Below are 50473 nucleotides of genomic sequence, written 5' to 3'. Positions count from 1 at the left end.
CCCTAAACCCGCCCCTACACATTAATGTAACCAATCTCGCCCTCTAATCCGTTCGTTGGTCAATCAATATAATCTTATTAATAACGTATATAGGCAGGGCGGGTTTTGTATTATATTTATTATGAAATATCAAATTTAATACCTAAAACCGCCCCAACACAAAAATTAAACCAATCAATCAGTAGAAAAATAAAATACTGCAATCATAAATAAAAAATAAAAAAATAAAGACGAACGTGCGTTTATAAAACACGCAGGGTCTTCATATTTATCTTCTTTTTGTTTGTTGATTGGAGAATCGGCTTTTTTCCCTGCTTGATTGGTTACATTAATGTGTAGGGGCGGGTTTAGGGATTAACTTTGATCGTTCCTACTAACTAGAATACAAAACCCGCCCTGCCTATAAACGTTATGAATAAGATTATATTGATTGACCAACGAACGGATTAGAGGGCGGGTTTTGATATACATCTTATCGACAGTATCCCAAGTGAACGGCTAAACCCGCCTCCTACAGAGTATTTGTAGGAGCAAGCGTCCACAGTTTTAGATTGCCGATCGCCTATTTTTTGGGTAACACTGGATGAGACAATGGCAGAGAAGGATTAAACTATGCTCGTATTTTTTATTCACGGTGTTGCCACGTCCAACGTCAGATATGCCGATCCACTACAACGTCTTATTCAGGAAGAGTTTGACCAAATAGGACAATCTCGTCCCCATTTTTATTCTTGTTTTTGGGCAAATGTCCTAAAAGATGTTGGCAAGATATGGAACTGTATTCATCAAGACTTGCAGGAACTTAAGAAAGAGTATCCCCAAACTAGCCCAGATGATATTTTCCGCTATCGAGAATTTCGCGAAGGATTCCTATCAGAGTTCGGTGGAGATTTTTTAAGTTACCTAAATCCTGAACGGGGTGTTGCTATCAGAAAGCTGATTTTCCAACAGCTAGCCGATTTTCTGACTAAAAATCCTGAAGAAACAGAACTCCATATTATTACTCACTCGCTGGGAAGTGTTATCCTATGGGATATCTTATTTTCCGATAGATTCAGCACTGAAGACCCAGCCTATAATATTCGAGCTATGATTCATGGCTTGAGCCAGTCGGAGTCAAGGAGAAAAGTACATCTCAAAAGCATCACAACTATGGGATCACCCATTTTATTCCTGAATATGATGTTAGAGGTTAGTCCAGATAAACTTAAACAATTTGCCAATTGTTATCCAAACCAACCGTTAAGATGGCGGAATATCATTCATTCCTCCGATTTGGTTGCTTATCCGCTGCGGTCAAGCTTAAATCTCCACCCCTCTGATAACATCTTTTTTCGAGATGAATATATCTCGACTGATGCTAATCTAGCTGAAAAAGTTGCCCGTGCTGTTGGTCAATTTGAAGCAGCACTTGCATTAGGTGTCGCTGATGCTCATGGTTTTTATTGGCATTGTTCTCAAACTGCTAATATAATTACGTCTAATATTCTGGGAAGTCAAGGGATTATCCGAGATGTGATTAATCGTTTAAATAAAGTCCCCGGTATGACAAAAAAATGTTGGATGATAGTCCGATCGACAGAAATTTACAGTCGCTCAATTTTCCAGATAGAAGTGGAACCCTATATCTCATTGTCAATCCGGTTCAAGTTCATCATGTCTATGTTTATGATGATCAAGATAACTGTAAATTTGCTGGATATGTAGGTTGGATGCACACTGATGGATTAAAACAAGAAGTTGAATGGATTAAAATAAATTTGTGCCAAGTTATGGAATAATCCTTATCCTAAGGATAAACAGTCAGGAGCGCTAAATGACACAACGCCATTTTCCAGGGGATAGGTTAGCCACAAGAGCAAATGATAACGATGATGACGAAGATCTATTTGAGTATTTCTATGATGAGCCGGGGAGTTTACCGGGAACCTTAAGCATTGATGAGGATGCTTGTCCGTCATTCATCGTTCTGATTGATTACAACGAAAGCCACGCCAATCGTGTAACCAATTTAACCGCAGATGCTTGTACTCCTTACCTGACGAGTGACTCCGTATCTTGGCTAGATATTCAGGGGTTAGGGAGTGAAGATCTATTATTAGGCTTGGGGCGAATTGTGGGGTTACATCCCTTACTCTTGGAAGATGTGGTTAATGTTCCTCAACGCCCAAAAGTGGAGGATTACAGCGATCAGTTATTAATTATAGCCCAGATGGTCATGCCTAAACCCACAGAAGATGGGTTTTGGATTGAGCAAGTGAGTTTTGTCTTAGGGAAATCCTATTTACTGACCTTTCAGGAGGAACCCGAACGGGATTGTTTTGAACCAGTACGCGCTCGAATTCGGGGACATAAAGGTAAAATACGGCAAGCGGGTGCGGATTATCTGGCGTATACGCTCTTGGATGCGATCATTGATGGGTTTTTTCCAGTGCTGGAAGACTATGGGGAACGCATCGAAGCGTTAGAGGATGAAGTGATTCTCAACCCTAATCACCAAACCCTGGAGAAAATTTACCAGGTTCGGCGGGAATTACTGGCGTTACGCCGTTCAATTTGGCCCCAACGCAGTGCGATTAATGCATTAATTCGCGACGGTAGCCATTTGATTAGTTCAGATGTTCGCATTTATCTGCGGGACTGTTATGACCACACAATTCAGGTACTTGATATGGTAGAAACCTATCGGGAATTGGCGTCGGGTTTAATGGATGTTTACTTGTCCTCCGTCAGCAATAAAATGAATGAGGTGATGAAAGTCTTGACCGTAATGTCAACGGTTTTCATTCCGATCACCTTTATCGCAGGAGTTTATGGGATGAACTTCCAATATATGCCAGAATTAACCTGGCGTTGGGGATACTTTATCTGTTGGGGCGTGATGATCGCGATCGCGGCGTCTTTATGCTTCTTTTTCTGGCGTCGCGGCTGGTTCGAGGATTCTCGCTTTGCCAAACATGATTAAGGTTGAGTGCTGACGACTAATAACGGATCATGGCTTTGCTTGCTTTTGTGTATTAATTAGGAGTCTTGGGGTTTATGGATTTTGCGACAGAATTAGCCCGAAATATATTAGTTTTAACCGTTTACTTTATTGTTGTTGCCTTGGTTTTTAACCAAGCCTTTCAGTCCTTAGATAAGCTGGTGAAATTTGAAACCGATGCGGCTTATCTAAATCAAGAGTTGTCAAAATATCAGCTACAGGACTTTCTAGTCATAAAATTCTCCTTTGCCGATAAATACGAATTGGATGAACTGAAACGATTATCCATGAGTATTGAAAATAAATCCAAAGATGTTTTCGTAGAAATTGATTGGAAACAGTGTTTTATCAGTGATTTCGATAAGCGCATTCGGCGAGCCATCCGCGTGATTCCCGGCAAAAATGAGGCAGCCTCTCAATCACCAAGTACAATTCTTCCGGGTCAAACCCTAAAAGAAGAGATTAGCGATGAAAAGATAGGGTCTCCTCTTGTTTCCCCTAAAAACCTACAAGCAGCGGCTGACAAAAACGACTATTTTTACTTGCGTTTATTCCTAAAGATATCGGAAGCAAATACAAAAGGACGTACCTGCAACCTACGCTGTCAGTTCATCGCCAAAAATCTGTCCTGGCAAAAAGCACTGGTTCTCGCCTTACAACCCAAATAATTACGGTGTTCCACCCCAATAAATAGCCCCCGGCGATTAAAATAGATCACTAAGGAGAGAGTCGGCGCAGGTGGTTGCGGATTCACCTAAGTGGTGAATCTGAGGAAAGTCCGGGCTCCCGAAAGACCACACTTGCTGGGTAACGCCCAGTGCGGGTGACCGTGAGGATAGTGCCACAGAAACATACCGCCAATTCGTCATCAGTCACCAGTCTTATGTCTGGAATCAAGGACATAAGACAAAGGACATAAGATGAATTGGTAAGGGTGCAAAGGTGCGGTAAGAGCGCACCAGCAGCATCGAGAGGTGCTGGCTCGGTAAACCCCGGTTGGGTGCAAGGTCGTTAGGAACTACGGTTGGTCTTTTACCAGTTCCTGCTTCAAGAGCCGCTAGAGGCGTCTGGTAACAGGCGTCCCAGATAGATAACCACCCTCCTAGTGATATAGGAGAACAGAACCCGGCTTATGTCCGACTCTCTCCCTTCTAGTCATAAGTTTATTGTAGGGGCGGGTTTAGGGACTCAAGCTAGCTTGTCACTAATAACTGAACAACAAAACCCGCCCTTATTCATGGACTCCTCCCCATACATAAATGACAGGGGGTTCCGTCTATCCCCTTACCAATCCGTTTTTTCGATGACCATTGACTCCAGACGACACAAACAACTGCAAAAATTAGTGCAAAAGCTCGGATTACTGGATAATGCGCCTGTTCAATGGGATAAGCTTGACTTGGCGCTAACTCATCCCAGTATGTCCCGTGATGTGAACTATGATCAGTTGGAGTTTGTCGGGGATGCTGTGGTGCGAATGGCTGCCTCAGAGTTATTATTTGAAACCTATCCCAACGCTTCCGTGGGTGACTTTGCGGCAATTCGCTCCGTGTTGGTGAGCGATCGCGTCTTGGCTCAATTGGCTCAAGAGTATGGGCTGGAGCGATACTTGCTCCTGGCTCCCAGCGCGGCGGCTGATCCGAGGGGTGAAATGTCACGGCTGGCTGATGCCTTTGAAGCGATAGTCGGCGCACTCTATCTGAGTACCCATACCTTAGAATTAATTCGTCCTTGGCTTGATCCTCATTTTCAGCGATTGACTGAAGATATTCTTAAAGATCCCGCCCGCCAAAACTATAAAGATGCTCTCCAAGAATGGACTCAAGCTCACTATAAATCGTTACCCCAATATCGCCTTACCGAAACCAATCCCATAGAGGGAGACGAGAATCGTTTTACTGCCCAAGTTTGGTTTCAAGGTCAACAATTGGGTCAAGGACAAGGACGCTCTAAAAAAGCGGCAGAACAAGCCGCCGCTAAAGCAGCATTGGCTAAAGTGATTGGTGATTAGTGATTGATCAACTAATCTGTTGGGTCGGTAATTCATAATTTAGAGGGGGCGGGTTTAGTGACATTAGGGTGAAAAAAAACGATAATAGTGAAACCCGCCCCTACAGATTCAAAAATTCTATGAAGACTAAAATTGCCGTATTGGGAGCAGGACGTTGGGGTACGCATTTGGTGCGGAATTTCGCGTCACATCCAGATGCTCAACTGGTAGCGGTGGTTGATTCCTCTAGGGAACGCTTAACTCAGCTTAAAGAACGGTTGAAACTGAATGACACCGTGGTTCTGGCAGACAATTGGCAATCGATACGTTCCCAGATAGAATGCGATGCGGTGGTGATCGCGACTCCGGCGGTGACTCATTATTCCCTGATTCAAGACGCCCTACAGCAAGGATTCCATGTGCTAGCCGAAAAGCCGCTAACACTGGATGCGGCTGAATGTCAACAGTTGTCTGATTTAGCCCGTCAACAGCAGCGCCAATTGATGGTGGATCACACCTATTTATTTCATCCGGCTGTTGAGCAGGGTAAAGCGGTGGTGCAATCGGGATGTTTAGGAGAATTGCGCTATGGCTACGCGGCTCGGACGAATCTAGGACCCGTGCGTCAGGATGTAGACGCGCTGTGGGATTTAGCCATTCATGATATCGCGATCTTCAATACCTGGTTAGGTGAGCAACCTGTGCAAGTTCAAGCCACGGGACGGGTATGGTTACAACGGCAAGAGGGATCTGTAGGGGCGAGTTTAACAGATAATGTCACTAAACCTGCCCTTCTTGAGGAACAAGATTTAGCCGATTTTGTTTATATTATTTTGACGTACCCGACGGGTTTTCAGGCATATATTCACTTATGTTGGCTTAACCCCGATAAACAACGGCGTCTAGGAGTAGTGGGGAGTCAAGGAACGTTGATTTTTGATGAAATGCAAAATGATGCGCCCTTAACGCTTCAGCATGGGTATTTCGAGCAAAGTGGAGACCTGTTTACACCTGCGGGTTTGCGGCGTGAAGTCATCGAAATCAAGGCGAGTGAACCGTTGGCGGTGGTGTGCGATCGCTTTTTGCAGAGCATCCGCGATAATCAACCTGTATCAGTATCTTCAGGCTGGGTAGCGGCTCAACTGGTCAACATTCTCAGTTGTCTATCCCAGTCTCTCCAACAAGGAGGAACACCGATTAAGGTTCCTCAGTTAGCGGAATGATAGATAACTTAAAAAATTGGGTAGGATGTGGGGTGTCGGGAAAAATTTTCGACCTCAATTTTCTCTGTTAATAAGAGTGTCTTCTGGATTATCTTCAGGAAAAACAACATCTTCATACAGCAAAGAAATAGGGCATCGGAAATCAACGCTAGTTAAATACACCTCTAATTCTGTCCCGCTAGTCGTTGTTTCTTCAAAAGAATAAGCTGTCAATTCCCATTTTCCCATCTCATTGAGTCGGTAGCATTCCACGTTCATTTTATCTGGCTCAATCAGAACATATTCTTTCAAGCTATCAATCCGACGGTAATGCCTAAATTTTTTGCCACGGTCAAAGGCTTCTGTACCCGGTGACAGGACTTCGACAAGCAAACAGGGATGATAGATAATTTTACGCGCTCTTTGGTCTCGCGGATCGCAACTAACCATCACATCTGGATAGTGAAAGGGTCCCTGACGTGAAACTCCTACTTTGGCATCTGCCATAAAGACTTTACAGCCTTTACCCCTCAGGTGATTTTTGAGTGCAGATGTCAGATTTACGGCAATAGAGTTATGGGAAAGGGTTCCCCCTGTCATCGCCAAAACCTTGCCATTAATATATTCGTACTTAATGGCTTGTTGTTCTTCCCATTCCAGATACTCTTGAGGAGTTATTCGTTGATTTTGGAGTTGAGCAACCATTGAAAATGTTTTAAATATGACTATAGTAAACTATCAATCCGTTATTAATTTGCCGTTAATCTCGCCAATTGAATCCTGATGTTTAGGCAATTCTGTTGATACTTGTGAGGGTGGCTCACTGTCAAGTTGCTCATCCGTATCCTGTCCCTTTGTTTCGACAAGCGGTAAGCTAATGTTCACCGTCGTTCCCTGACCTTCTCCAGCACTAAAAAGGGTAATTGTCCCCCCCATCAATTCGATCAAGTTGCGGGAAATAGCCAGACCGAGACCTGTACCACCATACTTGCGCGTAGTTGAGCCATCTACCATGACAAAGGGACGAAATAGTTTAGCCTGTTGCACCGGATCGATGCCAATTCCCGTATCTTTAACTGTGACAACAACTTGTGCAGGAAACAACTCTCCATTTTCATGATTTTCAGTAACTTGTTTATTACTGGGAATCGTGGAGACGCTAGCAACAGATGTAGAATCATCAGCACTCACTAAGGGTTCGGTCTTATCACTGCCTGTTTCAATCTGTGTACTGACTGTAATGCTGCCCGAATCAGTAAACTTTGCCGAGTTACCAATGACATTAATTAGGACTTGCTTCAGTTTAGCGGGATCGGCAATAACGGGAAGTTTTTCATGCAAGTTTTTTGTGTTGAATTCGAGTCCCTTCGATTTAATAGAAACTGCCTGTAAGTGAATTACTTCATCAATCAGTTGACGCAGATCGATCAGTTCAACTTCAACGGAAAGTTTCCCTGACTCAAGTTTTGCCAGGTCTAAAACATCATTAATAATGTTCAACAAATGAATAGCCGCTTCATCGGCTCGTTGCAAAAAGTCAAGTTCTTCCTCGCGGTCATCACAGAAACCATCTTTGACCAGTCGCAGGCAACCAATAATACCATTGAGGGGAGTTCTCAGTTCGTGAGATGTTGTAGCCAGAAACTCATTCTTAAGCTGGTTGGCGGCTTGGGCTTCTTTCCAGGCGGCTTCGAGTTCTTCTGCCCAATGTTTGAGGCGCTCAAACATGCCATCCAGGGCTTCGGCTAATTGGTTAATTTCTCGAATTTTGAAGGTATGAGGAATGCGATAATTCGAGTGAAGCTGGGATTCATGCAAGGCGCAATCTCTGAGTTTTTCTAAGGGACGGGCGAGGTCACGGGAAATGTAAATTGTGGCTAAAATACTGGCAGCAATTAAGCCACAGGTGAGGATAAACAAAACTTGGCGGATATCCTGAAGACCGATCAGCGCACTCTCCAAGGGGGTAACAGCGAGAATAATCCATTGCTGGTCAGATTGGTCGCTAATCGGACTTTCAATCGCTGTATAGCCAGCGACATATTCCTGACCATCCACGGCAAGATGGATAAAGGACTCACGACCTGCGATCGCGTCTTCGACCAGACTCTCAAGTCTTGAAGAATCCAGTTCTTGGTTGATATTGCGTCCCACTTGCTGGGCGATGGGATGCACCAGAATTTTACCCGCTTGGGTAATCACCACGGGTTCACCAGATAGGGAACCAGGCTTGATAGATTTGGATTGGAGTAAGGATGAGCATAAGCTCAAAGCATATTGGAGTTGACCCTCAGCGTTATAAACGGGCGCACTCAACAGAATCGGGAGTTGACTTTTGTCTGAGATGGCTTCAGTTTCGTTTGTAGCAGGGGTTGAGGGTGCTAGCGGAGGTAGCACTGTAACCTCAATTTGAGACGGATCGACAGAAACCTCATCTTCCTGGCTGGACCATTTTGAGATCACTTGCTGGCTGACGAGTAAGGGTTGATTACAGGTACTGCTCACGATATCTTGAGTCTGGATATCACTCAACTGCACGCAATTGATCGGGGTTGGGAGTTGTTGAGCCAGTTGGTTGATAAATTGTTGATAGCCTGTCGATGATTGAGATTGAAAGACTATGGCTTGGCTAGCGGTCAGCAGGTTGGCTTGTAACGCTGAGATCGACTCTTGAATGCTTTCTGCTTTTCTCACAGCACTTTCGGTTAAATTTTGACGCGCTGTGTCTAGAAGCGTTGAGCGTGCTTTTCTGTAGGTCACATAAACTCCCAATAGTAACACTGGCACGCTGAGTAACAACAGGCGTGACAGCAAAACACGACGAAAGGAGGATTGACCTGGCTTAGCCATAAGATACGCTGGTGTGATTACAGAAGAAAAGGCGGTAGAAAGAGTAATCGTTATACAGTTTACGAGTCACGGAGTTTCCTTGAAAACCCCTTATCTCTATCCTAGAACGATTCATAAGCTCTTTCGATTGTTTTGATAGAGTGCCACACATGCAGACGATCCTGGGGTGAATTGCGCCAAAATAGTGATCATTCTTTTTCTTGGGTCTAGACAACTATGCCGGAAACGTCTGCTATCAATCGACCCCATACTACAGTCGTTCTGGCTATGAGTGCCGATGGCAAGATTGCGGACGTGACGCGATCGCCTGCCCGATTCTCATCGCCTGCTGATCAAGCCCATCTGGAAAATCAGGTGGCACTAGCGGATGGGGTTTTGTTCGGTGCAGGGACTCTCCGGGCTTATGGTACCACTCGTAGTGTCTCAAATCCCCAGTTACAGCAACAGCGTCAACAACGGGGCTTACCCATCCAACCTGTACAGATTGTTTGCTCCCGTCTAGCTCAATTCGATCCACAATTACGCTTTTTTCGCCAAAACGTACCCCGTTGGCTGTTGACGACAGAGGCGGGTGCTAAACCTTGGCGGGACAAGTCGGATTATTTTGAGCGGATTTTGGTGGTGAATGCCTCTAGGGATGGGATAAATTGGCATGACACTTATCAACAGCTCAACCAATTGGGCATCCAACGGCTTGCTGTCTTAGGGGGGGGGAACTTAGTGGCATCTCTACTGGCGGCTGATTTAATCGATGAACTCTGGTTCACAGTTTGTCCACTGATTTTAGGGGGTGCAGCTGCCCCAACATCCGTTCAGGGGGCTGGTTTTTCGCAGCAATTGGCGAAGCGTTTAGAACTTTTGGCGGTTGAGAGGATTGACCAAGAGTTATTTCTGCACTATCGGTTGGTCAATCGGTCAAAATAAATTCTATTATGTTAACTTATGTAAATAACCCCTCCGTACCTTACCAATGACATAGAGCAAATTGTAAATAACGATCTTCACCGTTCATTTCAATAGTGCAGACCTAATTATAGACTTTCCCAATGGTTCACCAACCGCAGACTGACTATTCCGTTAACTGGGTTAACCGGATGGCTGATATTCCCCAAGCAGCTTGGGATGCCCTTGCCCAACCCCTGAAAACACCATTTCTGGAATGGGATTGGTTGAATAATTTAGAAACATCGGGAAGTGCGACATCTAAAACCGGCTGGTTGCCCAATCACCTAACAGTATGGCAAAACCGACAGCTTATTGCGGCTGCGCCCTTCTATATTAAAGGTCATAGCTATGGAGAATTTGTCTTTGACCACCAATGGGCAGATCTATCCCATCGTTTAGGCGTTCGCTACTATCCCAAACTGTTAGGAATGACGCCGTTTACCCCAGCAGGCGGTTACCGATTTTTAATTGCACCTGGAGAAGATGAAGATGAACTCACTGAGATTATGGTGAGTGCCATTGATCACTTTTGCGGGGATAACCGGATTAGTGGCTGTCATTTTCTCTTTGTTGACCCTGAATGGCGACAGGTGATGGAACGCCATGGTTTCACAAGCTGGTTGCATCACAGTTATATTTGGCAGAATAAAGGGTTTAGTAGCTTTGATGATTATCTGAGTATCTTTAACGCCAATCAGCGCCGTAATATTAAGCGGGAACGTAAAGCGGTGACTAAAGCCGGACTGCGTTTGATTCCTTTAGTCGGGGATGATATTCCCAAATCATTATTTCCCCTGATTTATAACTTCTATAGCAGCACCTGCGATAAGTTTTTTTGGGGCAGTAAGTATCTGACGCGCCAGTTTTTTGAACAGTTGTATCCCGACTATCGTCATCGTGTGGTATTGGTGGCGGCTTATCGAGACGGTGATGACCGACATCCCGTGGGGATGTCGTTTTGTATTAATAAGGGTGATCAGTTGTATGGGCGCTATTGGGGCTGTTTTGAGGAATATGACTGCCTGCATTTCGATGCGTGCTATTACACCCCGATAGAATGGGCGATCGCGAATGGGGTTAAGATGTTTGATCCAGGTGCTGGGGGACGCCACAAGAGACGGCGAGGATTTCCCGCGACACCGAATCACAGTCTGCACCGATTTTATAATCAACGCCTGATGCAAATTTTGCGCCACTATATAGGTGAGGTGAATGAAATGGAACAGGAAGAAATCGACGCGATCAATAATGATTTACCCTTTACAAAACGAGATATTCAATTTTTGGTTCAGGAGTGATAAGTAGCCGGACTTTCATTAAAGTTAATGGTTGAGATTAGGGAACAGGGAACACCTCGACTTACTTCGGCTTACTTCGGACTTCGGCGTGAGCGCTCAGTCGAACGCTTCGCTCAGTAACACGCTCAGTAACACGCTCGGTGTGTCACAGGGAACAGTAAGAATTTGAGATTTCCCTCTACCTTCTTCAACATGTCCAAGCACGATAGTATTCAAGAAGGGAAGCATTGAGCCAAAATCAAGATGAACCAAACAGTAGAAGACCTGCGTACTATTGATGACAAACTGTCGAAACGAGAAATTGCACTTGATCCCGGTGGATATTTTATTATCTACCTCGACCGGGATGCACGGTTAATTTGTGCCAAACATTTCACCAATGTGATTGATGATCGCGGTTTAGCCGTTGACCCCGAAACCGGGAAACCGATTCCCGCACGAGGTAAGGTTGAACGGACTCATACGACTTTGTTTACAGGTAGAACCGCCAAGGAACTTTGTGTGGTGATTTTTGAGCAAACCCAGCCCTGTCCAGTCACGATGTTGGATCATGCGGCTTATTTAGGACGGGAGTTTATGCGGGCTGAGTATGCTTTAATTTCTGGACAGGAGTATGTTCAGGATTAGTGCCTTACAGTAAAGGCTTCTGATCATCTCTTAGAGAACAGGGAACACCTCGGCTTCGCTCGGTGTGTCACAGGGAACAGTAACAAATGACAAATGACAAATGACGAACTTAACCAGAGAAGCCCTGATAAAAGAAATAGGTTGCCATCGGTACCACTGTCGCGACAACCAATAGTACAACAACCCAGATGGTCGAGTTTTTGGTGTCAGTTTCTTCTGCGCTGGTAAATGTGCCTTCAACCTGAACCGTTTCTTCTACAACTGGAGGACCGGGATCAGGTTGACCCGATAGCACAGCCACTAAGCGATCGCTAGCCTCTAAAAAAGACTTATTGTACTTGTTACCCTCCCGTAAGGGGACTGTCATTGTTTCCGAGGCGACACTCTCGGCAATTTCGTCGGGCATAACTGACTTGACGTTTTCCCCAGTAACAATGGCAGTATTATTAGTCAGGGTATCGATAAGCAGCAAGGTTTGATTCGCTTGGGCTTCCGGTGTCGGATACCATTTTTTGAATAGGGCTTTAGCAAAGCTGTCTACAGTTTCACCGTAGTCTAAACGGCGAACTGTCACAAATCTGACTTCCTTGTCGGTTTTCTGGGCTAAGTCTTCCAAGCTTTTGCTCAACTTGCCTTCACTCAGGCGGCTGAGTACGTCAGCTTGATCAATCACCCACGTTGGTTCACCCGCGTTGACATTGGGCATTTGGTAGACGTTTACAGCGTTGGCAGGTGTAGCCATCAATCCGCTAACTAAAACGCCCAGTAATAGCGGTAGTATTAGACGTTTCAGGTTTTTGTATAGTTGATTGAAGATTTGTCTCATTTACTGACTCTTGAGATGACTGTTTTTTTCAAAATACTACTACACTCTAGTGAACGACCGACATCTAGCTCATGTCTTGACATATAACCATAGTTGTGCAATATAGATCCCTGATTTCTCCAAGAAGTCAGGGGTTTTGGTCGGTGGACGCAGACGATGATTCGCGCCGATTACTCCCTAGAGACACGGCAGTGTTATATCCTTAAGCTCTAACTAATTTGATGAAGTTTTTTAAAGGTCTTCCCATATTGTGCCATGGGATTACCCCTCTCTGCTTACAATGTTAAGTCAGGTATTTTTGTAAACATTCAGAGTGAGAGGCAACATCTAGATGGCAGATGCAAGAAATATGGAAATGGTAAAGCCCTACCATGGAGACCCCTTTGTGGGTCATTTATCGACTCCAATCAGCGATTCAGCGTTTACCCGGGCATTCATTGGCAATCTGCCCGCTTATCGTAAAGGGCTATCCCCATTCCTGCGAGGTTTGGAAATTGGCATGGCTCATGGTTACTTCTTAGTTGGTCCTGAAGTTGTGTTTGGCGCACTGCGGGATTACCCAGAAGCGCGTTATCTAGGCGGCTTAGTCACTGCTTTGGTTATCGTGCTACTGGGAACCGCCGGAATGGCAGCTTGGGGATTAGTGTCGCTCAAAAGCGCCGCCGAAAGCGCTCCGAGTACAGAACGACTCAAAACGTCTGAAGGCTGGAGTGAATTTGCAGGTGGATTCTTTGTTGGAGGTATGGGAGGCGCTTTCGTGGCTTACTTCCTCCTGGAGAATTTTGAGACTGTGGATGCCATTTTCCGGGGTTTTGTGAATAACTAACTCCATTGGGTTCACAAATTGAGTAATATTTGTCTTGAACTCTTGTAAATTTAGATAGGACAATTTGACATGACTGGTTCTTATGCAGCTTCGTTCTTGCCTTGGATTCTGATTCCCGTCGTTTGTTGGCTCATGCCTGCTGTGCTGATGGGACTTCTGTTCATCTACATTGAAAGTGACGCCTAAGCAGGTCGTTTTTCAACGTTGAGTTAAATGGGTCGTGTGGGTGTTTCGTTCGCATTGTCAGCAAAACACCCACACGACAAAGTTCCATTAATGGGGAGATTTGGAAGTCCTGTCTCTTGGTTTAGACTCGGCTTGAGAATCTTTATCCTTCCGGATGATTTAACCTCCTAAAGATAATATCTCATAACTTTTGTCACTACTTTGGAGATCCTTTTTAGGCTTGATTTGTAACTCTTCGCGTTTACTATGATGGAAAGTGACAACCACAGTGTATTCATCTCTAGTGCAAGAAACTTCAAAACTATACTTTGGATACAGTGACTTGAGATGATTTTTCCACATTTGTTTGATGACTTGACCCAAATAAAACAAGTTATCAATTCCAGCAGATTCTGAACCAGGAAGCAAATCATCAATATGCTGATGGTTCATTACCTGCTCAATCGAGGCAATATTATCTCCGAGTTGTGCTTTCCACTGCTCGTAAATTTCTAAATTAAAGGCTTCTGATAAAAAAATACCTCCCTCATGTTCAACAAAGTCAGGTAAAAAGACTTTGGTGAAGGCTAAAGCAACTTCAATATTAGAGACTCCAGCCAGATAATCCCAGAGAGAAAAATCATCGCCGTTAATTTGTTTCCACTGCTGGAAATCGCTCATCTGAGTTGTATTTAAGGATAGGTGCTGGGTTTCCATGATTTTTAAGGTATCTCGTCAGTTCTAGCAGGTCGAACTCTTTTTTCAGCTTGCACAAAAATATTCCCTGCTGGGTTTTGGTGATGTTTGTATTCAACAACATGGGGAGTTGGGACTCCTGCATGAGCCTTACCCGTCAAGTCTACTCGCTTAATCGCCCGCCCATTGTCATCGTAGACAATATAGCTAGTTATATTACCGCTATCTAGACGATAACGCACCTCTCTAGTACTTGCTCCATCACGAGGAAATCTCCCACTGATTTGAGTTCCGGTGGCGATGAGAATGCTTGCTGGTGTCCCAACTGTCCAGTCAACAGGTTTAAACACTAATATAATATAAGTTGTCGGACATAAATCAATGGTACTATATCAAAATATAAAAATGATTGTAAGCTGTTCGGAATTAAATGCTGTTTTTTGATTTAAATTGTACTATTTATAGCAATATAATTATATTGAAAATTATTGGCAATGCCATCCTATAATAGAGTGTAGTATACTATTATTGAAAGTCAATCTGCTTTCATAAGAGATTCATCTCACCGTCAAATCGAAGATTACGACGGGAGTCATCTTACCCGATCAACTTAAATTATTACGTAAGTTACACAAGGAGTTTACATGAGCAACACGAGTAACTTTCGTCAAGCCATGCGTAATGCACAGGGTCAAGCCCTAGTAGGACCCAATGTGATAGCCAACGCCCTGCCCTACGTCGGCGGTGGATTGGTTCTAACGGCTGTCGGTACCTACGGTGGTTTGAATGTCCTTACCACCAACCCAGGGTTATTCATGCCTACCTTCTGGGTTGCCCTGATTGCTGAATTAGCCCTATTCTTCGTCGCTCGTGGTGTGGCGGAGAAAGGCAATAACAGTGCAGCATTGCCTCTGTTGGCGACCTATAGCTTGCTCTCAGGCTACACCCTCAGTGGTATCGTATTTGTTGCCATTGGCACTTCAGGCGTAGGAATTCCAGGGATTGGAATCGCCGCTCTCGGTTGTGGTATCACTTTTGTTGCTGCCCGTCAAATTGGCTCGAATCTTTCAGACCAAGACGGGATGGCGTTAACCCAAACTGTGCAACTGGGTATCATTGCCTTGTTGGTGGTGTTGGTGGGTCAGCTCGTCTTAAGCTTTTTTGGTGTCTATACCCCTAGCTGGCTAGAAATTGGCATCTCTGGGATTGGCGTTTTATTGTTTGTTGGTGCGGCAGTGGTGGATTTCTATATCTTGCCCCGCACCTATCGCAATGATCAGTATCTGCCAGCCGCCCTGTCGATGTACTTGACCTACATCAACCTGTTTATCTTTATTTTGCGGTTGCTGATTGCCTTTAATCGCGACTAATTGACTCACCTTATCCCACGTCGTAATTTAGGGCGTGGGATACTTGTCATGAGTCTGATGGAATTAAGTTTTCTGATTAAAATTGAATCATAAGGTAGTAAAGTACCAGAACAAAAAAACATGGAAGTTGTAGAGATTAAACGCGAAGTCGAAACCTTGTCCGATCGCCTGGGAAAAACCCAGGACTATCTTTGACGTACCTGCACTGACTGCCAAAATTAAAGACCTAGAGCAACAAGCCGCTCAACCGGATTTTTGGGATGACCAAACCTTCGCTCAGCGAACCCTGCAAAAGCTGAATGACCTGAAATTGAATTTGCAGCAGTACCAGCAGTGGAAAAGTAATCTAGAGGATGCGAAAGCCGTTCTGGAATTGCTGGAATTGGAAACCGATGAAGCACTGCTGCAAGAAGCTCAAACCAATGTAGTCAAGCTGAATCGCGAACTTGACCGTTGGGAATTAGAACAGCTACTATCGGGTCCTTATGACGCCAATGGTGCTGTACTGGCGATTAATGCGGGGGCGGGCGGAACAGATGCCCAAGATTGGGCAGAAATGCTGTTGCGGATGTATACCCGTTGGGCAGAAAGCCAGGGGTATAAAGTGCAGTTGGCAGAACTCTCAGAAGGGGATGAAGCGGGAATTAAGTCAGCTACCCTAGAAATTCAGGGACTCCGCGCCTATGGCTATTTGAAAGCTGAGAAAGGAACTCACCGACTGGTGCGAATTTCTCCCTATAATGCCAACGGGAAACGGCAAACCAGTTTTGCTGGGGTTGAGGTTATGCCCATCCTGAATGAGGATGTAGACCTAGATATACCGGAAACGGATTTAGAGATTACCACCTCTCGTTCTGGGGGTAAGGGCGGTCAAAATGTCAACAAAGTGGAAACCGCCGTTCGGGTGAAGCATATTCCCACAGACATTGCCGTGCGCTGTACCCAGGAGCGATCGCAACTACAAAACAAGGAAAAAGCCCTCGCCCTGCTGAAAGCCAAGCTATTGGTGATTGCCCAAGAACAACGCGCCCAGGAAATTGCCGAAATCCGAGGCGATATGGTTGAAGCGGCTTGGGGTAACCAAATTCGTAATTATGTCTTCCACCCTTACCAGTTGGTGAAAGACTTGCGGACGAATGTGGAAACCACAGGGGTTGATGATGTCCTGAATGGGACTCTTGATCCCTTTATCGAAGCCTACCTGCGTCAGGAAAATCAATTAACGTGATCGGTGGGCAGAGAGAGGGGAGATAAGGGAGATGAGGGAGATGGGGGAGATGAGGGAGATGGGGGAGATGGGGACGAATGACAAATGACAAATGACAAATGACAAATGACAAATGACAAATGACGAATGACAAATGACAAATGACGAATAACCACGAATAATTACGAATCTCAATTTGTTACTTTATGTAAAGAAAGACGATAAAATAGTTTTTAGCGTCAAATTACCATTACTGATGAGTCAATCCTCAACCCCCCCGGATACAGCGAAGCCGCCGTTTGCTGAACAGCCAACACCAGCCAACGCCGCTTTGAATGAACCGAAACCCAGTTACGTGAAATTAGCCATGCGTAACATGGTGCGTAAAGGAGGCAAATCCCTACAACACTTTTTTCTAACCACCGTGGGTCTGTTAGCTGTGCTGATTGGTTTAGCTTACCTGACTCGTTAACGTTCCCATAGCTCATCTCACACCAGAGGCGGCACAAGTGAATATCGAACTAATAGTGCAGGATTGTTTCTTTGAAGCCTCCCAGTCAGCGACTCCGGAAGCGAATTCCCTGACGAATCCTATTTCCACCTCCACTTGGGAACATTGGTTCAGCCAATGGCTAGAAACACTGCACCCCGATAGTTCGCCAGGATCGATGTATGAACTGACACTACGCCTGACTGATGACCCAGAAATTCAGGAACTGAATACTCAGTTCCGCCACAAAAATCAACCCACTGATGTACTCGCCTTCGCCGCATTAGAGGTAGACTCGCCTCAGATACCTCCAGACATGCAAGCGGCTGAATCAGTCTACCTGGGCGATTTAGTCATTTCAGTGGAAACCGCTTATCGCCAAGCCCAACATCAGGGTCATCCCTTGAGTATAGAGCTGGCTTGGTTAGCAACCCATGGGTTGCTACATCTTTTAGGGTGGGATCATCCGGACGAGGAAAGCTTGCAGCGAATGCTAAACCAGCAGCAGGCTTTACTCCAGATTGTCAACTTGACGTTACCCGTATAATGACACTGGATTCGGTGTCAGTTCATCACTAGCAATGGAATTCAATCCCCATGGTTTATCACAATACTCATTCTGCTAACTCTCAATACCTAGTTTCAGGTTCCCGGTCGATAGTGCATGACCTGTCACTCCCCAAACCGCCGGAGTCCGACCCGAATCAGAGATTCAAACGCGACTTGGCTTGGTGCATTGCCCCAACCCTATTGGTTAGTTTTAAATATGCTTGGGCGGGAGTTCGCTATGCCTTTGTCACCCAACGGAACTTTCGCATTCATACCCTGATTGGCACAGTAGCAATCACTTTGGCGATTTTGTTAAAGTTGCCGCCTGTGGAAATTGCGGTGATTGGCTTAACTAGTGGGCTAGTGATGACCCTGGAATTGCTGAATACAGCCGTTGAGGCGGTGGTTGACTTAACCGTTAAGCAGTCTTATCATAAGCTGGCAAAAGTTGCCAAAGACTGTGCGGCGGGGGCTGTTCTCATCTCCGCGATCGCAGCCCTACTTGTTGCTGGCTCTCTACTCTTGCCCCCCTTAGTGACTCGCATTCTTTTACTGATACGTTAAGCTATTTTTTTAACTTAAATTACAGTGTGACGTTTTGTCGTGGTTAGGGTAAGTTGCAAAAGGAGTGTAAATTTTGATTGTTGTCATTGATAACTACGACAGTTTTACCTATAACTTAGTGCAGTATCTAGGGGAACTTGGGTTCACATTGCCCATTGCCACGGATATTCAGGTATACCGCAATGACCAAATTGACTTAGAGCAACTGCGCCAATTAAATCCTGATGGGATCGTGATTTCCCCAGGACCCGGACGCCCGGATGATGCAGGGATCTCTTGTGAGTTAATTCTCCAGCTTGGTGCAACTGTACCTATCTTAGGCGTTTGTCTGGGTCATCAAAGTATTGGTCAAGTCTTTGGCGGCAAAATTATCTCCGCCCCCCTGTTGATGCATGGCAAAACCTCGGAAATTTACCACACTGGCGTCGGTGTGTTCCAGAATTTGCCCAATCCCTTTATCGCCACTCGATATCACAGTCTGGTGATTGAGCGAGACACCTGTCCAGATGTTCTGGAAATTACCGCTTGGGTAGAGGATGGCACAATTATGGGGGTGAGACACCGGAACTATCCCCACCTTCAAGGCGTCCAATTTCATCCAGAGAGTGTTTTGACCGATTGCGGTAAACAGTTATTGCAAAATTTCCTAGTTTCTCTTCCAGCATCGACTCAAAACCCCATGGTTCTAGCTTAAGTTTGAGGAGTATTGATTAACTAACGATGAAACGGCGACAGTTGATGCGCTACGTGGGTGCAGGGGTGCTTGGCACTTTGGGAACGACATTGGCTTCACAATTTCAGTCGGCGGCGCAGTCGGCGAGTGGAACATTGACAGTTAAGTGGTTAGGACATACCTGCTTTTTGTTTACAGGTGGAGGGATGCGGATTTTGGTGAATCCGTTTCGGACAGTCGGGTGTACCGCAGGTTATCGTCCGCCGAAAGTGGAGTCTGATTTGGTTTTAATTAGTTCTCAGTTGTTGGATGAAGGTGCGGCTGAAGGATTGCCGGGAAATCCACGTATCCTCTTTCAACCGGGCGTTTATCAGATTGGGGGGATTCGGTTCCAAGGGATTAGCATTCCTCATGATCGCCACGGGGGACGCCGATTGGGAAATAATGTGGCATGGCAATGGGAGCAAAGTGGGATTAAACTTCTCCATTTAGGTGGCGCAGCCGCACCGATTGAAATTGAGCAGAAAATTCTCATGGGGCGTCCAGATGTGGCATTTGTGCCTGTGGGCGGCAGTATTAAAGCCTATAATCCGAGGGAGGCGAAAGACGCGATCGCGGTGTTGAATCCGAAGCTAGTCATCCCAACTCATTTCCGTACCCAAGCTGCAGATGAAACCTGTCAGGGAGACTATGGGATTGAACCTGTGGATGAGTTTTTAACGGTGATGGAGGGAATGCCTGTCAGTCGGGTGAACAGCGATATGCTGACGTTGAAACCCTCAGATTTACCTCAGAGTGGTTCGATGATTAAACTGTTGAGTTATCGATTTTAAGGGAGATTTGAGTTAATTATCTAGTTAATTTGTGCATTTAGTCGGGGCGGGTTTAGTCATATCTGGATGGGGTAAAAAACGATAACGGTGAAACCCGCCCCTACATAGAACTCTACTTTGTACCTATTGCTTCTGCCAACGCGCCTCCACCCCACGCCCCTGACACGTCAAACGTCCTGCATCCCTCTCCCGACGCAAAATGCGGCGAATCAAGTCAATCCCTACCGTTGGACATCGCTCCTGCAACTCTCGAATCGAAAATTCACGCTCGCAGATTGTTAATCACATCCAACACCATTGCCGTTTTTGTTCCCCTCGCAGAAGTAACAACTCCCACCCTTGTCTCAAACTCCCGATACGCTGACAGCACCATGACTCCCAAAAAATATTCCCACCAAGGTAATAGGTTATGCTGTCCTTCATGCCAATCTTGGGAAGACTGGTAAAGCTTATCATAGTAACTTTCCTTCATTCTCTCGACAATCCGCTCTAAGCTAATAAACCGTCCCACCTCATAACCCGCTTTATAAAGCAGCAATAGGGTAATCAACCTTGCCATTCGCCCATTCCCATCTAAAAACGGGTGAATGCACAAAAAATCTAGGATATAGGTAGGAATGAGTAATATAGCACTACGCAGACACGTTAGGACAGATTTCATTGCCAGTCTTTATTGCCTTATTAAGTTTGAGAAACCGCCGAGCTTTCAAAAAGAGTATCATTGCAGTGCTGATGCCTGTTCCCTGTTCCTTCCTAATCTCAACCGTTAACTTTAATTGTGTCCACCCACTTATCAATAGTTCCCGACATCCCACACCCTACAACTATCAGGAGTGTTTCTCATTGTAAAGATTTTGTTAAGCCAACCCGTCTATTGATTTCGGAACGACTGATAACATGAATCTATCTATTGAACCAATTAATGTTACCTAAATTTAATTTATCTAAACTCATCATTAAGTTTATTTGACTATTTTAATATATTTATATTGATTCTTATAATCATTTTCATGATATAAGTTCCTGAACATAAATTCTGTCCGCTGTACTAATGCCTGTTTCATTAGAACACAATTAATGAGCCTTTACATCAATAAATATTTACAAAAAATAATAAGATAAAGATTCAATACAACTTATTCTTTAGATGCTCATTTTCTGTGAATTTGGTGTATAAGAGTCGTGACAGGAGTGTGAAATTAAAACGATGAAAATTACCGCAATAGCCACAGGATTTTCCTTTTTATCTTTATTGTACCCGCTAAGTGCTGAGGCAATCCAATTCAATCAGATTTATGTGTTTAGCGATAGCTCCGCTGATCCAGGCAATGTCTTCAATGTGACGTCAGCCGCCAACTCGTCAGGTTTACCCGTACCGATTACCCCTAGTCCACCTTACTTTGAAGGACGTTTTTCTAATGGCTACAACTGGATAGACATTCTCACATCGGAATTGGGAGTTGATTTGATTCCATCGACTGAATTAACGGTGGGAGAACCAATCATTCCATCAATCCCACCAGCGGTCAATTTTAATTTCGGTGGTGCTACCGCAACTAATAGCGTTAACTTTGCCTTTGGTGGTGCTAAGACAGGATTGGGTAATGTCAATCCTCAGTTAGGCGTAGGAGTCCTCACTGAGATTAATGGGTTTATTAATGACCTAAATGTCGCTCAAACATCGGCTAATCCTGACGCCCTTTATATTGTCTGGGCTGGTAATAATGATTACAGCAAGGGTGGGCTGCGTGATAGTACTGAACCCATCAACAACTTATTTACTGGGGTGACGGCTTTAGCGGAAGCTGGCGCTCGTAATTTCTTTATTCCTAACTTGCCCGATTTGGGTAAAACGCCCCGAGCGATTATACAGGGAGAAGCAGCGGAACTCACCCAAGTGAGTGCGGAACATAACGCGGGTTTAACGACAATGTTCGATGATTTGCGTCTCACCTATGATGATATAAACATCATACCGTTTGATCTGGCGTCTCTGTTTCAAGAGGTTATCACTCAGCCTGATGAATTTGGTTTTACCAATGTGACTGAGCCTTGCTTCACTGAATTGGGTGTATGTTCTAACCCCGATGAGTACTTATTCTGGGATGACATCCATCCAACGGCTAAAGGTCATGCTTTATGGGGAGACTATGCATACGCTGCGCTCCAGGATGCTGGTGTAGAACCTAAATCCGTTCCAGAACCCGCGTTTTCTATCCCACTACTATTAATGGGGATAGGTTTTTTGCTGCAATCAACTGTTCGTTATCGCAATTCTCTATGAAGGAGAGTGCTGACTTAAGCCTAGAACTAAAGTTCTGGCTCAAAGCTTAAACCCGTTAAAACGGGTTCAAAGAGTTACCCAGTAAGTTCCATTCTTACTTGAACCTAAAGATAAGACATTTATTTACTGGTCTGCGAATTGGCAATATTTCGCTTAAGTCAGCGCTATTCCAGTTAGGATAATTAGCTTAACTACTGATGGAAGCAGAATCTGAAATCAGACCCTATAGGTCGGCACATTTTCCCATTATGAAATAAGCCTAATGGAAAACCACCGCATCTGTCAATCCCTCTAATAGGATTATTTTCCTCCAACCCGCTTTTGAGACAATATATATAGTGCGCTGTCGCCTCAATTCTACGTTCCCCGAATCGGTTCATAAAAAGCGCGATCGCATCCTTCTATTGGCTGACTTGAGGCTAACTTTTGCCAATACAGAACTTTTGCTCAAAGTTAGGGCAATTCACTCGATTACTGATGGGATAATACTCGGAAACTCTACCCTATAGGTCGGCACATTTTTCCATTATGATATAAGTCTAAGCGAAAACTACCGCCTCTGTCAATACCCCAAATAAGATTATTTTCCCAGAACCAAATTTCAACCAAATCTCCTGCATTGTCGCCTCAATTCCACCTTACCCGAATCGGTTCATAAAAAGCGCGATCGCATCCGCCTCTTGGGTGAATTGAGCCTAACTTTCACCAATACAGAACTTTTGCTCAAACTTAAGGCAATTCACTCGATTACTGATGGGATAATACTCGGAAACTCGACCCTATAGGTCGGCACATTTTCCCATTATGATGTAAGTCTAAGTGAAAACTACCGCCTCTGTCAATACCCCAAATAAGATTATTTTCCCAGAACCAAATTTCAACCAAATCTCGTGGGTTGCCGCCTCAATTCTACGTTCCCCGGATCGGCTCACCAAAAGCGCGATCGCATACTTCTGTTGGCTGACTTGAGGCTAACTTTTGCCAATACAGAACTTTTGCCCAAACTTAAGGCAATTCACTTAATTACTGATGTGATAATACTCGGAAACTCGACCCTATAGATCGGCACATTTTCCCATTATGATGTAAGTCTAATAGAAAACTACCGCCTCTGTCAATACCCCAAATAAGATTATTTTCCTCCAACCTGCCTTTAACCAAATCTTGACCTAATTTAGTTGGTCGAAATCACATCAACTCCATTAACTTATATAAACATCCCTTAACCCCTGACAAAGGATAAAAAACAAAAAGCCAATAATTTTAATCTGTAAAAATAAAAATTCACCCATCCTTTACTTAATTTTTATTCAAAAATTTTCCTCTTTTCGTCTGCATCTGTGTCGGCTACAGTATAAGAGAACGTCCCATTCAGGTGACATTAATCTTCTGCCAAAAGTTTGTCAGACTGTGTTACCTGATGATCCGGAATGTTCTGATAAATATCCGAAGGATAAAATAGTGACGGGAGACGGCTATGAAACTGAAGACCAAATTTATCTCAGGCTTTCTAGGGGTGGCATCGCTGGTCGCTGTTTTGGGAATTATTACAATTCAAACAAAGAAAAATGTTGATGATAATTTTAATCGAATTACCGAGGGTACTACCCGTCAACTGGTGGCATTAAATCAGATTAAGGCAGCCTCCTTACGGTTAACCAATAAAGCCTATAGTTATGCTGTGATCGAAGGAAAATCGACCACCACCTCGCCAAAATCTCAAGACGAAGAACCGGAAAAACAAGCCAAAGTTGACTTCCAACAATCGGTTGCAGCTCTGGATCAGTATTTAGCCGAATTTCAGTCCTTTGCCAATAACCCTCAAGCTCAAAGCTTTTATCGGGAATTGAAAGTTAGTAAGCTGCTATTGGCAGAAATCAGCCAGGAAATTTTAGCCTTAGATGACACCAACTTCCGACGCACTGATATTTTGGCAAAACGGCAAGCGTTAGAGAATGCAGAAGACCAATTTTTAGCCGTTGTTGATCAAGCCATTACCTTTCATACGAATACTCTAGAAGAAGAAAATCAAACCGCAAATCGCAGTTCAACTTACTCACTGATTATTAACCTCACAGCAATTACTGGCGTTGTCGCCGTATCAATTATTTTCGGGATCGTTTTAGCCGATCGCGTCACCAAGCCGATTGTTAAACTCAAAGAAGCTGCCGCAAAAATTGGTGCAGGGGACTTCGATACCTATGTTGAGGTACAAACCAAGGACGAGCTAAGTGTCTTAGCCGATACCTTTAACCAGATGAGTAAACAGCTCCAAGAAACGACGGTATCTAAATCCTATCTCGATAATATTATCAGTTCGTTGAGTGATGGACTCATTGTCCTGAATAAAAATATTAGAGTTGAAAGCTTTAATGAAGCCACATTGTTTTTATCCGGATATTCTCCCAAAGAACTGCGCGACCAACCTTTAGAGCGTTTCTTTAAAGAAGATAATTTTTTAGCTCATTTACAGGCAAATGATTCTCAACAAAGTGGCTTTCTGGGTCGATACGAAACCACATTCTTTACGAAAACAGGTACTTCTGTTCCCGTATCTGTTACCGCCTCAGTGATGAAAAATTCATCCGACAGGATTCAAGGAATTGTTTGCTTAGTCCAAGACATTTCGGCTCGCAAACGGGCAGATGAGGCATTGCGCCGTCAAGCGTTAATGTTTGAAACCATTTATGATGGTGTTATTGTCACCGATTTGAAGGGTCATATCCTGGACTGGAACCCAGCAGCAGAACGAATTTTTGGCTATGAGAAAACCGAAGTATTAGGTCAAACCTGTGGCATGGTTTATCAACCCGATGAAGCCACCGCCCTAACGCAACAAATGCTGGATAGTTTACTCCATGAAGGACGCTGGACACGGGAGATTGAATTTATCCGTAAAGATGGCAATAAAGGGGTGTGCGAAACCGTGGTTGTGCCGTTGCGGGATGACCTGGGTAGACCCATCGCCGCGATTGGGGTAAATCGGGATGTAACTGAACGAAAAGAGTATGAAAATAAATTAGTAGAAGCGCGAGAAGCCGCCGTCGAAGCCGCCCGGGCAAAAGCTCAATTCTTGGCAAATATGAGCCATGAAATCCGCACACCGATGAATGGCGTGTTGGGAATGAGTGAATTGCTGTTAACCACGGATCTTAATCCTCGCCAACTGGATTTTGTCAAAACCTTGCAAGTCAGTGGTGAACATTTACTCGGTGTAATTAATGATATTCTCGACTTCTCCAAACTCGAAGCCGGAGAAATGCGCCTTGATGTTGATGAGTTGAACATTAATCGGTCGTTGGAAGATGTCTTAGATTTGTGTTCTCCCCAAGCCGAAGCCAAAGATTTAGAATTAGCGCTGTTAGTCGATACGGATGTACCGCGACGACTCATCGGAGATGTGGGTCGTTTGCGCCAAATTTGTGCAAACTTGGTGAGTAATTCGATTAAGTTTACCGAATCTGGCGAAGTGGTAATTCGGGTGTCGGTGCATCAGGAATTGCCGGATCAGGACAAGATTCAACTGCGATTTGCCGTGCGGGATACAGGGATTGGGATTAACCCAGAGGATCAACGGAAACTCTTCCAAGCCTTCTCCCAAGTCGATTCTTCGACCACCCGCAAATATGGGGGAACAGGTTTAGGATTAGCCATCTGTAAGCAACTGGTAGAAATGATGGGGGGTGAGATTGGCGTCGAGAGTCAACTGGGTGTGGGTTCGACGTTCTGGTTTACAATTACCTTTGGGAAAGTAGCGGTGGGTACTGAGGAAGATGAGAGCGATCGCATCTTTAGTAATTTACCCATCTCCCCCGAATCTCTGCAAGGGAAACGGGTGTTAATTGTCGATGACCGCCCAATTAATCGCCAAATTGTCAAGTATCAGTTAGAGGCGAGGGGCATGGAAGTCGATGAAGCTGATAATGGTATTATTGCCCTAAATGCCATGCAAGCGGCTGCCGAAGCGGGTAAATCCTACGATGTGGCGCTACTGGATATGAAAATGCCCAAAATCGATGGGTCTACTCTAGGACGGTTGATTCTCGCCGAACCGGATTGGGCAAAAACCAAGTTAGTCCTAATGACCTCGATGCACGCCGGGGATTCCGCCCAACCCTTGCTGAAAAGCGGATTTGCCGATTATTTAGTTAAGCCAGTGAAAGAATCTCAATTGCTGGAATCGTTACAGAAAATTCTGGCGGCTGAGATTCCCGCTACCCTCTTCAGTACCCAATCGGCTATCCCTGATCCGTCTCAACCTGCACCCCAACCCACTTGCCTAAAAATTCTCTTAGTGGAAGATACACCAATTAACCTGAAACTGGTGCGCCATCAGGTGCAACTATTGGGTCATGAGTCTGAATCAGCAGAAAATGGTCAAGAAGCCCTTGACAAAATCGCCAAAAATGACTACGACATCGTGTTAATGGATTGTCAGATGCCCGTCATGGATGGCTACCAGGCAGTCCGAACCTTACGTGAGCGAGAAGGAACAGACCGCCATACCATTGTAATTGGCATGACTGCCTACGCTATGCAAGGCGATCGCGAAAAATGTCTAGCGGCAGGAATGGATGACTATCTGAGTAAGCCCGTTATGGTGAAAAACTTAGCACCCGTATTAGAACGATGGTCATCCGTGGTCAAAGGCGTCTCACCTAAACCGGAACGTCCCTCTCCAGCTCAATCTACGAGTAGTCTACTCTCTGATGTCGTAGACTGGAAGCGTCTCAAGGACATCTCCGAAGGTGATCCAGGATTTCAACTGGAGTTAGTCCAAGGCTTTATTAAAGAGGGTGCCAGTTTTATTAACCAAGCAAAACAGGCATTAGCCAATAAAGACTGGGTTATGGTTGCCAATAAAGCCCACCAACTCAAAGGTGCCAGTTCCTCAGTCGCCGTGCAAACCATGCCCGATGTCGCAGAACAACTGCGACATGAGGCGAGAACAAAAAATGGTGAGAGTAGCGCTAAGCTAGTTGGGGAGTTAGAGAAACTCCTTGAGCAACTAAAAGGACATATCGACCTAAATACCACCTCCCTAAAAGAGGAACTACCCAACAAAAAATGGGATTTTCAACAAGAGGTTGCTGAGTTGGCAGCAAAGACATCAAAATTGAAAGCGGAAACAGAAATACAGCAGCCGCTAACGCTTTTGTTAGTGGAAGATACGCCAATTAACTTAAAATTAGTCCAGCACCAAGTCCGCCTCCTAGGTCATCAGTGGGAGTCTGCGGAAAATGGTGAAAAAGCCCTGGAAAAATTGGCACAGAATGATTATGACATTGTGTTAATGGATTGTCAGATGCCGGTGATGGATGGCTATCAAGCCACGCAAACTTTACGGCAACAAGAAGGTAAAGACCACCATACGATTGTAATTGGTATGACTGCTTATGCAATGCCAGGGGATCGAGATAAATGCATTGCAGCGGGAATGGATGACTATCTCAGTAAACCGGTAATGGTGAAAGAACTGAAAGTCATGTTACAGCGATGGTCATTAGTGGTACAGGAAAATAAGGCAAAATCTAGCAAACAGATAGATAGCCAAAATACGGCTGAAGCGACTACAGATCCCGTGGATTGGAGTGCATTATCGGAAATTTCTGGTGGTGATCCAGAGTTTCAGTTGGAATTAGTCAAAGGATTTATTAATGATGGGTCAACGTTTCTCACCCAAGTTCAACAAGCCTTGGCGGATCAAGATTGGGTAACGTTAGCGAATAAAGCCCATCAACTCAAGGGTTCTAGTGCGTCTGTGGCGGTGGAATCAATGTCAGATTTAGCCCGTCAACTTAGTGATCATGCTCATCAGGAGAATCGAGAAGAGGCGAAGAAATTAGTGAGTCAGATGGAGAAAATTATGGCGCAGGTTAAGGTATCGGTGGAGAATAAAACAGCAGCGGGATAGGAAAAGTTTTTGAGTTTATATGTACTGATGTGCATTAGTCAGAACTTCCCTTCGTAAGTGAGGTACACAGATCCCCGACTTCTTAGAGAAGTCGGGGATCTAGCTTGGATAGTGACATTTGAAACCCTTATACATCAAGGTTTAGCTGTTCCCTACCCTCACCACAACAGTTATTCAGCAAACCCTATAAGCTGTTCGGCATTTAAACCTTAATATCAATAATGGCGCAATCCTTGTAGTGCGTTTAGCGAAGCCATGCCGCAGGCTTTGCATCTTGCTCGCTACTAATACCCAATTTAAATGCATGACAGCTTACTAAAGATTGCACGCCCTAACACGAGCAAACAAATCATCTCGAAGATCTCCCCACGCCAACCATCCCACGATTCCACCGCCAGGGAGATGTCCTATCGGTGCATTCTGATTAAATATCAGCTCATTGTAACTTTGCCACCGATTAGACACCCGCCAGCCAATCTGATCAGCAAATACCATCAAATCCTTTCCTGATTGCTCATAAATCCGCTTCTGAACACTAAAACCAAATTTACCACTGCTATACTTAACCCAAAGTTGGTCAATTGCCCTAAGGTTCTGACAAGGAAATTGCTGAATATCTTGATTCGTTAAATAGCCGCGTTTATCTGCACCCGTAATCTTCAGAATAATAGTAAATGTTTCCTCGTCTGCTTCTCGCCACTGCCCTCCTGCTAACAGTTCGTCAAGTTTACTATAGTTTGCCCCTTCAGAAGATCTGACATTATCTTCAAACATACGCTTTTTTGTAAGTCAATATACAGTAGAGATTGGGTATCCTGATCACCCAGTTTTTTTCTACTGTATAACTTAATCAATCATTCCCTACCCGAATCAGAACGATTAAGCTAATAAGACATAATGACGAATATCTGGCGGTGAAGCAAACAACTCTTCGCCTTCTAAAAACGCTTGCTGAATGTGAGCCGAGTCCAAATGTACTCGCCACGCTTGCTCACTTTCCCATTCTGCGACAAAGGCAAACTCCGTGGGAATCGCTGGACTTTGTAATAACTCGTAAGTGACACAACCAGGTTCCTTGCGCGTTGCTTCAACAAGTTCTAACAACAGTGCTTTGAGTTTGTCTTCCTTCCCCGGATGCGCGACGACACGAGCTAATACTCGGATTGCTGACTTTACCATGAGAATCAATCCTCTGCGTACATCTCCTCACCATTAAAAGGCTACCGCAGTTCGGAACGCGATCGCAAAAACCAAGCCAGTACAAAAATACGGCGGAGAAACTCCCTGGATGAGAGGTTTTCCCGCCGTTATTATGTTATGGAAAAGACTAGAACATTTGTTCTATAACCTTTTGAAAAAACGGGTCAACCCCAAATAAATTGGTTAACCCGTAAGCTTGGGAACGCCTTGATGGACTATTTTTGTACCACCAGTTTAACGTTGGCATTTTGTAAGCCACGTTGCTTGACCTCTGCTAAGGTCTTGTTAACGGCATACTTCTGGTTGATCGAGTTGATCAGTTCGGTTTGGTTGTGCTTTTTAGCAACACCCCACAAGTCAGCGATCAGGTCAAAGGAACCATCGCCATTGCGAGACCAACCGAGGTCATACTCGCCTTCGAGAACAGCAACGATGTCCGAACGAACACGTTGACCGTTGTAGCCGCGCACATCAGCTTCCGTTTTAACGGAAATACCTAGATCGCTCAAAGAAGCCTTTAAGATTTCGGCATCGGTGATCTTGGTACGCAGAGTGCTAAAGTGAGACATTTTAGATTTCCTCCAGTAGAGATAGAAAACAAACGACAACGTAGCTTTTTCTTGGGTCTGCCGCTGTTAAATTGCGGCGTCTTTTGAAACTGCTAGCAAACTTTTGCTAGCCTTTCCTCCTGTTGGGAGCAGGAGAAAGCCTTTTAGAACTCCATTCGCTGATATTCAGCAACGGAGGCTGCAGCAGGTCTCGCTCTCTGTCTTGCCCAGTCCCTCAGGGCTGTGACCTGCTCAGTCATTGTCCGAGAAAGCGGCAGCGTGGCTTTAATCGCCGCTATAATATCCAGTTGGGTGAATTCCCGGTCTTGTGCAAATGCCTCGTACATTGCAGCGATGAGGGCTTGCTCAATTTCTGCACCGGAAAAACCGTCACAAATTGTCGCCAACTGTTCGATATCAAAGCGGTCTATATCTCGACGCCGCTTACTCAGATGAATCTTAAAGATTTGCTGACGCTCTTCTTTATTCGGTAAGTCAACAAAGAATATTTCGTCAAATCGACCTTTGCGGAGAAACTCTCCCGGTAGCCGTTCCACTCGGTTAGCTGTCGCCATGACAAATACTGGCGATGTTTTCTCTTGCATCCAGGTTAGGAAGGAACCAAAGATGCGGCTAGAGGTGCCACCATCAGAGTCAGCCGAGCCACTGCTCCCCGCAAAAGACTTGTCAAGCTCATCAATGAAAAGGATGGCGGGTGAAATCGATTCTGCTGTTTTTAGGGCATTTCTCAAGTTGGCTTCTGAGCGACCAACCATAGAACCATCATACACCCGACCCATATCTAACCGCAATAGCGGTAGTCCCCAAAGGCGAGACGTTGTTTTGGCAATGAGAGATTTTCCGCAGCCAGGTACTCCCAAAATCAGCATCCCTTTGGGTTGGGGTAAACCATACTCTCTTGCCCGTTCAGTGAAAGCGCCCGATCGCTGTTTCAGCCATCGCTTCAGCTCTTCTAAACCACCAATAGAATCAATGGTTTCATCCTCTTCAATATACTCTAAAATACCATTGCGACGAATGAGCTGTTTTTTCTCAGAAAGCACAATATCGACTTCTGCTTCCGTGAGACGCCCAGCTTTGACTTGGGCTTTGCGATACACTTTCTCCGCTTCGTCTCGCGTCAAACCCAATGCGGCTTTCAGGAGTTTCTCCCGCGTTTCCGTGGTGGTGCGACGCCCTTTGGTTTTTTCCAATTGCTGAGACAGCACTTGGTTAAGTTCGGTTAAATCCGGTAAGGGATAGTCGATAACCACCACTTCCTTCTCTAACTCGATCGGCACCTGCTGCATGGGAGACATGAGTACAATCGTCTTCTGAGACGCCTTGAAGCTCGCGATCGCATCCCGCAGCCATCGGGTTGTTGCTGGAGAATCAATAAATGGATGTAGATCCTTAAATATATAGATACCAGGTTCTTTTTGTTGAATAACCCATTGAACAGCTGCTTCTGGAGAGACTGTATTGTGTTGGGTGATGTGGCGTGATTGACCATACTCCACAATCCCATGGGTGACAGTCCACACGAATACGCGCCGTTGCTGATTCTTATTTTGAGCAATCATGGCTATTGCCCGTTCTGTCCGCTCTTCCTCTGACGTCACCAGGTAGATTAGAGGGTATTGAGCTTGAATGAGAATACTTATCTCTTCTTGCATGACTATCGACCTACTTAGAGACGGCACAACCACTGCCCAAACATCATTAATAGAACTCTCGCAGTTAGCTGTTTTTGTAACACTATCAACAAGGAACAAGTTCCTCTTCGCCCTGAGAATCTGTACGGGATTTAACTTCTTCTCGCACTTTCTCGACAGGCAGTTCATCATCCAGAAGGCTGGGCTGATTTTTTAGGGCAACCATATCTCCATCTTGAATAACAACTGAGCTAGAACATTCGGGGCAATTGTATACCCGATGAGTATTCCCGTAGGATGCTTCTACCTCGTCTACCACTTCCGGGTGGTGTAGATAGAATACGATTGCTCTCTCGACCATCGCCGACATTGAGTCTGAGTCAACGGCTGCTCGGATTTTGAGCTGGCGATGAAGTCCTGGTGGGAGATACAACGTAACTTTTTGCTTGTCTTGCATATTATTTTCAATCGTTTTACCCGGGTATGTATGCCAGATTAACGGTATTCTCCTTGGCTGTCAATACAGTAAGCCAGCATGACGGCATTTTTGTAATATTTCTTTACATTGTCCGGTTCTGATGCTGGATCAGGCGGATTGGAGGAGATGGGGGAGATGGGGAAGCTGGGGAAGAGGATTAACAATGAACCATGCATGAACAAAGGACGAATGACTAAAGACAAATGACTAAAGACAAATGACCTGGAAATTCATTGCTCGAATCGCGCCACTGGCTGTTTTGCTCTTAAGCTGCCAGGGTACTAATGTGGATTTGCCAGAAAGCTGGAACACCTACCGCAACTCCCGCTTCAACTTTGAGTTCCTCTATCCCAACAATTGGATACCCTTTCCCATACCCGACAATCTTGATGGTCGAGCCTTTCGTGATCCTGAGAATCCCAACTGTGAGATTAGGGGATGGGCAGAATTTGCCCAACTAGGAACCCCATCACCTGAGAGTACATCCCAACCACTCAATCCATCTCAACCTCAAAATTTCTTCACTGAACAAGGTGAAACAGGTAAACTTCAGGTAGACGTTGACTCTGATATCAGTGTGATGACACTGACCCTGACCCAGGAAAATGTAAACTACAACTGGCAGGGACGCTGTGAGAGCGAACAATTTGCTGATTACTATCGCTTTTTCTATTACATTGCTCGTCAGTATCGTCTCCCACTACCCGATGAGAACTGATAGCTGCCAATCCGCATCGCCGCAAAATGGGTTCGTAGTGGCGCTATCTTCGCCATCATTTTTCGCATCACCGACTATAAAGTGTGCCATTCCCTGTAGGAGAATGGAGCGTGAAAGCACAAAACGTTCTTGTAGATATAGGTAGAGCGATCGCGAAACCCGACAGGCTAACCTACTATTGGTGTGACACAGCGAAAATAGTGGAATCGATTTTACAATTGAATTGGGCGCACCTCTGCCCAATTTAATCGTAAAATACGGAAGTGCGATCGCGTTGCTTGGGTACTCACCATGTCCTCAGAACTTCCGTTACATAAGACTTACCCAAAGTTGCCCAAAGCGTGGACATCCCTGACGCTTACTTCCTGCTTCACCCTAGCGGTGACGGCACTCAACCAGTCCACAGGCTAACACCACCTAACTGGCGGCTATTTTTTCACCTACCTAACCTTGGTTTTTGGCTGGATAGGTATACCAATAAAGTATACATACTCTTGGCGAACCCATTCTATCAGAACAAATATCTACCCAATTTTGGGTAACAATGGGTAAAATTGTCCAGCTTTTTGGTTACAGCTACATGCCCTCCCCGACGAATTCCCCAACAAGTTCCACACCTTTGCGAGTTGTGATTGTGGAAGATGATCCCATGATGCAGCTTGGCTTAGAACAATCCTTATCCACTAACCCCCAGCTTGAACTGGTGGGACAAGCTGAAGATGGCTATATGGGCGTGGAAATGACCAAACAACTCCAACCTGATATCGTGGTCATGGATATTGGTTTGCCGCGTTTAGATGGGATTGCTGCTACTCAGCAAATTAAAGCAGAACTCCCTGAGGTGAGAGTGGTCATCCTCACCTCTCATACCACCGATCGCGAAATTATTGCCTCACTTTCTAGCGGTGCTGATGCCTATTGTGTTAAAGGATCAAGTGTAGAACGATTACTCCAGGCGATCGCAGCGGCGGCTGAAGGTGCAACGTACCTCGATCCTCAAATTGGTCGTCAAGTTCTCAAGCATCTGTCTCCCCCTTCTCCCACAGGCAATGTTTCCAATTTGTCACAGCGGGAGCTAGAAGTCTTAAAACTGATCGTAGAAGGCAATAGTAATCCAGAGATTGCCGCTAAACTCTACCTCAGCGCCAATACCGTTAAAACCCATGTACGCGGGATCATGAACAAACTTTCGGTAGATGACCGGGTACAAGCGGCGGTGGTGGCGTTGCGATCAGGGATAGTTTAATTGTCATTTGTCATTCGTCATTTGTCATTCGTCATTTGCTTCCTCATCTCCCTCGTCTCCCTGCATCGCTAACAATGTGGGACAAAGCATTCTGCTAAATTTTACTAAAATTTACACTTTTTTATACTTTTATAGTATAGTAGCTACAGATAGCTGCTCGATAAGGAAACCTGCCGGTGGCAGATATCATCCATAACCAGAGTGTAAGTGATGAATCCTTGTCCACTGGATGTCAGACTATTGTTGAATTCTGAGGTATCCCAGTTTTGTTGTTAGCTTTGGCTCAAGTAAACTCTTGCCAACCTGCTACGGCGTTAGTCCTATGGGCAGAGTACTGAGTACGGCAAATACTAATCGAGGTTGAACACAATTCCCCTAGGATTTGATGGCATAGCCAACTTAGTCCGTACATTGGCGGTTTTGTCATCAAAACTAAAAACTAGACTGTTGAGAGTATTTTCGATCTAATAATGACTTCCAATCTGTTTCAACGAGTTGCCATCGCTCTAAATCGGTGGATTTTAGGGGATTGCAATCAGCAACAGCCTGGGTTAAACCAATATCGGCAATGCTACAGCGCTCAGATATTACAACCCTGACCTTATCTATTGCAACCTTCAAAAACATCATTGTTGGTAATATAAGTAACACGGGTAATATGATGTCCGGACCCATCACCCTTAATAAAAAAGCCCGAAACCCTTGTGGTTAAAGCATTGTTATTAGGGGCAATTCACCGGACTTGATATAATGCGTTCAATCTTGACTTCCCATCAGGAGAATATTGACTGACTGGGTTTTCCAGCCAACGATTGAGTCATTTTTGAGTAGATACTCATTAGAGTAAGTAGGAAGTCAAAAGGGAAAATCATAACTGTGGACACTCGACAACCCTAAATTTATCGAAGCTATCAAATTATATTCCCATCCAAGTTGCATTGGGATCGGGAATAGTACCAATTTTAATGGTAAACACCTGGAGGTAGTTGCATGAAATCATCACTCGTTATCCTTTATCACCGCGAACCTTATGATGAGGTCGTGGAAAATGGCAAAGTGCATTATCGGGCAAAGAAAAGCCCCAATGGGATTGTGCCAACCCTGAAAAGCTTCTTTGCTGGCGTCAATCAAGGCACCTGGATTGCTTGGAAACAGGTGAATGCTAAGCAAAGAAATAACTTTGAACAGCGGATTGTTGTTGAAGGTGAAGCAAACTACAACGTTCGCCGGATTCCCCTCTCCGCCGATCAGGTCAAGCATTTCTATCACATCACCTCGAAAGAAGCATTTTGGCCCATTCTGCATTCCTTCCCCTATCACTTCACTTACGAAACCTCGGATTGGGAAAACTTTCACACGATTAACCGCCTATTTGCCGAAGCCGCCTGTGACGAAGCGGCAGATGATGCTCTAATTTGGGTGCATGACTACAATCTATGGTTAGCGCCCTATTACATCCGGCAGCTAAAGCCGAATGCTCGGATTGCGTTCTTCCATCACACTCCCTTCCCTTCGGTGGATATTTTCAATATCTTACCTTGGCGGGAAGAAATTACCGATAGTTTACTCTGCTGCGATATCGTCGGCTTCCATATTCCGCGCTATTCAGAGAATTTCGTCAATGTGGCTCGCAGCCTACGCCCGGTGGAAATTGTCAAGAAAGAACCCGTACCTGATCATATTACCCCTACGGGAATCGCATTGGCTGAGCCAGAAATGACCACCCAGCTACGATACAAGGATCAGTTAGTTAACATCGATCCCTTCCCGGTTGGAGCCAATCCCCAACAAATTCTCTCTATCCTGCATAAGCCAGAAACTCAAAAACGGTTTGCGGAAATTAAGGCAAGCTTAGGCGATCGCAAGTTAATTATCTCAGCCGGACGAGTGGACTATGTAAAAGGCACTCGTGAGAAGCTAGAAGCTTATGGACGCCTGTTAGAGCGTCGTCCCGACTTGCATGGCAAAATTAACATGCTGGTCACCTGTGTGGCGTCGGCGTCTGGAATGCGCGTCTACAAAACTGCCCAAACTCAGATTGAGCAATTAGCTGGAAAAATTAACGGGCGGTATGGGAACTTAGACTGGCTACCGATTATGCTCTATACCCAACCCGTTCCTTTACCGGATTTGCTCTGTTACTACAAAGCCGCCGATATCTGCTGGACAACTCCTTTGAGAGATGGTTTAAACCTAGTAGCGAAGGAATATATCATCACTCACGAGAAAAAAGAAGGTGTATTAGTCCTCTCTGAATTTGTTGGTGCAGCCGTCGAACTTCCCGATGCCATTTTGACCAATCCCTACTCAATGGATCGCATGGATGAAGCGATTGAGCAAGCGCTGACCATGTCCCCTGAAGAGCAAAAGGAACGGATGGCGAAAATGTATGACATCGTAACCAAATACGACATTCAGTGCTGGGCAGATCACTTGTTTGAAATGTTCGAGAAAACCAAACATGAAACAGCGAAGCAACAGGAAGCCGTAGCTGTTTAAGCTGATGTTCCAGACGTGCCACGGCACGTCTGGGTGCAGGGGAGCGGGAGAACGTGTTGAGTGTTTGAATTAACGTTCTTCTTGTCCTCCTTCTCTCCCTTCTCTTGTCTGCTTGTCGCCCTTATCTCCCCTATCGATTACTAATTTGCCGCCGTCGCGACTACTGTGGAAGTTAGATGTTACTCAAACTGGATCATGCGTGATTTTCAAACCATCCAGAGCCAAACCTACGATTTAATTGTCATTGGAGGTGGCATTAACGGTGCTGGCGTCGTCAGAGACGCGGCTCTGCGAGGTCTTAAAACGATTTTGCTGGAGAAGGCTGACTTCTGCGGCGGTACGACCAGTTGGTCAACGCGATTAGTTCATGGTGGCTTGCGCTACTTAGAATATTTTGAATTTGCCCTAGTGCGGGAATCGTTACGGGAGCGAGAAATCCTCCTGCATACAGCCCCCCACTTAGTCAAGCCCCTAATGCTGACGATTCCGATCTACAGCGATCGCTCTCGTCCCTATTGGAAAATTCAAGCCGGGATGCTGCTCTATGACATTTTGAGCTTCGAGAAAACACTGCTACCCCACCGGATGCTGCCCAAAAAGAAGTTTAAGCAGCTATTTCGCCATATTGATCCCGATGGTTTAGTCGGTGGAGCGCAATATTATGACGGTCAGGTGGCGTATGCAGAGCGTTTGGCATTAGAGAATATTATCTGTGCTGAACAAGCGGGAGCAACGGTTCTCAACTATGCAGAAGTTACCCAGTTACAGCGCCAAGAGGGTCGCATCGCCAGCATTACTTGCAAAGATGCCTTAACTGGCGAAGAATTCACCGTTCGAGGGAGCGATCGCGCCGTATTTGTCAATACAGCCGGTCCCTGGGTGGATAAGGTTTGTCAGTCTGGGGTGAAAAATGGACAATCAGCGCCCATTGGTAAGGATAAAAAACTCGGTCCGACCAAGGGAAGTCACATCATTGTCCCTCCCTTCCCTGGCGCACCGGAAACAACCTTGTATGTAGAAGCCAAAACGGATGGTCGTCCGTTTTTTATTGTGCCGTGGTTGGGCATGTATCTGATTGGCACGACTGATTTGCGACATCAAGGTTCTCTTGACTCAATTAAGGCAGACAACGAGGAAATTGATTATTTACTCACCGAAACCAATCGAATTCTGCCCACTGCCCAATTGTCCCGCCAAGATGTGAAGTTTACTTATGCTGGGGTGCGTCCTTTGCCCAATGCAGAGGGGAAGAAACCGGGAAGTGTCACCCGCAGCCATATTCTCTATGACCATACCCCAGAGGGTGTGAGTAATCTGATTTCTCTAATTGGCGGCAAAATCACCACCTATCGCCAAGTGGGTGAAGAGATGGTGAATAAAGTATATCGCAAGTTGGGACGCTCCGCCCCCCCTTGCCCCACCTACGAGAAACCCTTGCCGGGAGCCATTTTACCCAGTGATCCGCGTCTAGAAAAAGCGCTGCAAGACTATCGCACCACATTACCCTTGGCGACCATCCATCACCTGTTTGATATCTATGGTGCTAAGGCATTGGATATTTTAGCCTTAACCGACGAAGAACCGGAATTGGCACAAGCAATTACCCCCAAATTGCCCGATATTAAAGCCCAGATTGTTTATGCGGTGCAGTCGGAATTTGCGCGGACGTTGGTAGATATTGCCCGTCGCCGGACTAGCCTAGCCATGCATACCAACTATGGCTTTGATATTCTGCCCGTTTTGACGGACACCCTGTCTCGATATGGCGGCTGGAGTTCGGCGGAGTGCGATCGCCAAGTTGAGGACTATCGCGCTTTCATGGAAGCCAATTGTATTCCCGATTACGTGATGGCGACTCAGAAAGAAACCCAACCCGTAAGTTAATCCGATCAGCAAAGGCAAAAGACAATTGTTCGTTCTTTTGCCTTTGACCTAGAAATTATTGAATTCAACCGATAACATCTATGGTAAGTAACCTCTCAAACTCTCAATCCAGCTCATCTGGAGCAGATACAACCCCCCAAGCGAGTCAAGCTCATGCCCTATCTCATCGGAGACCGGCACCCGAAGCCACCCTCGCGATTCTGGGGACGGGCGCTTGGGGTCAAGGTTTGGCAACAATTGCCAGACATAAGAACCATGAGGTGCGACTGTGGTCTCGCAGTAGCACCGAATCCCTAGAAGAGGTATTAGCAGACATTGATATGCTCGTCTCCGCGATTCCCATGAAAGGGGTGGCGGCGACAGCGGCGAAGATTCAAGAGATTGGTTTACCGGATTATGTGACAATTATTACCGCCACCAAGGGATTAGACCCAGAAACAACCCGTACCCCTTCTCAAATCTGGGAAGCCGACTTTCCCAACCATCCGGTAGTGGTACTTTCGGGTCCCAATCTCTCCAAAGAAATTGAACAAGAACTTCCCGCCGCCACCGTGGTATCGAGTAAAGATATGGCAGCGGCGGAGGAAGTGCAAACAGTATTTTCCTCCAGTCTTTTCCGAGTGTACACCAGTCCCGACCCCATTGGTACGGAACTGGGAGGCACCCTGAAAAACGTGATTGCGATCGCGGTTGGGGTTTGTGATGGTCTAAAATTGGGTACCAACGCTAAATCTGCCCTGATTACCCGGGCGTTAACTGAAATCATCCGGGTGGGGACACACTTAGGCGGACAAACGGAAACCTTCTTCGGATTATCAGGCTTGGGCGATATGCTAGCCACTTGTAGTAGTATACTCAGCCGGAATTATCGCGTTGGTTACGGTTTAGCCCAAGGGAAAAAATTGGAGCAAATTCTCGAAGAATTGCAAAGTACCGCCGAAGGGGTCAACACAGCCAATGTATTGGTTAAAATTGCCAATCGCGAGCAGATCCCGATCCCCATCTGTCGGCAAGTTTATCGCCTACTCAACCATAAAATTACACCCCAAGAGGCGGTAGAAGCGTTGATGGAGCGGGATTTAAAGGCAGAATTTGGCGATTTGTTCTAAACCGTTACAGATAAGCGATGGTGCAGGCTCCCTCGCGTTTTAACCGAGGGATGAAACCGAGCGAATCGTCCAGACAGAAAATTTATTCGCCAGTTTTCCAGGTGACAGCAAGTTGAGTCGATGAACAAAGAATCCCCGCACTTGTAGGGCGGGGAATGTCAAATTCTGTAAGATTATGCAGACTAGCCAAAAACTCTCCCTTCCTACCATGGGCTGCGGAACGTGGGCATGGGGAAACCGACTACTCTGGGGGTACGACGAAAGCATGGATGACGAGTTGCAAGCTGTCTTTAATCTGTGTGTAAGCAACGGCGTCACCTTATTTGATACGGGTGATTCTTATGGAACAGGTAGACTGAATGGACGCAGTGAGCAACTCCTGGGACGGTTCTCTAGCGACTATTCTGGTATAAACCAAGAGAACCTATGCATTGCCACCAAGCTAGCCGCCTATCCCTGGCGATTGACACGCGGCTCAATGGTATCCGCCTGTCAAGCCTCTGCACGACGATTGGGACGAAATGTTGATTTAGCACAGATGCATTGGTCTACTGCTAATTATGCACCGTGGCAAGAAGAATGGCTTTTGGATGGTCTAGCTGATCTCTACGAAAAGGGACTGGTTAAGGGTGTTGGACTCTCTAATTATGGACCCAAACGACTCCAAGAAATTTATCCCAAGTTTAAAGAGCGAGGGGTTCCGATTGCTACGTTACAAGTTCAGTATTCACTATTGTCTACTTATCCTGTTACCGAATTGGGTATCAAAGACGTTTGTGATCAACTGGGAATTCAACTGATTGCCTACAGCCCTCTGGCGTTAGGATTGTTGACGGGAAAGTATTCTGAGAAAGGTTTATTACCGAAAGGGTTACGCCGTTTGTTATTTAAGCAGCTATTACCCGGAATCCAACCGCTTTTAGGGTGTTTACGAGACATCGCCTCCTCCAGAGAGAAAACCATGGCGCAAGTGGCGATTAATTGGTGTATTTGTAAAGGAACTTTGCCTATTCCTGGTGCAAAGACGATGAAACAGGCACAGGCAAATATTGGTGCGTTGGGATGGCAATTGAGTGCTGGTGAGATTACTGAATTGGATCAAGTGGCGGCAAGTTTAGATAAGGCGATGGTTCAAAACATTTTTCAAACGCGATAACTTCCATTCAATTGTTGGAGTTTAATGAAAATGAGTAAAGAGAGAATCAGGCTTGGGAAAGATCGTTGGGGGAGCGATCGCGTTTCGAGTTCCCTCCCCTTGCCAAGGGGAGGGTTAGGGAGGGGTCGGTCTCAAGATATTGCACAGTTTTGAGCTTACTCCCTTCCCACTATAAGATTAGGTACTGTTAATGGCTGAAATTCTTATCAGTGCTAGATTTTAGTTCCATAGTTTTATGCCGGAATGGAAGTAAGTTGACGCCAAAAGCCAACGTGCGCTCTTTATTCAATTGCGCTTTTGCACCCCACCCAATATTTCAGTTAAATATTTTCCCGCCTAAATATCGGTGGGTTACGGCGGATAGTTCATTGCAGGATTATCGCCTGAATTCAATTCCCGCCTAACCCACCCTACGAGATTGAAAAAAATCTCAATACTCCTGAATCCGGGCGCAGGCTTTGCGCCCCTACTCGACTTCCAGCGTCAAACCTGGCATGAGTCGCTGTAAGTTTTTTAATGATTTACCTTGCCAAGGAATGTTCTGAGAGCCTTGCACAATCATTTTAATCGTCTTTTTCTGTCGAACTTTAATCGCAAACTTCGACAACATACTAATTCCTGAACTGTTGAGAAAATGTAGGTCTCGTAAGTTAAGCGTCAGGATAGAAGGCTGACTTTCTATGGCTTGATCCAGTAAATCTATAATCGGCGCATATTCTTCGCTGCCACTTAGCCGGAGAGAACCTTTCCAATAAATTGTTGAATTTTCTGTATCATAGAAGACCCTATACGTGTCGCTTTTAACTTCCATTTATCCAATCCTTGACAAAATTATGGCGTTCTCAAAAGCTGATTAAATAAACAAATTTAGTCATAGACCTCTCTATAAATTAAGATTTAACCACTGTTTGACAATGGTTTCAGATGGATTATCGGAGATGTCTAATAGAGTGGTTCAACACAATGAACCGTAAACCCTAAACTATAGGGTTTTGTATATAAGATGAAAGAAATACTATACCATCAATCGCACCATGGTGGTGACGGTGGTAACAGGTGGCGTCTTTGCCAGGGTTTCAAACTTCCAGCCGACGGTTGCCATGTAGTCATTGATCATGGTTAAAAATCCTAAGCGAGAAGCCGTGCTGGTTTCGTCTGCTGCATTTTGTTCTAACTGATGAATATACAACTCTTGGGGGTCTGATGTCGTTAATTTATGGAGATACGCCTGAAAATCATCCAGAATTGGGGGAGGAACCGTGTTTTTTGTCAAGAAGACTAAGCTGTCGTTATACAGGTGTAGGGCGATGCTAATGGGTTGCGGTGAGGTATCATCGTTAAACTTCATCGCGTTCTCTAACAGCTCATTGGCAATGTAACTTACAGCACTCTTAATCTCCACTTGTTGAGCTGTAGCATTCGTATCCTCTTGGTTGGTCGGAAAAAATGTTACCACATAGTCAGCCATGAAATCGGCAGATAACCCATTATTCCGCCAGCGCTGCTTTAATGGAATCGAGCTGGGTGAAAATTGGATAACCAGGTATTCCTCACTGGGAGGTAGCTGTTCGTTGAAATCTCCAAAGATCTGAGTCATATCGCGTTTGTCGGTAGTCTGTTTGAGGAGTGCCAAAGAAAACAATAATAACTTGTCAAAGTCAGCCGTCACCTTTTTCCCAGTTCCCTATTCCCTAACCATCCTGTTTAATTGGTGCGACGCCGGAGCGATCGCGTAGCAACGATGGTTTGGGTTTAATCACTAACAGCGTTATATCATCATAAACCTTTTGTGACTCAATATGTTGCCGCACATCCTCAATCACGGCTTGGCAAATTTCACGGGCTGACTGTCGCCAGTTGTCACTGAGAATCTGACACAGACGCTCAATTCCATACTGTACGCCTTGGGGATTTTCGGCTTCGGGAATTCCATCGGTGTAGAGAACCACCACATCTCCAGGATTTAACTGGATTTCCGCATCGGCGACAAAATCGCTAATATCGGCGACTAAACCCACGGGAAAGCCTAAATCGATGGTATCAATCCGCTCAATTCTACCACCAGAACGCACGACAATCATTTCTTCATGTTGTCCACTCAAGCGCAGTTTATCTTGGTGATAGTCCAGGAGGGAGAGGGTGAGATTTTTCTCTGATTTCATTCGCTGGATGTTATGATAAATAGTCCGATTCAGGACACTTAAAAATTGCTTTGAATCCGTTTTCGCTCCTTCCAACAACGTTCTCACCGCCGTTTGCACCATAATCATCAAAACTCCACTTTCTAACCCATGTCCCGTGACATCGCCAATACCAATAGTGACATGACCATTATTTTGCAGGACATCATAATAGTCGCCGCCAACTTCAGTTGCGGGTTCCATAAAGCCAGCGATGTCTAAATCAGCAATCTGGTTCAGTTCCTCCTCTTTAGGTAACATCATCTGTTGCAGACGACGAGTTACCTCAACTTCAGCACTCAGGCGCAGATTTTCTTCTTTCAAACGGCTATTGAGCAGGGTAATTTCCTGATTCGCTTGAGCCAATTGAGCCGTGCGTTTCTCTACTCTCGTTTCTAATTCTTCATTGGCATGTTGGAGTGCATCTTGACTCCGACGCAATGCGATAGTCGCTCGTTGAACCGCTTTTTGCAGTCGCACTGGCTCACTGACTAAGATATACACTAACACCCCAGCTAATAGTGCTGATAATCCACCCCCTATCCACAACCATTTGGAAATAGGTGCCGTTGTTGCCCATCCATTTTCAGGAATTGCCGCTAATTGCCATGATCCGTTCGGTAACGTTACCTCTAAACGGACAGGATTTTGTTGAAAAATACTGGCATCCCCGAACACTAAGTCTCCCGTTTCACCCAATCCATCTTTACCCCGAATCCCATACTGAAGTTTGCTAGAAAGATTGAGTAATCCGGCTTCCTGAAATAACGTATTGCGGTCAAATCCAATACCTACTAGACCCCAATAGCGACCACTTTGGGGAGGTTGGTCGGGGGGCGTTAGAAATATCGGGGTACGACTAATAAATCCCCAATTTTTTTTAGGTTCTAACTTCAACGGACCGGCAAAAACGGTTTGGCGGCTTTGAATGGCTCTCTCAATGGCGTCTCGTTCTTCAGGAATGGTCATCGGGTTAAAGCCAATGGCGTCTTCATTTCCGGCTAATGGGTAGAGATGGCTAACAATGTTATCTTTATACAGGGCTAGGAATTCAATCCCTTGTTGATCTTCGACGAGGACGCTGGAGAGACGCTCAAATTCCTTTTGGGTAATGTCTGAGTTAATCGTGGACACATACGCCAATAAGCCCCGCGTCAGAAACAGTCGCTGATTGAGTGCAGCTTCTAGGCGGGCTCTCGCTGCACTCAGTTGATTGAGGACATCCGAACGTTGTTGTTCAGAAAACCGTTGGTGTTCAGCGCGTTCAAAACCCCAAACGACGAATAGAACAATCACTACCGTTAAAGAGGCAGCAAAATAAGGAAAAATGCGATTATTTAGGGCGGAACGGAGTGAAAACCATGGGTTATTTGTCATTCGTCATTCTTCATTCTTCATTTGTTATTTATTACGGAAAAATGATAATTGTGAAGCCCGTCTTTATATAAAAATTTTTCTTTGTTTAATTACGAGTAAGGTAATATCATCATAAAGTTGCTGTGCTTGAATATGCTGGCGTAGGTCGTCAATAACGGCTTGCCGAATTTCAGCAGCGGATTGTTGCCAATTCTGACTGAGAATCCGACACAATCGTTCAATGCCATATTGTATCCCTTGGGCATTTTCTGCCTCTGGAATTCCGTCAGTGTAGAGGACAACACTATCTCCCGGATTTAACTGAACTTGAAGATGTGCCACGAAATCAGCGATATCCGCATCTAAACCAATGGGAAAGCCTAGATCAATGGTATCAATTCGCTCAATATGACCTCCAGTCCGCACGACAATGATCTCTTCATGTTGTCCGCTCAAATTCAGGATACCTTTTTGATAGTCCAGTAAAGCCAAGGTGAGGTTTTTGTCGGAGTTCATTCGCTGGATGTTTTGATAAATGGTGCGATTGAGGATATCTAAAAATTGCTTAGGGTCAGTTTGGTTACTTTCTAATAGGGTGCGGACGGCGGTTTGTACCATTAAGCTTAATACGCCGCTTTCTAAGCCATGTCCCGTTACATCACCAATACTAATTTGGACGTGATCGCGATACTGTAAAATATCATAATAATCCCCACCCACTTCCGTCGCCGGTTCCATAAAACCAGAAATCTCTAAGTCAGTAATTTGATTCAATTCTGCCTCTTTAGGAAGCAGCATCTGTTGCAGGCGACGGGTGATCTCAAGTTCAGCACTCAATCGTAAATTTTCTGCCTTGAGACATTCATTGAGCTTAGTAATTTCCTGATTTGCCCGAAACAAATCCGCTTGGGCTTGTTTGCGTTCGGAGATGTCGCGAAATGTACCCGTATAAAAACAATGTTGACCCGATTTAGTCTCCACAACCGTCGCTTCTAGGGGAAAGCGAGACCCATCAAGGCGACAGCCAATAATTTCATGTCTGCCCACTTTTAATAACCGTTCCATTCCCGTATCCGTCTCATCGGCTACGGGTGTTGACCAATCCAATAGCTGATGAACATCCATACCCGTCAATTCGCTGATAGAATACCCAAATATGTCTTTTGCACTGGGATTAGCGGTGACAATTTTTAGTTGAGGTTTGGTGAAAGTAATAATCGCATCCATTGCCGTTTTCACAATGGCATCGGTGCGCGTCAATGCATCTTCTAAGGCATCCATCACCTGGTTATAACGCTGGGCAATTTGACCGACTTGGGTAAACGGTTCGACAGGAACTCGTAAGCTTAAATCGTGGGTCTGGGCTTGGGCTTCCATAACCTGAAATAGGTCATAAATCTCAGTTTTAGCGCGATGTTCGGACACATTTAAACCCATCTGTTCCGCCTCAACACTCACCCGCATTGGCAAAAAACGATTGGTGATGAATAATAGGAGATAAGTTATGCTAAATGCCCAAATCCCACAACTAAAAATTCCGATTCCCTGTACACCAAGCTGTAGCACTGGACTCAACCCCGTATCCACCAATTCCGGTTGACCAAACAACGCCACCGCTAATGTTCCCCAAATTCCTCCACCTAGATGCACAGGTATAGCATCGACAGCATCATCAATCCGCCACCGTTCTAACCAACTCGACATCAAGGTAGCAATAATCCCCCCAATCGCCCCAATAATCACGGATGCGGGAGAGGTGACAACATGGCAAGAGGCGGTAATCGAGACTAATCCCGCTAAGGAACCATTAATTAAGGATTCGACTTCCGGAAGTTGACACTGATACCAACTCACCATTCCCGCTGTCATCATTCCGGCAATACCCGCCAGCACGGTATGCACAATAATGCTAGGGACTTGCTCATTTAAACTCAATGTGCTGCCCCCATTGAACCCCAACCAGCCAATCCACAGTAACATGGCACCTAAAACCGAAAGGGGTAAATTAGAGCCATGGATTTTTCGCGGCGGTAGATGATCCGGAAATCGCCCGGTGCGTGATCCGATAATCATCAGACTGGCGAGGGATACCCAGCCCCCCAAACTGTGAACCACTGTAGACCCCGCAAAATCAACAAAGCCTAGCCGTTCTAACCAACCCACCGATGTGTCTAAATCAATCCCGTTCCATGCCCAATGTCCAAACAGGGGATAAATCAGACCAGACACCAAACCCGCTAAAATCAGGTAAGCCCGAAACTTCATCCGTTCCGCCACCGCCCCTGAGACAATCGTGGTGGCGGTGCTGCAAAACATGGCTTGGAACAAAAAGAACGCCGCTAGCCGGGGTGTAGCTTCAACGTGAACAAAGAAATCGCTTGAACCAATCCACCCCAGCACCGAGGTGCCAAACATGAAGGCATATCCGAACGCCCAAAATAAGGCGATAGATATGCCCAAGTCGGCTAAGTTTTTAATGGCAACATTGATACTATTTTTTGATCGCGTCAGCCCTGACTCCAGGCACATAAACCCGGGTTGCATCAGGAATACCAAGCCAGAACAGACGAGGAGCCACAGAATATCAATCACTTATATCTGCCCCTTGTTTTTGGCATACAAATATATATCATCCTTACAGATATGCCAGCTCTAATTCCAGAATATTCAAGTCCTCCCTACCCTTCCCGTTGTGGCTGAACTATCCCCCCTAGGGCATGTTGTTTAATCTCTTTGTTATCAATGGTTGTGGCTATCTGTATGGCTGGGGATAAGGTGGATAGGGCTGGCGGCTGATTGGACAGCGATCGCGTACTGTGATCAGTTAGGCTAAACTCAGCACCCATTCCATACCCCAGGATTCAGAAACAATGACAGCTACAACCACCCAATCCATCACCTTGTCAGAGTTTCTCCAACTTCCAGAAACTAAACCAGCGAGGGAATATATCAACGGAGAAATTATCCAGAAACCAATTTTAGTCTTTTTAACCCAGCAACAGCCTGTTCTCCTCCAGGGAGAAGAGTCCTTACCTGCATTATCAGAAATTGAACTGACGCTAACCGTAAATCAGGTATTTAGTTGGTTGAAAATGAACTGAGTTAACCTCGAATTATACAGATAGGTCAACAACAATGAGCAACAGCAACGAGCCGAACCCATTTTTTGACGATGATAAAGTCAATAAAGATGAACTCTTTATCGAAGTTCCCCCGGATCAAACACCTCCCTATCAGGAACGAATTCCCTCTGGATATGACCCCATGGGAGAAATCCATCTCAGGGGTCGAGCCTTTAGAAGTCTCTCTGGGGGAACAATCTCTTGGTGGATACTGATTTCTGGTTGGTTCATCTTTGGAGGACCAGCTTTATTAATACTGATTAATGCGATTATCTTGCAATCCTTCGTGCTTGTCATCCCATTAGGCTTGGCTGCTATTCCTCTGTTAATTCTCTGGAGAGGTACGGCGGCAAAATTGTCTAGTACCAAGCGCCGCAGGAGATAATTCATTGTAGGAGTTAATTGTCTGGATGGGTTTAGCCACTAAAATTACTTGGGCAATAACTGGACAATAAAATCCGCCCTTATTCAATTTTATTCAAACAAATAATATGCTTACCAAAATACGGCGTACTTTGAATCTATTTTTCAGAAGATCAAGGACAATCAATGATGAACCCCTCAACAAGGTAAGTTTGATTGTCATTATCCTGATTGATATTTTTATCTTAATCAATGTTTTCACTGGACTAAATGATATTAGCCAATGGTATATTAGCCCTGCACAGGCTTATCCCTGTTATTCTGAGTGGAAAAATTACCAATCAAAAACTACTCAAGACAAAGCTTATGAGGTTATTAAATCTTCATTGTTATATGCAAGAAGCCATCAATCTAGTTTTCAGCAAACCTATCAACAAGCAGCGGTAGGACATCTAGGCACTGTGTCTCCAACCTGCTTAGAGTACGGCAATTATAAAGATCAACTCAATAATCCAGAAAATCAGCAAATTATAACAGCTATTGATCAGAAACAAGCAGAAATTAATGAACTTGAACAAACGAATCGCCGTATTCGTGAGCAATATGACTCAACTCTATTGGAAAAAATAGCAGGTCAGCCTCGTGAGCAATCGATTAATCTAGTCGAGGCGGAGAAAGCCAAACAGCAACTCGAACAAAATAACCGCAATATTGCTAGGCTTAAACAGGAAATTGCTGAACTGAAAAATCAACTGACAGCGAAACCTGAAAGTTTAGCTTTTATCAACTTGCTTAAGGATGATGGGACATTTCAGTCGGTTGAAAATGACTACCAGCAGGCATCCTTTTGGTATCCCAGCATCCAATTCAGCTTTCAATCGCTTTTCCTGTTACCGCTAATTTTCCTTTCTTTATCAGTTTACAATTTTGCTCAACGAAAAGGATATGGACTTATTGACCTAATTAGCTGGCATTTATCAGTGGTATTTTTTATACCATTAATTTTTAAGATATTTGAGTTTTTGCAATTTGATGTAATCGTTCAAGTTATCGTTGATCTCATTAGCACCCTTTTAGGCGGACTCGTTTTTCTAGTCAGTTATGCTTATATCTTACTGATTCCTCTGATTGGGTTTGGCATTATCAAATTATTCCAAAAAATTGTCTTTAATCCCAAAGTACAAGCAGCGACGCGAGTTCAAAAATCACGCTGTATCCGGTGTGCCAAGAAAATTCCGACCCATGATGCCTACTGTCCCCACTGTGGTTTTTATCAATACGCTGAATGTCATAATTGTCACAGTATGACTTATAAATATTTACCGTATTGTAAACAATGTGGACAGTCTCAAGATTCCAATTAATAGCACGCTCGTCGTTATGCTGTCTTCGCCATAAGCGCTCGCGATCGCGTACCACAAACACCTAAGCTGTAGGTTGGGTTGACGCCAGAAGGTTTATACTTACAAACAAGACATTTTTTACTAGATGACTACAAGTGCTATAATTTGTTTACCTATAGAAAGGATTAGCTGTGACTTATATTACTGTTGAAATTCCAGACGAGAAACTACATAATTTGCAAAAGCTAGCGCAGGAAAGTGGAATCTCGCTTGAAGATTTACTGCGTGCAAGCATTGAAGACTGGCTCAATTATCCCAAGAGCGAATTTGTTCAAGCGTCCAGTTACGTATTGAATAAAAATGCTAAACTGTATCGACGTTTAGCATGACATGATACGTTACCTGACGCTAGTCGAAGTCTTGAGTCTGCACCGCCACTATATAACATCAGGTTACATTAGAAAATGAGTGCGATCGCATTCTTGAGGTTAGACAGAATATCTGGCTCCTTAAGCTAGATGCATTGTTACGCTGTCTGCACCATAAACACTCGCGATCGCGTACAATTCAGGTAGATATAACTCACTTTCTTTCGCCAGGAAGTCCCCATGGTACAGACTTCATCGAGATCCATAACTCTGGAAGAATTTCTGAAACGACCAGAAACCAAACCCGCCAGTGAATATATTAATGGGCAAATCATTCAGAAGCCAATGCCACAGGGTAAGCACAGTACAATTCAAACGGAGTTTTCTACGACTGTCAATGTAATTCTTAAACCTAGACGGGTTGCACGAGCCTTTTCAGAGTTACGTTGTACATTTGGTGGACGCTCAATTGTTCCTGATGTATCTATAATTACTTGGGAAAGAATTCCCCGTGACGCGAATGGTGAAATTGCCAATACCTTTCCCATTGCTCCTGACTGGACAATCGAGATTCTGTCACCTGACCAAAGTCAGACTAAAGTAACTAAAAATATATTACATTGTCTTAATCATGGGACTCAAATGGGTTGGTTAATTGACCCAGATGAGCAAACGGTTTTTGTTTATTTTCCCCAACAGCAACTAGAGGTGTTTGATCAACCCGAACAGAAACTTCCCGTTCCCGCCTTTGCCAATGAACTAAATCTAAGTGTGGCGTCTGTATTTGGCTGGTTATCCGAGTAAGCTTTTATGCATTTAATATCGAATCCGGTTGATTGCACATAGTATGATAGTCCACAGGTGCAATTATCGCTGGTGGTCATGCCAAAACGGATCACGATTGCCAACTAGAGCGCTCCTTAGCGTAATCATGATGGGGGTAAAGCATGAGAAAA

49 protein-coding genes and 1 other RNA gene are annotated in these 50473 nt (G+C 44.9%); 32 read left to right on the top strand and 18 right to left on the bottom strand.

What is annotated here, in order from left to right; translation table 11 throughout:
- Nucleotides 1–612 precede the first annotated feature (612 nt).
- The 6 genes from RID53_RS03355 to RID53_RS03330 all read left to right on the top strand — a co-directional run bounded on the left by RID53_RS03355 (nucleotide 613) and on the right by RID53_RS03330 (nucleotide 6196).
- Nucleotides 613–1707 carry a hypothetical protein gene (locus RID53_RS03355; RefSeq protein WP_446386769.1) on the top strand — a complete coding sequence of 365 codons (1095 nt, stop codon included), beginning with the start codon at nucleotides 613–615 and terminating at the stop codon, nucleotides 1705–1707.
- Between the two features lie 109 nt (nucleotides 1708–1816).
- Nucleotides 1817–2965: a magnesium/cobalt transporter CorA gene (gene corA, locus RID53_RS03350; RefSeq protein ID WP_446386768.1), complete on the top strand. Its 1149-nt coding sequence runs from the start codon at nucleotides 1817–1819 to the stop codon at nucleotides 2963–2965.
- 74 nt (nucleotides 2966–3039) lie between these two features.
- Nucleotides 3040–3651: a hypothetical protein gene (locus RID53_RS03345; protein WP_446386767.1), complete on the top strand. Its 612-nt coding sequence runs from the start codon at nucleotides 3040–3042 to the stop codon at nucleotides 3649–3651.
- Nucleotides 3652–3708: 57 nt separating this feature from the next.
- Nucleotides 3709–4131: RNase P RNA component class A (gene rnpB, locus RID53_RS03340), an RNA gene on the top strand.
- Nucleotides 4132–4286: 155 nt separating this feature from the next.
- Nucleotides 4287–4994, top strand: coding sequence for a ribonuclease III (rnc, locus tag RID53_RS03335; protein ID WP_446386766.1), 708 nt, complete (start codon nucleotides 4287–4289; stop codon nucleotides 4992–4994).
- Nucleotides 4995–5113: 119 nt separating this feature from the next.
- Nucleotides 5114–6196 carry a Gfo/Idh/MocA family protein gene (locus RID53_RS03330; RefSeq protein WP_446386765.1) on the top strand — a complete coding sequence of 361 codons (1083 nt, stop codon included), beginning with the start codon at nucleotides 5114–5116 and terminating at the stop codon, nucleotides 6194–6196.
- A gap of 54 nt (nucleotides 6197–6250) precedes the next feature.
- On the opposite strand, the gene RID53_RS03325 is transcribed toward RID53_RS03330, so the two are convergent.
- The gene (locus tag RID53_RS03325; protein ID WP_446386764.1) at nucleotides 6251–6880 is read right to left on the bottom strand and encodes a Uma2 family endonuclease; all 630 of its coding nucleotides are present in this window, start codon (nucleotides 6878–6880) and stop codon (nucleotides 6251–6253) included.
- A 33-nt stretch (nucleotides 6881–6913) separates the two neighbouring features.
- Nucleotides 6914–9025, bottom strand: coding sequence for an ATP-binding protein (locus tag RID53_RS03320; RefSeq protein ID WP_446386763.1), 2112 nt, complete (start codon nucleotides 9023–9025; stop codon nucleotides 6914–6916).
- Between the two features lie 216 nt (nucleotides 9026–9241).
- Here RID53_RS03320 and RID53_RS03315 point away from each other — a divergent pair, with 216 nt between their 5' ends.
- The 3 genes from RID53_RS03315 to RID53_RS03305 all read left to right on the top strand — a co-directional run bounded on the left by RID53_RS03315 (nucleotide 9242) and on the right by RID53_RS03305 (nucleotide 11895).
- Nucleotides 9242–9949, top strand: coding sequence for a RibD family protein (locus RID53_RS03315; protein ID WP_446386762.1), 708 nt, complete (start codon nucleotides 9242–9244; stop codon nucleotides 9947–9949).
- A gap of 122 nt (nucleotides 9950–10071) precedes the next feature.
- Nucleotides 10072–11268 carry a GNAT family N-acetyltransferase gene (locus RID53_RS03310; protein ID WP_446386761.1) on the top strand — a complete coding sequence of 399 codons (1197 nt, stop codon included), beginning with the start codon at nucleotides 10072–10074 and terminating at the stop codon, nucleotides 11266–11268.
- Nucleotides 11269–11511: 243 nt separating this feature from the next.
- Nucleotides 11512–11895 (top strand): DUF4346 domain-containing protein, encoded by a 384-nt coding sequence (locus tag RID53_RS03305; protein ID WP_446386760.1) that lies wholly within the window; start codon nucleotides 11512–11514, stop codon nucleotides 11893–11895.
- Between the two features lie 109 nt (nucleotides 11896–12004).
- Here the strand turns inward: RID53_RS03305 and psb32 are convergent, their stop codons facing one another.
- Entirely contained in the window at nucleotides 12005–12721 is a 717-nt protein-coding gene (gene psb32, locus RID53_RS03300) for a photosystem II repair protein Psb32 (protein WP_446386759.1), read from the bottom strand.
- Between the two features lie 331 nt (nucleotides 12722–13052).
- Here psb32 and RID53_RS03295 point away from each other — a divergent pair, with 331 nt between their 5' ends.
- Together RID53_RS03295 and RID53_RS03290 are read left to right on the top strand one after the other, a co-directional pair.
- Entirely contained in the window at nucleotides 13053–13547 is a 495-nt protein-coding gene (locus tag RID53_RS03295) for a photosystem I reaction center protein subunit XI (protein ID WP_446372982.1), read from the top strand.
- Between the two features lie 69 nt (nucleotides 13548–13616).
- Nucleotides 13617–13733: a photosystem I reaction center subunit VIII gene (locus tag RID53_RS03290; RefSeq protein WP_446372983.1), complete on the top strand. Its 117-nt coding sequence runs from the start codon at nucleotides 13617–13619 to the stop codon at nucleotides 13731–13733.
- A 159-nt stretch (nucleotides 13734–13892) separates the two neighbouring features.
- Here RID53_RS03290 and RID53_RS03285 read toward each other — a convergent pair whose 3' ends face one another.
- Nucleotides 13893–14429 carry a hypothetical protein gene (locus RID53_RS03285; protein ID WP_446386758.1) on the bottom strand — a complete coding sequence of 179 codons (537 nt, stop codon included), beginning with the start codon at nucleotides 14427–14429 and terminating at the stop codon, nucleotides 13893–13895.
- 5 nt (nucleotides 14430–14434) lie between these two features.
- The gene (locus RID53_RS03280; protein WP_446386757.1) at nucleotides 14435–14758 is read right to left on the bottom strand and encodes a polymorphic toxin type 24 domain-containing protein; all 324 of its coding nucleotides are present in this window, start codon (nucleotides 14756–14758) and stop codon (nucleotides 14435–14437) included.
- A gap of 294 nt (nucleotides 14759–15052) precedes the next feature.
- Here RID53_RS03280 and RID53_RS03275 point away from each other — a divergent pair, with 294 nt between their 5' ends.
- The 7 genes from RID53_RS03275 (at nucleotide 15053) to RID53_RS03245 (ending at nucleotide 20094) form a co-directional block, all read left to right on the top strand.
- Nucleotides 15053–15778: a Bax inhibitor-1/YccA family protein gene (locus RID53_RS03275; protein ID WP_446386756.1), complete on the top strand. Its 726-nt coding sequence runs from the start codon at nucleotides 15053–15055 to the stop codon at nucleotides 15776–15778.
- Between the two features lie 120 nt (nucleotides 15779–15898).
- Nucleotides 15899–17006, top strand: a protein-coding gene (gene prfB / locus RID53_RS03270; RefSeq protein WP_446386755.1) for a peptide chain release factor 2 whose coding sequence is annotated in 2 segments (ribosomal slippage) — nucleotides 15899–15970 and nucleotides 15972–17006 — 1107 coding nt in all. Because the reading frame shifts where the segments join, the coding sequence is not laid out codon by codon here.
- A 235-nt stretch (nucleotides 17007–17241) separates the two neighbouring features.
- Nucleotides 17242–17457, top strand: a complete 216-nt coding sequence (locus RID53_RS03265) for a DUF3285 domain-containing protein (protein ID WP_446369622.1) — start codon at nucleotides 17242–17244, stop codon at nucleotides 17455–17457.
- 37 nt (nucleotides 17458–17494) lie between these two features.
- Nucleotides 17495–18022: an rRNA maturation RNase YbeY gene (gene ybeY / locus RID53_RS03260; RefSeq protein ID WP_446386754.1), complete on the top strand. Its 528-nt coding sequence runs from the start codon at nucleotides 17495–17497 to the stop codon at nucleotides 18020–18022.
- Between the two features lie 50 nt (nucleotides 18023–18072).
- Entirely contained in the window at nucleotides 18073–18588 is a 516-nt protein-coding gene (locus RID53_RS03255) for a diacylglycerol kinase family protein (RefSeq protein WP_446386753.1), read from the top strand.
- Between the two features lie 73 nt (nucleotides 18589–18661).
- Entirely contained in the window at nucleotides 18662–19282 is a 621-nt protein-coding gene (locus tag RID53_RS03250; protein ID WP_446386752.1) for an anthranilate synthase component II, read from the top strand.
- Nucleotides 19283–19308: 26 nt separating this feature from the next.
- The gene (locus RID53_RS03245; protein WP_446386751.1) at nucleotides 19309–20094 is read left to right on the top strand and encodes an MBL fold metallo-hydrolase; all 786 of its coding nucleotides are present in this window, start codon (nucleotides 19309–19311) and stop codon (nucleotides 20092–20094) included.
- A 262-nt stretch (nucleotides 20095–20356) separates the two neighbouring features.
- Here RID53_RS03245 and RID53_RS03240 read toward each other — a convergent pair whose 3' ends face one another.
- Nucleotides 20357–20755, bottom strand: a complete 399-nt coding sequence (locus RID53_RS03240) for a Fic family protein (RefSeq protein ID WP_446386750.1) — start codon at nucleotides 20753–20755, stop codon at nucleotides 20357–20359.
- 546 nt (nucleotides 20756–21301) lie between these two features.
- Between RID53_RS03240 and RID53_RS03235 the strand changes: the two genes are divergently transcribed.
- Nucleotides 21302–22378: an SGNH/GDSL hydrolase family protein gene (locus RID53_RS03235; RefSeq protein ID WP_446386749.1), complete on the top strand. Its 1077-nt coding sequence runs from the start codon at nucleotides 21302–21304 to the stop codon at nucleotides 22376–22378.
- Nucleotides 22379–23855: 1477 nt separating this feature from the next.
- Complete coding sequence (locus tag RID53_RS03230; protein WP_446386748.1) at nucleotides 23856–28292, top strand: response regulator; 4437 nt, start codon at nucleotides 23856–23858, stop codon at nucleotides 28290–28292.
- A 315-nt stretch (nucleotides 28293–28607) separates the two neighbouring features.
- On the opposite strand, the gene RID53_RS03225 is transcribed toward RID53_RS03230, so the two are convergent.
- The 6 genes from RID53_RS03225 to RID53_RS03200 all read right to left on the bottom strand — a co-directional run bounded on the left by RID53_RS03225 (nucleotide 28608) and on the right by RID53_RS03200 (nucleotide 32349).
- Nucleotides 28608–29066 carry a GUN4 domain-containing protein gene (locus RID53_RS03225; protein ID WP_446386747.1) on the bottom strand — a complete coding sequence of 153 codons (459 nt, stop codon included), beginning with the start codon at nucleotides 29064–29066 and terminating at the stop codon, nucleotides 28608–28610.
- A 105-nt stretch (nucleotides 29067–29171) separates the two neighbouring features.
- The gene (locus RID53_RS03220; protein WP_446386746.1) at nucleotides 29172–29471 is read right to left on the bottom strand and encodes a putative quinol monooxygenase; all 300 of its coding nucleotides are present in this window, start codon (nucleotides 29469–29471) and stop codon (nucleotides 29172–29174) included.
- 236 nt (nucleotides 29472–29707) lie between these two features.
- Nucleotides 29708–30061: a DUF1257 domain-containing protein gene (locus RID53_RS03215; RefSeq protein WP_006100016.1), complete on the bottom strand. Its 354-nt coding sequence runs from the start codon at nucleotides 30059–30061 to the stop codon at nucleotides 29708–29710.
- 143 nt (nucleotides 30062–30204) lie between these two features.
- Nucleotides 30205–31716 carry a stress-responsive protein Ycf46 gene (ycf46, locus tag RID53_RS03210; protein ID WP_446386745.1) on the bottom strand — a complete coding sequence of 504 codons (1512 nt, stop codon included), beginning with the start codon at nucleotides 31714–31716 and terminating at the stop codon, nucleotides 30205–30207.
- 85 nt (nucleotides 31717–31801) lie between these two features.
- The gene (locus RID53_RS03205; RefSeq protein WP_044206195.1) at nucleotides 31802–32152 is read right to left on the bottom strand and encodes a hypothetical protein; all 351 of its coding nucleotides are present in this window, start codon (nucleotides 32150–32152) and stop codon (nucleotides 31802–31804) included.
- 38 nt (nucleotides 32153–32190) lie between these two features.
- Nucleotides 32191–32349 (bottom strand): hypothetical protein, encoded by a 159-nt coding sequence (locus tag RID53_RS03200; protein ID WP_446386744.1) that lies wholly within the window; start codon nucleotides 32347–32349, stop codon nucleotides 32191–32193.
- 41 nt (nucleotides 32350–32390) lie between these two features.
- Between RID53_RS03200 and RID53_RS03195 the strand changes: the two genes are divergently transcribed.
- Nucleotides 32391–32891, top strand: a complete 501-nt coding sequence (locus RID53_RS03195; RefSeq protein WP_446386743.1) for a hypothetical protein — start codon at nucleotides 32391–32393, stop codon at nucleotides 32889–32891.
- On the opposite strand, the gene RID53_RS03190 is transcribed toward RID53_RS03195, so the two are convergent.
- Nucleotides 32874–33011 carry a hypothetical protein gene (locus tag RID53_RS03190; protein ID WP_446386742.1) on the bottom strand — a complete coding sequence of 46 codons (138 nt, stop codon included), beginning with the start codon at nucleotides 33009–33011 and terminating at the stop codon, nucleotides 32874–32876. The two genes, RID53_RS03195 and RID53_RS03190, sit on opposite strands and share 18 nt — an antisense overlap.
- A 460-nt stretch (nucleotides 33012–33471) precedes the next feature.
- Between RID53_RS03190 and RID53_RS03185 the strand changes: the two genes are divergently transcribed.
- The 6 genes from RID53_RS03185 (at nucleotide 33472) to RID53_RS03160 (ending at nucleotide 40785) form a co-directional block, all read left to right on the top strand.
- Nucleotides 33472–34137, top strand: a complete 666-nt coding sequence (locus tag RID53_RS03185) for a response regulator (RefSeq protein ID WP_446386770.1) — start codon at nucleotides 33472–33474, stop codon at nucleotides 34135–34137.
- Nucleotides 34138–34607: 470 nt separating this feature from the next.
- Nucleotides 34608–34736, top strand: a complete 129-nt coding sequence (locus RID53_RS03180) for a hypothetical protein (protein ID WP_446386741.1) — start codon at nucleotides 34608–34610, stop codon at nucleotides 34734–34736.
- Nucleotides 34737–35127: 391 nt separating this feature from the next.
- Nucleotides 35128–36636, top strand: coding sequence for a glucosylglycerol-phosphate synthase (gene ggpS, locus RID53_RS03175; RefSeq protein WP_446386740.1), 1509 nt, complete (start codon nucleotides 35128–35130; stop codon nucleotides 36634–36636).
- Between the two features lie 195 nt (nucleotides 36637–36831).
- Nucleotides 36832–38520: a glycerol-3-phosphate dehydrogenase gene (gene glpD / locus RID53_RS03170; protein ID WP_446386739.1), complete on the top strand. Its 1689-nt coding sequence runs from the start codon at nucleotides 36832–36834 to the stop codon at nucleotides 38518–38520.
- An 80-nt stretch (nucleotides 38521–38600) separates the two neighbouring features.
- Entirely contained in the window at nucleotides 38601–39629 is a 1029-nt protein-coding gene (locus RID53_RS03165; RefSeq protein ID WP_446386738.1) for an NAD(P)H-dependent glycerol-3-phosphate dehydrogenase, read from the top strand.
- Between the two features lie 175 nt (nucleotides 39630–39804).
- On the top strand, nucleotides 39805–40785 hold the full coding sequence (locus RID53_RS03160; RefSeq protein ID WP_446386737.1) for an aldo/keto reductase: 981 nt from the start codon (nucleotides 39805–39807) through the stop codon (nucleotides 40783–40785).
- 466 nt (nucleotides 40786–41251) lie between these two features.
- On the opposite strand, the gene RID53_RS03155 is transcribed toward RID53_RS03160, so the two are convergent.
- From RID53_RS03155 to RID53_RS03135, 5 genes are all read right to left on the bottom strand, one after another.
- On the bottom strand, nucleotides 41252–41596 hold the full coding sequence (locus tag RID53_RS03155; RefSeq protein ID WP_446386736.1) for a slr1659 superfamily regulator: 345 nt from the start codon (nucleotides 41594–41596) through the stop codon (nucleotides 41252–41254).
- A 204-nt stretch (nucleotides 41597–41800) separates the two neighbouring features.
- Nucleotides 41801–42382 carry a slr1658 superfamily regulator gene (locus tag RID53_RS03150; RefSeq protein ID WP_446386735.1) on the bottom strand — a complete coding sequence of 194 codons (582 nt, stop codon included), beginning with the start codon at nucleotides 42380–42382 and terminating at the stop codon, nucleotides 41801–41803.
- Nucleotides 42383–42476: 94 nt separating this feature from the next.
- The gene (locus RID53_RS03145; protein ID WP_446386734.1) at nucleotides 42477–44342 is read right to left on the bottom strand and encodes a SpoIIE family protein phosphatase; all 1866 of its coding nucleotides are present in this window, start codon (nucleotides 44340–44342) and stop codon (nucleotides 42477–42479) included.
- A gap of 63 nt (nucleotides 44343–44405) precedes the next feature.
- The gene (amt, locus tag RID53_RS03140; RefSeq protein WP_446386733.1) at nucleotides 44406–46913 is read right to left on the bottom strand and encodes an ammonium transporter; all 2508 of its coding nucleotides are present in this window, start codon (nucleotides 46911–46913) and stop codon (nucleotides 44406–44408) included.
- An 86-nt stretch (nucleotides 46914–46999) separates the two neighbouring features.
- A complete protein-coding gene (locus RID53_RS03135; protein ID WP_446386732.1) occupies nucleotides 47000–47167 on the bottom strand; it encodes a hypothetical protein in 168 nt (55 codons plus the stop codon).
- A gap of 24 nt (nucleotides 47168–47191) precedes the next feature.
- Between RID53_RS03135 and RID53_RS03130 the strand changes: the two genes are divergently transcribed.
- The 5 genes from RID53_RS03130 to RID53_RS03110 all read left to right on the top strand — a co-directional run bounded on the left by RID53_RS03130 (nucleotide 47192) and on the right by RID53_RS03110 (nucleotide 50321).
- Nucleotides 47192–47422 carry a hypothetical protein gene (locus tag RID53_RS03130; RefSeq protein ID WP_446386731.1) on the top strand — a complete coding sequence of 77 codons (231 nt, stop codon included), beginning with the start codon at nucleotides 47192–47194 and terminating at the stop codon, nucleotides 47420–47422.
- 34 nt (nucleotides 47423–47456) lie between these two features.
- Nucleotides 47457–47828, top strand: a complete 372-nt coding sequence (locus tag RID53_RS03125) for a hypothetical protein (RefSeq protein WP_446386730.1) — start codon at nucleotides 47457–47459, stop codon at nucleotides 47826–47828.
- Between the two features lie 106 nt (nucleotides 47829–47934).
- Nucleotides 47935–49170 (top strand): hypothetical protein, encoded by a 1236-nt coding sequence (locus RID53_RS03120; RefSeq protein ID WP_446386729.1) that lies wholly within the window; start codon nucleotides 47935–47937, stop codon nucleotides 49168–49170.
- Between the two features lie 170 nt (nucleotides 49171–49340).
- Nucleotides 49341–49538, top strand: a complete 198-nt coding sequence (locus RID53_RS03115; protein WP_446386728.1) for a ribbon-helix-helix domain-containing protein — start codon at nucleotides 49341–49343, stop codon at nucleotides 49536–49538.
- Nucleotides 49539–49757: 219 nt separating this feature from the next.
- Entirely contained in the window at nucleotides 49758–50321 is a 564-nt protein-coding gene (locus RID53_RS03110; protein WP_446386727.1) for a Uma2 family endonuclease, read from the top strand.
- The last annotated feature ends 152 nt before the right edge of the window (nucleotides 50322–50473 follow it).

The organism is Coleofasciculus sp. B1-GNL1-01, assembly GCF_040220235.1.
Classification (GTDB): domain Bacteria; phylum Cyanobacteriota; class Cyanobacteriia; order Cyanobacteriales; family Coleofasciculaceae; genus Coleofasciculus.
This window is presented reverse-complemented; position numbering and strand designations above follow the sequence as displayed.

What these genes read in the sequence shown, in the direction of transcription:
- RID53_RS03355 (WP_446386769.1), top strand. Translation starts at nt 613, where the DNA reads ATGCTCGTATTTTTTATTCACGGTGTTGCCACGTCCAACGTCAGATAT.
- corA (WP_446386768.1), top strand. Translation starts at nt 1,817, where the DNA reads ATGACACAACGCCATTTTCCAGGGGATAGGTTAGCCACAAGAGCAAAT.
- RID53_RS03345 (WP_446386767.1), top strand. Translation starts at nt 3,040, where the DNA reads ATGGATTTTGCGACAGAATTAGCCCGAAATATATTAGTTTTAACCGTT.
- rnc (WP_446386766.1), top strand. Translation starts at nt 4,287, where the DNA reads ATGACCATTGACTCCAGACGACACAAACAACTGCAAAAATTAGTGCAA.
- RID53_RS03330 (WP_446386765.1), top strand. Translation starts at nt 5,114, where the DNA reads ATGAAGACTAAAATTGCCGTATTGGGAGCAGGACGTTGGGGTACGCAT.
- RID53_RS03325 (WP_446386764.1), bottom strand. Translation starts at nt 6,880, where the DNA reads ATGGTTGCTCAACTCCAAAATCAACGAATAACTCCTCAAGAGTATCTG.
- RID53_RS03320 (WP_446386763.1), bottom strand. Translation starts at nt 9,025, where the DNA reads ATGGCTAAGCCAGGTCAATCCTCCTTTCGTCGTGTTTTGCTGTCACGC.
- RID53_RS03315 (WP_446386762.1), top strand. Translation starts at nt 9,242, where the DNA reads ATGCCGGAAACGTCTGCTATCAATCGACCCCATACTACAGTCGTTCTG.
- RID53_RS03310 (WP_446386761.1), top strand. Translation starts at nt 10,072, where the DNA reads ATGGTTCACCAACCGCAGACTGACTATTCCGTTAACTGGGTTAACCGG.
- RID53_RS03305 (WP_446386760.1), top strand. Translation starts at nt 11,512, where the DNA reads ATGAACCAAACAGTAGAAGACCTGCGTACTATTGATGACAAACTGTCG.
- psb32 (WP_446386759.1), bottom strand. Translation starts at nt 12,721, where the DNA reads ATGAGACAAATCTTCAATCAACTATACAAAAACCTGAAACGTCTAATA.
- RID53_RS03295 (WP_446372982.1), top strand. Translation starts at nt 13,053, where the DNA reads ATGGCAGATGCAAGAAATATGGAAATGGTAAAGCCCTACCATGGAGAC.
- RID53_RS03290 (WP_446372983.1), top strand. Translation starts at nt 13,617, where the DNA reads ATGACTGGTTCTTATGCAGCTTCGTTCTTGCCTTGGATTCTGATTCCC.
- RID53_RS03285 (WP_446386758.1), bottom strand. Translation starts at nt 14,429, where the DNA reads ATGGAAACCCAGCACCTATCCTTAAATACAACTCAGATGAGCGATTTC.
- RID53_RS03275 (WP_446386756.1), top strand. Translation starts at nt 15,053, where the DNA reads ATGAGCAACACGAGTAACTTTCGTCAAGCCATGCGTAATGCACAGGGT.
- RID53_RS03265 (WP_446369622.1), top strand. Translation starts at nt 17,242, where the DNA reads ATGAGTCAATCCTCAACCCCCCCGGATACAGCGAAGCCGCCGTTTGCT.
- RID53_RS03255 (WP_446386753.1), top strand. Translation starts at nt 18,073, where the DNA reads ATGGTTTATCACAATACTCATTCTGCTAACTCTCAATACCTAGTTTCA.
- RID53_RS03245 (WP_446386751.1), top strand. Translation starts at nt 19,309, where the DNA reads ATGAAACGGCGACAGTTGATGCGCTACGTGGGTGCAGGGGTGCTTGGC.
- RID53_RS03240 (WP_446386750.1), bottom strand. Translation starts at nt 20,755, where the DNA reads ATGAAATCTGTCCTAACGTGTCTGCGTAGTGCTATATTACTCATTCCT.
- RID53_RS03235 (WP_446386749.1), top strand. Translation starts at nt 21,302, where the DNA reads ATGAAAATTACCGCAATAGCCACAGGATTTTCCTTTTTATCTTTATTG.
- RID53_RS03230 (WP_446386748.1), top strand. Translation starts at nt 23,856, where the DNA reads ATGAAACTGAAGACCAAATTTATCTCAGGCTTTCTAGGGGTGGCATCG.
- RID53_RS03225 (WP_446386747.1), bottom strand. Translation starts at nt 29,066, where the DNA reads ATGTTTGAAGATAATGTCAGATCTTCTGAAGGGGCAAACTATAGTAAA.
- RID53_RS03220 (WP_446386746.1), bottom strand. Translation starts at nt 29,471, where the DNA reads ATGGTAAAGTCAGCAATCCGAGTATTAGCTCGTGTCGTCGCGCATCCG.
- RID53_RS03215 (WP_006100016.1), bottom strand. Translation starts at nt 30,061, where the DNA reads ATGTCTCACTTTAGCACTCTGCGTACCAAGATCACCGATGCCGAAATC.
- ycf46 (WP_446386745.1), bottom strand. Translation starts at nt 31,716, where the DNA reads ATGCAAGAAGAGATAAGTATTCTCATTCAAGCTCAATACCCTCTAATC.
- RID53_RS03205 (WP_044206195.1), bottom strand. Translation starts at nt 32,152, where the DNA reads ATGCAAGACAAGCAAAAAGTTACGTTGTATCTCCCACCAGGACTTCAT.
- RID53_RS03200 (WP_446386744.1), bottom strand. Translation starts at nt 32,349, where the DNA reads ATGCATGGTTCATTGTTAATCCTCTTCCCCAGCTTCCCCATCTCCCCC.
- RID53_RS03195 (WP_446386743.1), top strand. Translation starts at nt 32,391, where the DNA reads ATGACCTGGAAATTCATTGCTCGAATCGCGCCACTGGCTGTTTTGCTC.
- RID53_RS03185 (WP_446386770.1), top strand. Translation starts at nt 33,472, where the DNA reads ATGCCCTCCCCGACGAATTCCCCAACAAGTTCCACACCTTTGCGAGTT.
- RID53_RS03180 (WP_446386741.1), top strand. Translation starts at nt 34,608, where the DNA reads ATGACTTCCAATCTGTTTCAACGAGTTGCCATCGCTCTAAATCGGTGG.
- ggpS (WP_446386740.1), top strand. Translation starts at nt 35,128, where the DNA reads ATGAAATCATCACTCGTTATCCTTTATCACCGCGAACCTTATGATGAG.
- glpD (WP_446386739.1), top strand. Translation starts at nt 36,832, where the DNA reads ATGCGTGATTTTCAAACCATCCAGAGCCAAACCTACGATTTAATTGTC.
- RID53_RS03165 (WP_446386738.1), top strand. Translation starts at nt 38,601, where the DNA reads ATGGTAAGTAACCTCTCAAACTCTCAATCCAGCTCATCTGGAGCAGAT.
- RID53_RS03160 (WP_446386737.1), top strand. Translation starts at nt 39,805, where the DNA reads ATGCAGACTAGCCAAAAACTCTCCCTTCCTACCATGGGCTGCGGAACG.
- RID53_RS03155 (WP_446386736.1), bottom strand. Translation starts at nt 41,596, where the DNA reads ATGGAAGTTAAAAGCGACACGTATAGGGTCTTCTATGATACAGAAAAT.
- RID53_RS03150 (WP_446386735.1), bottom strand. Translation starts at nt 42,382, where the DNA reads ATGACTCAGATCTTTGGAGATTTCAACGAACAGCTACCTCCCAGTGAG.
- RID53_RS03145 (WP_446386734.1), bottom strand. Translation starts at nt 44,342, where the DNA reads ATGACAAATAACCCATGGTTTTCACTCCGTTCCGCCCTAAATAATCGC.
- RID53_RS03135 (WP_446386732.1), bottom strand. Translation starts at nt 47,167, where the DNA reads ATGGGTGCTGAGTTTAGCCTAACTGATCACAGTACGCGATCGCTGTCC.
- RID53_RS03130 (WP_446386731.1), top strand. Translation starts at nt 47,192, where the DNA reads ATGACAGCTACAACCACCCAATCCATCACCTTGTCAGAGTTTCTCCAA.
- RID53_RS03125 (WP_446386730.1), top strand. Translation starts at nt 47,457, where the DNA reads ATGAGCAACAGCAACGAGCCGAACCCATTTTTTGACGATGATAAAGTC.
- RID53_RS03120 (WP_446386729.1), top strand. Translation starts at nt 47,935, where the DNA reads ATGCTTACCAAAATACGGCGTACTTTGAATCTATTTTTCAGAAGATCA.
- RID53_RS03110 (WP_446386727.1), top strand. Translation starts at nt 49,758, where the DNA reads ATGGTACAGACTTCATCGAGATCCATAACTCTGGAAGAATTTCTGAAA.